The following is a 44,779-nucleotide window of genomic DNA, read 5'->3' as shown; positions in this document are numbered from 1 at the left end:
TGTCACCTCATTGGTTGACCCTGTTAAATATCCGGTGGATAAACTACTAAATATCTACTGGCAACGCTGGGAAATAGAGGAGGGATACGGCGAACTGAAGCAAACTCAATTGCAAAGTAAGGTGACGTTACGAAGCAAATTTGTTGAAGGTGTTAAGCAAGAACTATGGGGTGTGCTTATCGCTTATAATCTGGTTCGCTTAGAAATGGTAGCGATAGCAAAAGAAGCCAAAGTTGCACCCACCCGTATTAGCTTTACCGCAGCGATAAGCTTGATAGACACTCAATTAAGATGGCTTRCTTTATCACCTGATGGGAAGTTGCCAGCTAAGCTGAAGCAAATGCRGGCCGATATMAAACACTTTATCCTTCCAGATAAAAGAAAGCACCGAACATATCCACGTTCAGTGCTCTATATACCCAGCCGCTATCCACTTAAATATAAGCAGTAGTGCTTATCCGAATAGCATTACTCATCACGAGGGCTTTTTGTTTACTGATATTCACTTAATCTAATGTCCAGATGCTATCGCTCTTCTGGCAATTTTATCAATAAGACGTGGCGCAAATAGCTTAAGTAATCGCCCTAACCGCCCTCTTAAAGAGGTGATCAAGAGGCGGCCTCGACTCGATATAACTGGCACCATCATCTTGGCACACTCTTCTGCTGTGAGCAGCTTAGACTCTTGCATGGGTGTCGCTCCTAACGGCTGACCGTTAGCGCCTAAGGCACGTTTATGAATTTCAGAGAGAACGAAGTCGGGACAGATGGTTGTAACAGCAACATTGTCATCGGCAAGTTCAATTCTGAGGGAGTCAAAAAAGCCGATCACAGCATGCTTAGATGCAGCATAACCAGAACGCGTCGGTACGCCAGTGAGGCCTGCAACAGACGCAACGATAACCACTTGTCCTTGATTTTTTTTCAGCTCTGGCAGTGCAGCATGTGTAAGGTAAGTGGGGCCAAAGTAGTTAACCTGCATAATACGATCTAAGATATCTAGCTCATTGAGCTCATCAAACTTTGACCACATGGTCATGCCTGCATTATTAACAAGAATATCCAGTCTACCGAAGTGTTCAATTGCTGTTTCAACAAGCTCCTTGCATTGAGTTTGACTGGTAACATCGGCAGCGAACACCAGAGGATCGGCGCCTTGGTTGGCAATCTCATGAGCGAGAGAGAGTAATCTAGATTCATTTCTAGCACTAAGCACTAGCTTACAGCCTAGAGGTGCTAAAGCTAATGCTAACGCTCGGCCAATTCCCTCCGATGCGCCAGTAATTATGATGACTTTATCTGTCAGCCCTTCCATATTCATTCCCTGAATATTGATTCGAATACTAAATATATAGCATAGATAGTTGACTCTACCTAGATCAATGATTTTTATCTTATGACGATACCGATTAAGCGCTCAATCGCTGTAAAGTCGATTCTCTAGGTAGGTAACCCGATAACGGTTGGGGTCGCCCTATCGCATAACCTTGGGCGTAGTTGATACCTATGGTCTCCAATTTATCAATGATATCTTGGTTTTCGACGAACTCTGCAACTGTTTCAATCCCCATCGCCACACACACATCATGAATCGATTTTACAATGGCAAAATCTTTAGCATTGCTAGCCAGATTTTTTACAAAGCAACCATCAATTTTGACGTAATCGACTGGTAACTCCTTGAGGTAGCCATAGGAAGCAAAGCCACTACCGAAATCATCAAGTGCAAATGAAAAACCTAGCTTACGAAGGTACTCGAGCATATCCATAGCTCGGTTGCGGTTCTGAATCGCACTGGTTTCTGTAATCTCAAAGCAGATACATTCACTTGGGATCTCAAAACGTTCAAACTGCTCAGCAATATAATCCACCATACCTTCAGCACCTAAACTATTGCCTGATAAGTTAATCGATATACAGTGATCGCTCCACACTTCCTCATGGAGCGATAGCCATAAAAATGCCTTTCTTATCACTTCCTTATCAACATCATTCATTAATTTGAAGCGTTCAGCAGCCGCTATAAACTGAGCGGGAGAGAGAATACGTCCATTTGGCTCCTGGATACGCAGCAGTATTTCTAATCGCTGACGATGATTGCCCGCTTTCATACTTTTAATCGGCTGATAGTAGAGCAGTAACTCATTGTGTTCGATAGCCTGACCGATTCTGACTGCCCACATAGGGGCATTTCGCTGGCAAGTCAGCTCTTTATCTTTATCATCATAAAAATGTACTTGATTACAGCCCTTCTGTTTAGCTGCAATACAAGCGATATCAGCATCTTTCAATAACTCTTTTGGCGAAATATAGGGCGCTCTTGCAATGGCAATTCCTGCGCTAACACCGACCTTGTAATGACAGCTGTTATCATGCAAAACCTGCATAGAAACGCAGGCGACAACCCTTTTAACCAGCTGAGCAACCTCTAAAGCACTATGATCGCGAATTGCTAGACCGAACTCATCGCCACCTAGCCGAGCTAACATCTCATCTTTGGAAATACAGGAGTGCATCGCTTTAGCAACCATCACTAACATTCTATCGCCAGCACTGTGGCCACATGAGTCATTAATAAGCTTAAACTGCTCAAGGTCAAAATAGCAGATAGCGATCGACTGAGCCCCTTGGCTAAATACCGCTAGCCTCTCCTCAAATGCCTGCCTATTTAATAGCGAGGTTATGGGATCAAAGTTAGCCCTCAATCTAAGCTTTCGTTTAAGCAATTCCTCTTGAGTGATATCACGCAGAACAATGACAGTACCAATAACCTCTTGTTGATGATTTAGCAGGTTACTTATACTGCGCTCCATAATTCGAGTAATGTCAGTTTTTAGCTTTAATTTACTTAATACAGGCTCTAAAGCTTTGCTGTCCATTAAGCCAAAAAGTTCGTCATTGATATCTTTATCTGTCTTTAGCAGCGTATCGATTGTGATGCCAATGGCAGAGTCACAACTCACTCCTAATAATCTTTCTGCTTGCGGGTTAAGGTACACCACTTTAGCGCCGACATCGGTCAATATCACCGCTTCTGCTATTGATTCTAACGTAGTCTTAGCTCTTTCTTTTTGCTGAAAAATTTGTGCTAATAGCGTATTAGTTCTTTCAGCCATAACAACCAACTCAGAGCAGCCACTTCCCACTAATGGTGAGTAATTCTTTGCCGTTGGGTCTATCTCACTAAGCTGTTTCATCAATCGATGAAAAGGTTTAATAAGCCCTTGATTTAACCAGGCATAGCCCAGAATTAAAATGAGAAAGCCTATTCCTACTATACCGACAGACACAAGATCATATTTGACTTGCACATGACTAAAAATATGTTGAGAAAACTTAATATTAAGATGAACAGGTTGGGTAGAGATGAAACTGGGAACAGCAAGCTGGTAAGTGTAATTGCTGTTGTCGACACCGCTATTGGCTTTGACTGCGCCCTCACCTAGCTCAATTGAATTAACAACGCCCTGTAAACCATACTTAGACAGGTAACTTGAGGTCAGTCTTCTCACCATAAGTACTGACTTTTGAGCCTCTATGGGCATCATGCTCACGGCGTAACCTACGCCTTTATTCAGATAGATGCCTGACTTAGCGACTTGAGCATTAACTAGCTCATCAGAGATAGCTTCGAGCTCGAAGGACATGACATCATCATAAAGCGGGGAGAATGGCTTTAGCTTTCCTTGCTCTAAATAAAATAGGCTAAGGTACTGTGTTATCTGACTCGATCTCCAAGCCTCATCAAGCGACACTCTTTTAAGAGGGCTAAGCTCCGATAAAGGAACCGCATAGACCTTCGCGAGTAACTCAAGCTGCTTGATGTCTTTTTCTAATTGAGACTGTATGGTAACCAGCTCAATCTTTATCGCATCATGCCTTAAACTTTCAATTCGATGATCGAACCAAACATTTAGACAGTATGATACTGCAATCAATGCTGGTATACAGAAACCGACAACAAAAACGATCAGCTTTTTGCCTATATGCATGTTCTCTCGCAATGGAGTACCCAAAAATTAACAGCGATTAACGCTAAAATTGATAGCGCTTCCATAACTTTGGCATGCAAAATACCCCATTTGCATCACAGAGAAAACCAGTTTTGATTTGCCCGTTGCTAAAGTAGCCAATAGAGTGCATTTTTTCCAATCTAGATACCTTGATATAGCTCAGAAAGCCCACCATTAATGGCAAGGGAGCGATGAATTTAATGGTAAATAGTTCGCCGTGACACTTTTGTGATACTTTTTTATTCAACTTGTGATTTAGTGGAGATAGGACAGTGATATCCCTTTGTAAGAATCAAGCTATACCTACTCGATTCGAACACAAGGAGATACACCATGAATCTAAACCATATATCCCGACTCTTCCTTCTCGGTAGCATAGTAAGCGTGCCGGTCTCGGCCGCCGAGTTAGAGATAAGCATCACCAACTTAACCCATGGCAATCATTTTACTCCTATCTTGATCACTGCTCATGACGATGCAAGCCACCTCTTTCAGTCAGGAGAGATGGCAACCCCAGCTCTACAGAAAATGGCTGAGGGTGGTGACATAGGGGATTTGGCAGCGGCAGCAGCGGGTAATAGCGAAATTACCGTAGAAAACCCAGCTATGGGTCTCTTAGCAGCTGGTGCGAAAACTAGCGGCATCATGCTAGATACTCAAAGCATGACACACCTATCTATTGTTGCCATGGTACTACCCACAAATGATGCCTTCATAGGCCTGGATGCATGGAAGATCCCTACTGAACCAGGCTCTTACACCATAAACATCAATGCTTATGACGCTGGCACTGAAGCCAATGATGAGATAATTAATGGTGGTGGCATGCCAGGAACTCCCGGAATACCGGCAGCGCCTGGCGGTGATGGTGGCGCCAATGGCACAGGAGTGATGGATAATAGTGCTAACTCAAATGTTCATATTCACCCCGGCGTATTAGGTGATACAGATACCGCAGGCGGTATGAGCGATCTCGATAGCCGCATCCATAGATGGTTGAATCCGGTCGCTAGAGTCGTCGTTGAAGTTAAATAGGGGGCAGAACAATGAGTATCATCAAAGCCATAACCCATCAGAAGTTCGTTCTACCTATTGCACTCACATCACTGCTTACTTTGAGTGCTTGTTCAGATAATGACACCGACTCTATGCCCACGCCAGAGCCTACTCCCGCTCCTACTCCAACTCAGGATTACCGGGTAACAGTAACAAACTTGACGGCAGATCAGCCCATGTCTCCCATCGCCTTAATCAGGCATCAAACCAGCTTTAGCCCATGGCGCACAGGTGAAACATCAAGCTTGGCACTGGAAACCCTTGCCGAGTCTGGAGATAGTGCAGAGTTTGCAAACATTGAGGGGGTCGATGCCTTAGTGACTGGGGATACTGCGCTTGCACCGGGTATGAAACAGAGTTTCGACTTAATGCTAACTGAGGGTGAAATAGAATCAATATCCGTCTTGACCATGTTGGTCAATACCAATGATGCCTTTACAGGCGTAAATAGCTTTTCCCTTAATCAACTTGCCATCGATGAGATAAAAAAAATGAATGCTATCGCATACGATGCGGGGACAGAGGCCAACTCAGAAGAAAAAGGGTCTATACCTGGGCCCGTTGACGGTGGAGAGGGCTTTAATGCCATGCGAGATGATGTTGACAGAGTTCATGCTCATCCTGGAGTGATTAGCGTCGATGATGGCTTAAGTGACTCTGTATTGTCAGCCTCCCATAGATTCGACAACCCAGTGCTCGCTATTTCAATCGAACGACTGAAATAGATCTCGGTAAATTATTGGGTGAAATAAATACTCACTCAAGCAGGTCTATTGCTTTACGGATCTGCATTGAGTGACCCAAGATGAATGGAACACAAAAATTATTTGCTGATAATTACAGTCAACAAATTTTAATCGTGGAAGATGAACCTGATCTGGCAAATCTAGTGAAGCTGAATCTCAATACCCTAAACTACGGTGTTGCCCATAGAACTACACTACAGCAAGCTAGAGAAGCAATCGAACAACACACTTTCGATCTTATCCTTATCGATCGCATGCTACCAGATGGCGACGGCATCATGTTGTGCCAACAACTTAGAGAATCCGGGCAAACCGTCCCATGTATGATATTGACCGCCAAAGACTCCGAAGCCGATATCGTACTCGGACTAGAAGCTGGAGCTGACGATTATCTCGTGAAACCTTTTAGCGTATTAGAGCTTAGAGCACGCGTTAAAGCGCTACTTAGGCGTAGCCACCACATTGAAGAACAGCGAGAAAAACCACAAGAAGATCAACTCGATTTTAATGGCATTACCATTAACTGCACAACTCGGGAGGTCATCGCTTTCGACACCAGTTTAGAGCTTACCGCCAGAGAGTTTGATCTGCTCTTGTATATGGCTCAGCACCCTAAGCAAGTGTTCAGTCGTATGCAGCTTTTAGAAGCGGTATGGGGCTACTCATACACTGGGTATGAGCATACAGTGAATAGTCATATCAATCGACTTAGAGCTAAGTTATCACACTGTTCATCGGCTGCTGATCTCGTTAAAACCGTATGGGGAGTCGGCTATAAATTTACCCCTCCAGGTCAACAAGCAAGTCACTAATTAATTTCTATATTGGTCGATTAGACAGAGATATAACTCTGAAGGTAAAACGATGAAAAGTTTATTCAGCCGACTTTTACTTTCGGCAAGTGTCATAGTTTTTATCTTGATACTTATTAGCTGGCAATGGCTTCAATTTAGCCAAGAGTATAGCCGTAACGAAGTGCAGCAGTCTCTACATAGAGAATTAGCAGCGCATATGGCCCATATTAACCCCTTGCTGTCACAAGGCATAACTTCTGACGAAGCCCTGAAAGAAGCTTTTCATGATTTTATGCTTCTCGGACCTAGTTTTGAGATCTACACGTTAGACCTTCAAGGCAATATCATCGCATTCGATGCTGTAGAAAATAAAATTAAGCGCACTCAAGTTTCTTTAGCTCCCATAACTTCATTTATTACGGGCAGCACTCTTCCCATTAAAGGAGAAGATCCGCGCTCACTAGACAGCGATAAGATATTCTCGGCAGCAAAGCTCAATGACCAGTCAGGCAAAGAGACTGGTTACCTCTATGTCATCATAGGCGGTGAAGACTTTGATACCTGGCAATCACTCGTGAGCGAGCACCACACCCTTAAAATATGGGGTGGAATACTGCTCAGTTCAATCATCTTTGCCTTGATGTTATTTGCCCTGCTCGCTAAGTACTTCACCTCACCACTTTCACGCCTCGAGCATGATTTACGTTTAGTCGAAACCCAAAAACTCGATGATGGCCTATCTCTGTCTCACGAATATAAAGGCAGTATAGAGATCCGACAGCTAAGCCAGCATATTAAGCGCTTGCTCAATGAAATTAGTGAGCAGCACCAATCAATCAATCGTCAGCAGCAAGCAAGGCATGATTTTTTACTTCATCTTTCTCACGACCTCAAAACGCCACTGACCTCACTGCAAGGTTATATAGATACCTGGTTATTACTGCCTCCAAATGAACGTAGTAGCGATCTAATTAAGATCGCTGCAAACTCTGGTCAATATATTCAGCAACTTCTCAGCCAGATGCTAGAGCTCGCTGCACTTGAAAATGGACAGATCACACCTGAATTTAAGGACACAGATTTAAATAGCTTATTGCAAGAACTGAAACTCTACTTCGCCCCTAGAGCCAAGACTCAAAAAGTAGAACTCAAGTTTGAACTGATTGAGCAGATCACAGTAAACACAGATCCACAGCTGTTAATGCGCGTGTTATCTAACCTTGTGGATAATGCGATTCGATATACTCCTTCAGGAGGCGCTATCAGCATCTCTCTCCGTCATTCTGCTGAAGAGGTGCGGCAACAAAATCCGGAGCACATTTGGCTTAGCGTATCCGATAATGGCTCTGGTATGCATAAGCATGAACTACAAGCCCTGCAACAGATGCAGACAAAACCTAACTTTAAGCGTATTGATAGCCTGCCTCAACTTGGGGTCGGCTTAGCCATCGTTAGGCATTTGCTCGGTCTGCTTGAGTGTAAAATCGATATAGAAAGTACCCCTGGTGTAGGAAGTTGCTTTCAGATTGAATTAAAAGTGAGATAAAAAAAGACCCGCTATTTAGCGGGTCTTCTCGAGTATCTATAACTTACACAGATATAGCTTACTTATGGTATTTAGCCGATAGCTCATGTACTGAGTTGATAAATGCGCCTGCATGCTCAGGATCAACATGCTGGTGAATACCATGACCTAAGTTAAATACATGGCCGGTACCTTCACCATAAGAAGATAGGATCTGATCAACTTCTTGATGGATACGCTCAGGAGATGCGTACAGTACAGATGGGTCCATGTTGCCCTGTAGAGCAACTTTATGCCCAACGCGACGACGTGCATCACCGATATCAACAGTCCAGTCTAGACCAAGTGCATCACAGCCAGTTTCTGCCATAGACTCTAACCATAGACCGCCACCTTTTGTGAACAGTGTGACAGGTACTTGGCGACCGTCTGCATGACGTGTTAAACCATCAACGATTTTCTGCATATAACGCAGTGAGAATTCACGGTATGCATGGTGTGAAAGTGCGCCACCCCAAGAGTCAAAGATCATCAATGACTGTGCGCCGTTAGCTACTTGTGCATTTAGGTACAAGATAACTGAATCAGCTAGCTTATCTAACAGTAGGTGTAATGTCTTTGGCTCTTCGTAAGCCATCTTCTTGATCTTTTCGAATGTCTTGCTTGAACCGCCTTCAACCATGTAGGTAGCAAGTGTCCAAGGAGAACCAGAGAAACCGATCAGCGGAACTTCGCCCTTTAGCTCACGACGAATAGTGCTAACAGCACGCATCACGTAACCAAGTTCATCTTCAGGATCTGGGATACAAAGTTTCTTGATTGAATCGATAGTATCAGTAGGACGCTCAAAACGTGGGCCTTCGCCTGTTTCGAAGTATAAACCTAGACCCATAGCATCAGGAATCGTAAGAATATCAGAGAATAAGATCGCGGCATCTAGATCATAACGACGAAGTGGCTGTAGTGTCACTTCACAAGCTAAATCTTGGTTTTTACATAGAGACATAAAGTCACCGGCTTCGGCACGGGTAGCTTTATATTCTGGAAGGTAGCGACCAGCTTGACGCATCATCCATACAGGAGTTCTGTCGACTGGCTGTTTTAGTAACGCACGTAAATAACGATCATTCTTTAATTCTGCCATTTGGCTTGATTCCTAAACTTATAGTGATATCCGCTTGGGGTCGTAGTTTAGCATTTACGTTAATAAAGTAACCTGTATCTGAGCATTTATGTGACAAATACCTCTAGATATCAAATTTAGCCACATGAGTATGACGGCAAGTACGCGCTAGAGCAGTTATCACAGATCATTAGAGTAAATACCCCGACAATTTATAAGTGTTAATGTTCCCAATATCGTAGAAAAAAGTTGCACATCTTGTCAGCCTTTGGTATAAAAAGTCTGCGCTAGCAAGAACAATCAAGAAGCTCGTCGCATCGAGCCTGCAAAACCATTACTCGCCCAGCGATAGAATTCTATCGCTGGGCATTTTATTTTTAGTCTATTCAACTTCCTATCTAGTTCTACATCGAACCATTATTTTTGTATACAAAACACACTACTTATCTCTTTACGATTATCTGCTGAAATAATCGAATAATGGTTGATCATTACCCTGTTTGTCACCTACATTAGAAGTCAGGGAAGAACTCTTTAATGGGAAAGATCATGCTAAGACAACTAGAAAAAGCTGAACAAAAATGGGGTGGCTCCAATACTCTTATCGATCACTGGCTCAATAACCGTCGCAAACTTCTCATCAACTACTGTCAAATAGCTGGTATCCCTCCTTATGAGTCAACTGAAAAGTCGCTGCCTGCAGCAGGGTCGATTAAAGAGTTTTGCGCTCTGTTAGTTGATTATGTTTCTGAAGGACATTTTGAGGTCTATGACCAAGTCGTCACGGCCTGCGAGAAAAATGGGGTAACAAGTCAATCAGTTGCACAAAACCTCGTTCCACGGATCAGTGAAACGACTGACTCAGCGTTAGATTTCAATGATAAATATACCGAGTCTGTCGATGATAAACTCCTCTACCAACTCGATAAAGATTTGTCATCACTGGGACATGCAATGGAAACTCGATTTGAGCTGGAAGATAGGTTGCTCGAAGAACTCCACACTAAGCATTCATAATTTTTGGTGCTAGGTGCTAGCCGCTAAAAATTAGAAAAAAAGGCGAGATTCATGCAGATGAATCTCGCCTTTTTTGTACATTAACTAGTGGTAACTAGGCCCTCTATAAACATTGAAAGTTTAAGAGGGCTGAGTCAGTAGCTAATTTATACCGCAGACTGGAAAATAACCTCACCGGCTTTCTGGGTGTATGTTTCCATCTGGTCAAAGTTCAAGTAACGATAAGTATCTGCAGCTGTAGCATCAAGCTCTTTAGCATACTCTTGATACTCAGCACTGCTTGGTAGACGACCAAGAAGCGCGGCAACGGCCGCAAGTTCAGCTGATGCTAAGTAAACATTCGCACCTGTACCTAAACGGTTAGGGAAGTTACGCGTTGAGGTTGATACCACTGTCGCACCGTCTGCAACGCGTGCTTGGTTACCCATACATAGAGAACAACCTGGTGTTTCAACACGTGCACCAACACGACCAAAGATAGCGTAATAACCTTCAGCAGTTAGCTGATCGCGATCCATCTTAGTCGGTGGAGTGATCCATAGACGAGTCGGCAAAGCAGTAGCAAACTTATCCAGCATCTTACCCGTTGCACGGAAGTGGCCTATGTTCGTCATACAAGAACCAACAAACACTTCATCGATCTTAGTATCTTTAACATCAGAAAGCAGCACAGCATCATCAGGATCGTTTGGTGCACAAAGAATTGGCTCTTTGATGTCATTCAAATCGATCTCAATCACTGCTGCATACTCTGCATCTTCATCAGCAGACATCAGCTTAGGATCTTTAAGCCACTCTTCCATAGCGTTAATACGACGCTCTATCGTACGACGATCACCGTAACCTTCAGCAATCATCCACTTAAGCATGGTGATGTTCGAGTTTAGGTACTCAATCACAGGCTCTTCATCAAGCTTAATACTACAACCAGCAGCACTACGCTCAGCAGAAGCATCTGACAGTTCAAATGCCTGCTCAACCTTCAAGCTTTCAAGGCCTTCGATCTCAAGCACACGACCAGAGAAGAAGTTAATCTTACCTTTCTTCTCAACAGTCAGTAGACCCATCTCAATCGCTTTATGCGGAATGGCATGGACTAAATCACGTAAAGTGATACCTGGCTGCATCTCACCTTTAAAACGAACCAAGACTGACTCAGGCATATCCAGTGGCATAACACCCGTTGCTGCAGCAAAGGCAACAAGACCTGAACCAGCTGGGAAAGAGATACCGAGAGGGAAACGAGTATGCGAATCACCACCAGTACCAACGGTATCAGGTAGTAGCATACGGTTTAACCAAGAGTGAATAACACCATCACCTGGACGTAAAGAAACACCACCACGATTCATGATGAAGTCAGGAAGTGTGTGGTGAGTATTAACATCAACAGGTTTCGGGTAAGCCGAGGTGTGACAGAATGACTGCATCGTCAAGTCAGCACTAAAACCTAGACAAGCTAAATCTTTAAGCTCATCACGAGTCATAGGACCTGTAGTATCTTGAGAACCAACAGAGGTCATCTTAGGCTCACAATATTGACCAGGACGGATCCCTTCAACACCGCACGCTTTACCAACCATCTTCTGCGCAAGGGTGTAGCCCTTACCTGTGTCAGCCACATCTTGTGGAAGAACAAATACACTTGATGCCTCAAGCTTTAGTACTTCACGAGCACGGGCAGTCAAACCACGACCAATGATTAATGGAATACGGCCACCAGCACGCACTTCATCCATTAACACATCAGTTTTAAGGCTAAACTCAGAGATCACTTCATCGCTATCATGACGCTTAACAACACCTTGATATGGGTAGATATCGATCACATCGCCCATATCCATCTTGCTCACATCAAGTTCGATAGGTAGTGCACCCGCATCTTCCATGGTATTAAAGAAGATAGGCGCGATCTTACCACCTAAACAGAAACCACCACCGCGCTTGTTAGGGACATTAGGGATATCATCACCCATAAACCAAAGCACTGAGTTAGTCGCTGATTTACGTGAAGAACCTGTTCCGACAACGTCACCAACATAAACTAATGGGAAACCTTTAGTTTTTAGCTGCTCAATCTCTTTAATCGGACCAATAGAACCCGCTTCATCAGGAACTATCCCTTCACGGCTATTCTTTAGCATAGCAAGCGCGTGCAAAGGAATATCTGGGCGAGACCATGCATCTGGTGCAGGTGACAAATCATCAGTGTTAGTTTCACCAGTGACTTTAAATACGGTCAGCGAGATTTTCTCTTCAAGCTTTGGACGGTTCAGGAACCATTCGGCGTCAGCCCATGAGTGAACAACTTGCTTGGCAAATTCATTGCCTGCCTGCATTTTTTCGACAACATCGTGGAAAGAATCAAACATCAACAAAGTTTTTGATAGTGCTGTTACAGCTAAAGGAGCTTGTTCAGCAACATCTAGTTGAGCGATCAAAGGCTCGATGTTGTAACCACCTTGCATTGTGCCTAGCAACTCAACGGCACGTGCTGATGATAGTATTGAAGATGTAACTTCACCTTTAGCAACAGCATCTAAGAAACCCGCTTTTACATAGGCGGCTTCATCTACTCCAGGTGGAATTCTGTTTTCAAGCAGGTCGAGAATAAAAGCTTCCTCTCCTGCAGGTGGGTTCTTTACTAACTCTACTAGCTCAGCCACTTGTTGGGCATCTAATGGCTTAGGGACTACACCCTCTGAAGCACGTTCTGCGACGTGTTTACGATATGCTTCTAGCACGGCAACATTCCTCTTTGTTTGGCGTTCTTTCACCGATACTGCACTTCCTCAATGTGAAAGCTGACAGTCCTGCAGGCTCGACCCTTTTTTCTGGTGGGTATTATACTATAGCTTTACAAAAGTTTGAATCAGATCACACTCTTATCGAGCAGAAACATACCCATTAACCACACTACTAACAATGTTATAAAACACTCTAAGCTATAAATAGCACGAATAATATTAGACAATCGTCACCTATAAAACTTAAATCAATAATTAACAGTTAGTTACAGAGGTACATTTCATTATTCAATCAATAAACACTCATAATTAGAAGCCAATACGTCATAAAAAAACCAATAAAATGGCCATGAAACTGCAAAAAAATAGGAGTACTATTCATGCTAGTTATAACGAATATATGGAACTCCTATGACCTCACCACAGATAAAAGCCGTCATTTTCGATATGGATGGTGTCTTGATTGATTCAGAGCCAAGCTGGCAAAAGGCGGAGTTTCGAACCATGACGGATCTAGGGCTTCCAATCACTTTCGACGATACACTTCAAACAACAGGCTTAAGAATTGATCAAGTGGTTAGTTATTGGTATCAAAGAATGCCGTGGAAAAACTACGACAATTCAGCAACGGCAAAGACGATTGTCGAGCAAGTGGTAAGCTTTATTGAGGCTGAAGGTCAGCCTATGGAAGGGGTCGTTACTGCATTAACCTTTTGCCAAGAGCAAGGGTATAAAATTGGCTTAGCGACCTCTTCATCGAGCGATATTATCAACGCCGTTTTAAACAAGCTCAACATATCGCACTTTTTTGACGCTATACAATCGGCTGAGCACCTCACATATGGCAAACCCCATCCAGAAGTTTACCTCAACTGTGCCACTGAATTAGGCATATCTGCCGACAATTGTGTTGCCATTGAAGACTCATTTAATGGCCTTATTGCAGCAAGAGCCGCTAATATGCAGACTATTGCGATCCCAGAAAAAGAGCATCAAGCTGAAGCTAAATGGATCATCGCCCACCAGCAGCTTAAAGATCTAACGCAGCTGCCCGATTTACTAAGTTCTAGGCTTGGTTATTAGAAGGTTCTAGGTTCTAGGTTCTAGGTTCTAGGTTCTAGGTTCTAGGTTCTAGGTTCTAATAGGCTACATGAAACGGTTATAAAAAAGCCCACCAAAAGGTGGGCTTAGTCATATTTCAATCATCAAGGCATAGAGTTACCAGATTTTAACGCGCTGCTCTGGTGATAAGAACATCTTGTCGCCCTCTTTGACATCAAAGGCTTGGTAAAAAGCAGGGATATTACGTGGCGTCCCCATTGCACGGAAGTGGCTTGGAGAGTGAGAATCTGTCATCAAGCGACGGCCTAACTCCTCATCACGGTAGTTACGACGCCAAACCTGTGACCAACCAATAAATAATCGCTGCTCACCAGTTAAACCATCAATGATTGGTGACTCTTTACCATTCAAACTCAGGTTATATGACCGAGCCGCGACAGTTAATCCACCTAAATCGCCAATGTTCTCCCCTAAAGTCAGGTCGCCATTAACATGCTTGCCAGGCAAAGCTTCATACTGCCCATACTGAGCAGACAGCTGTGCCCCACGCTTTTGGAACTCTTCACGGTCGGCATCAGTCCACCAATCACGTAAGTTACCATCACCATCGTACTTAGCACCTTGGTCATCAAAACCGTGACTAATCTCATGGCCAATCACTGCACCGATACCACCAAAGTTAACGGCATCATCTGCATCCATATTGAAGAATGGTGGCTGCAAAATTGCGGCAGGGAATACTATCTCATTCATTACAGGGTTGTAGTAAGCATTGACTGTCTGAGGTGTCATATGCCACTCAGTGCGATCGATAGGCTTACCAAGCTTATCAAGCATGCTCTTATACTCGAACTTTGCATAGCGCTTGTAGTTACCAACGAGCTGTTCTGCCTTTATCTTAAGGTCAGTATAATCTTTCCACTTATCTGGGTAACCAATCTTGTAGGTAAACTTAGACAGCTTCTCTTGGGCTGCAACCTTAGTTTCAGGCGTCATCCATTCAAGCTCATTGATGCTCACCTCAAAACCTTTAATCAGATCTTGGATCAAACCTTCCATTCTCTCTTTAGCTTCAGGCTTAAAATACTGCTTTACATACTCTTTGCCAACGAGCTCGCCAATCACTTGATCCGATGCATCCACCGCTTTCTTCCAGCGAGGTTTTTGCTCCTCAATTCCCATCAGCGTCTTGCTATGGAATGCAAAATGAAGGTCCACGAAGTTTTTACTCAATAGCTCAGCATAGCTATCTACTAAATGAAAAGAGAGATAGTCTTGCCACTCTTTAACTGAAAACTTAGTGAACTCACTGCCAAACTTTTCAAAATAAGAGGGTTGGCGAACAATCACCTCATTGACTTTATCTATGTTTGCACTGGCTGAAAACTGGACAAAATCGAAGTTAGGAACCTTAGTATAGAGCTCAGCTCTATCCATTTTGTTATAGCTCTTGTTTGCATCACGAGACTCAACGCGACTCCACTGACTCGCAGCGATAAATTGCTCTATTTTTGCGACGCTAGCAGCAATTTCCTGTGTATCTTTGCTACCTGCTTGAGCCATGATTTCAGCAACATACTTGTTCATTGCGGCGCGGTTAGAAACAAACTTTTCATCGTCTTTAAGATAGTAATCACGGTCAGGTAAAGTTAACCCCGACTGGTACATATAGACGGCATACTCGGTTGAGTTTTTGGCATCATTATTAACGTAGAATCCAAACGGGATCTGTACACCGCTAATCAGCAAGCTTCCCATAAGACTGGCGATATCATTATGATCTTTGGCAAGAGCGATATCAGCCAGCTGCTCACTCAATGGTGAGATACCAAGCTGCTCAACAAGATCAGTATTCATATAACTGGCGTAAAAATCACCCACCTTTTGCGCACTTGAACCAGCCTCTTTATTGGGCGTCACAGCAGTTTCATCAATGATCTTCTTCAGTGCATTTTGGCTCTGCTCATAAAGCACAGAGAAAGCACCGTAATTCGATTTATCAGCAGGAATAGGCGTGTTAGCAAGCCAGTGCCCATTTACGCTGTAGTAAAAATCATCTTGGTGACGAACAGCTTTATCAAAATTTGCCTTCTCTACACCCGACACCTTAGCAACTTCTTGAGTTACTGATGCTGTTAGTTCATTACTACAGGCAACAAGACCTAAGCTAAAGGCGACACCAATAGCTAATTTGCTAACTTTATTCATTTTTATCCCCGATTATCCATTTGTCGGCAGGCTAATAAGCCTGCTCTATTTTATCCGTTTCACACTAACATCGTGAGATTTAACACTATAGCCTATATTTGTAACTTTCTATTAATGCAATTATCTTAATAAAAGACACTTACCAGTTCTTACCAATAAATAGGAAAATAGCTTTCTCGCCATCATCAGCCCAACCAAAGCCTAATGCTGCAGGGCCGATCCCTGTATCTGTTCCTAAAAAAAGGCTTCCAGAATAAATGAGATCATCTAAATTTGCTTCACTTCTGATTGCCCAAACATTACCAGCCTCTAAGCTACCACCTAAGTAAAGTGGATAATCAGTCATCCCCAATACATCTTGGCCTAAGTCATATTGATATACGAATGCGCCGAAAACCTTATGAGGCCCGACTAAGGCGTTTTTATGATAACCAGACAGGTTAAGAAACCCACCTAATTCGGACATATGAACACTAAAGCTGTCATCCATATCGACTGTCGCCAATGATGCAATCCCTACAAAGGCATGGTTTCCGAAACTCAGTGCACCACGCCAATCGGCCTCTACTTGAAAGGAGTTATCAGAACGGTCAATGCCGAATAAATCTAGAGTATTCTCTTGCCGATAAAAAAGATTAAATGTAAACCTATTACCTTCTGTCGGAAAGTTAATGCTATTTAAATCATCGTAACCAAACTTGAGGTAAGCACCAAAGGTGTCATATTCAATTGTATCTATGAATGCTTTATTTTCTAATTCACCAGACTCCCCGGTTAGCCCGAACTCAATCATCCCCTCTTTTATATAATTGAAACCGATTCCTATATCACCGCGATAAAGTGATTGAGATAATTGCAGCGCTTTAGCATTACTTTCATAGAAGTTCCAATCCTTTAGTTCATAACCTAATTCTGCTCTTGCATAAAAGCTCTGATCATAATCAAGTGGTAGGTATAACTCAGACGCTACTAACTTCTCATAACCTAGCCTCAATTCATTACGCCACTCACCGCCAATATCAGTTAAGTCTGTGAATGTGTAAGACAAATCAAATGAGACAGCAGAATCTAAGGTAAAATCATCTTCCCAGCTAAAGCCTAATTGGAAATAATTTGGCCCCCAAGATTTCGCATGAGTATTCAACGACAGCACTCGACCTTGGTCGGTATCGATAAACTCGGCATCAACTCGCTCAAACTTGTCCAAAGAATAAATAGCGGCAATCCCTTTAGCTAACTGCTCTTGAGAAACGACTTCTCCCTCTTCTATACCTAAAGTTTCCCGCAGCACCGAGTCGCTGACTTTAGAGTGATTATCAAAAACAATATTAACGACAGGATGATTAATATCTTCAAGCCAACGGCGTCTTAGCTGTTTTTTTTTCGCCAGATAGAGAGCAAAATCATGCTGTTCAACACTTAACCCTTTTAAGCTAGTTAAATGCTCTATGGCTGCTTTTTCTCCCAATGAAAAAGCTTTCGGCATGATAGTAAAATCAGTAGTACTCATCTCGCCAACATCTGGTCGAATAAGGATATCATCATCAGTTAATAATGATTTTTGCTTATCAGTACTGGCGTTGGTTAACATAGTAGATAGCTGATTTAGTACCGCGAGCGCACTGGTCAACTCCTCTTTTTTTACCAAAGAAGAACCTATATCCACTGCGATAATAATATCAGCCCCTAAAGCTTTCACCACATCAACGGGCATATTGTTACCTATGCCACCATCGATTAATAATTTCCCCTCAAACTCTAAAGGCTGTAGTGCGCCTGGTACCGTCGCTGAAGCCTGCATCGCCTTGACAATACTGCCATGACTAATAACAACAGCCTTACTGGTTTCTAGATCGGTAGCGACTGCACGGTATGGAATAGCTAGCTCATCAAAGTGACCAAACTGATTGACTAACCCAGTTGACCGTTGCAAGAGTTGCGACATGGTTTGCCCACGGAGCAATCCATTGGGTACCTTGATCTCTTCTTCGCTATACCCAATATTAACGGGGATATTGAATCTATCTCTTTGCTGTTTATTTCGGTAGCTTAAATCTTGTCGTGGAATAGTATCTGAATACCCGTCAGACCATGATTCATTAAGCATTATCTTCTCTATCTCAGCTGCACTGTAACCCAGCGCATACATGCCTGCGACGTAAGCACCGATACTGGTTCCAGCTATATAATCGACTGGAATACGGTTTTCTTCAAGTACCTTCAACACACCGATATGTGCAGCACCTTTTGCACCGCCACCACTCAATACTAAGCCAATTTTTGGCCTAGCTTCTGTGGCAAATAGAGAAAAACTGAGGGATAGCATTAGAAAGAAAGTGAGTGAACGTATCATAAAATATTTTATCAATTAATGGCGTTGCTATTTTTCGCCGCTATTTTAGCAAAAACTATAATAAAATATATATACAACCACTGAAGTAAATTTTTGATTAATGATTTGGATTATTAACTTTTAGCAGTATGAAACATCCATTGATATTTGCACATCGACCATGCAGGCAGCCCCCTACGACACGAATAAAAATAGGCCTTAACAGCCCCTTAACCTCTAGGGCTCCACTATTTAGCTTTCATTTTATAATAAGCATTATTAACAAATACTTTAATAAAACGATTAACATCATATTTTTATCGCTTGTAATAATTCAATCTAGTTACTATTTTCCCTTGGGTATACAACCAAGTTTGAACTTGAGTCCTCAGATAAATTATAACGCGCAATAGTGTTACCAGTTCTTACCAATAAATAGGAAAATAGCTTTCTCGCCATCATCAGCCCACCCAAAGCCTAATGCAGCTGGCCCCATACTTGTATCGGTACCAAAATATAAACTGCCAGAATAGATAAGATCATCAAGATCAACACTTTCTCTAAATGTCCAAACATTACCCGCCTCAATACTGGTACCAAGATAGAGCGGATAATCGGTCATTCCGAGCACATCACGGCCAAGATCATATTGATACACGAATGCACCAAACACTTTATGTGGACCCACTAAGGAATTTTTATGGTAACCAGAGAGGTTCAAGAAACCACCAAGTTCAGAGACATGCACACTAAAGCCAGCTTCTTTATCCACCGTAGCCAATGAAGCTATCCCTACAAACGCATGATTACCTAAACTTAACGCCCCCCGCCAATCAAATTCAACCTGAACAGACTCATCTGAAGGCTCAATGTGACTTATCGTAGGACTTTCCTCCGTACGATAATAAACATCCAGCGTGACTCTGTTTCCAGAGGTAGGAAAGTTAATACTGTCTAAGTTATCGAAACCTACTTTGAAGTAACCACCATAAGAGTTGTATTCGAAATCCTCTAAAAGTAGTGCATTTTCTAACTTGCCTTTCTCGCCAGTAAAACCGAGCTCAATCATGCCCTCTTTGACATAGTTATAACCAATACCGACATCACCTCGGTACTGCTTTTGACTCAGCTGAAGCACTCTTGAATTGTCATCAAAGAACTCCCAATCATTTATTTCATAGCTGGCTTTTACTCTGCCATAGAAGCCTTGGTCATAATCCAGTGGTTGATAAAACTCTGTCGATACTAGTTTTTCAAAACCTAGCTTAAGCTCATTACGCCACTCGCCACCAGTATCTGTTAGATCTGTCATGGTATAGGCCAGATCAAGTGAAACCGCTGAATCCAAAGAGAAATCATCCTCCCAACTAAAACCTAACTGGAAGTAATTCGGTCCCCAAGATTTTGCTTGCGTATTTAACGTCAGTACTCTGCCCTCATCGGTATCGATAAACTCGGCGTTAACCCGCTCAAACTTATCAAGTGAATAGATTTCGGCAATCCCTTTAGCAAGCTCCTCTTCAGTAACCACATCCCCCTCTTTAAGCCCTAAGGTCTCTCTTAGTAAGGATTCACTCACTTTCGATTCATTGTTAAATACAATATTAACTATTGGATGATCAATATCATCTAGCCAGTTACGACTAAGACGCTTTTTTCGCTCCAGGTGTTTCTGGTACGCTTCACTCTCAATACTTAGCCCCTGTAAACTCACTAAATGTTCAAGGGCCGCCTGCTCACCTAAAGCAAATGCATCAGGCATTATGGTGAAATCAGTGGTACTCATCTCCCCAACATCTGGGCGAATGAGAATATCTTCACTCATCAGAAGTTGCTTCTGCCTCTCGGTACTGGCATTCGTCAACATAGTCGATAATTGATTAAGCACAGCGACCGTACTCGTTAACTCCTCCTTACTCACTAGCGCAGAGCCTATATCGACAGCAATAATAATATCCGCCCCAAGTGCCTTTACTACATCGACAGGCATATTGTTGGCAATTCCACCATCAATAAGTAACTTACCTTCAAAATTCGCGGGCTGTAGTGCACCAGGAACAGTCGCAGAAGCTTGCATCGCCTTGACGATACTGCCATTACTGATAACCACAGCCTGGCTTGTCTCTAGATCCGTTGCCACTGCACGGTAGGGAATAGCCAGTTCGTCAAAATGGCCAAATTGGTTCACCAACCCTGTAGAGCGCTGCAGCAGTTGCGACATAGTTTGCCCGCGCAATAAACCATTGGGCACTTTGACCTCATCGTCGCGATACCCCATATTTAGAGGAATATTAAATCTATCTCTCTGCTGCTTATTGCGATAGCTTAGCGCTTGCCTAGGAATCGTATCTGAATAACCATCCGACCACGATTCATTCAACATGATTTTTTCTATTTCAGTAGCTGTGTAGCCTAAGGCATACATACCAGCGACATATGCACCGATACTCGTCCCCGCAATATAATCAACGGGGATTCGGTTCTCTTCCAATACTTTAAGCACCCCAATATGGGCCGCACCTTTTGCTCCACCACCACTCAGTACCAGACCTATTTTAGGCCTGACATCATCAGCGAGCACAGATATGCTAAAAGTAAGCAGGCAAAGCAGTGTGAGTATACGTGTCATATTTGTTATATCTTTAGTGGTTATGGATACTTAGCGCACTCATTCTATCAAAAAACGCTACAAATGATTAAAAATGAAAGCATGCTATGCTTCGATTGAGCGACTGCGATTTCATCCCGTAGGAAACACAGAAGGGCTTTGCATATATTTTTCCATTTCAACTTTAGCCAGTGGTTTGGAGAAATAATATCCCTGGATAACATAACAACCTCGGCTAAAGACTTGCTCTAACTGCTCCTTAGTCTCAACACCTTCGGCAACAACATTTAGCTTTAAATTCCTGGCAAGCTCAATAATACTACTCGCTATCGCCTGATCAGCTTCATTGGTGGCGATATCGATAAGGAAGGAGCGATCAATCTTTAAGGTATCAACATCAAAATGCCGTAAATACGCCAATGATGAGTAGCCAGTGCCAAAATCATCTATCGCAACATCTACCCCTAAGGCTCTAAGCCCTAATAGATGCTCCTTTGCGATATCCAGCTCCTTCATTAACACACCTTCAGTGATCTCAAAGCCTAATGCGGATGCTGGCATTTTTGTCTCTGCGAGGATCTGCTTTACCCCATCGATAAAGTCAGGCTGGCGAAAATGCACAGCTGAAATATTCACTGAGAGTTTAAAATTGTCTTGGTAAGTATTGGACCAAATAGCACCTTGAACACATGCCTCCCTTAGCACCCAGCGATCAATATCAACAATCAACCCGCATGACTCTGCGACCTTGATAAATACATCGGTGCGGATCAAGCCATCCTTATGATGCCGCCAACGTAAAAGAGCCTCCATACCAATTAATTTATCCCCCTTAAGAATATCTACCTGGGGCTGATAGTGAAGTTCAAACTCTTGCCGCTCAATGGCTTTACGTAGCTCTGCCTCAAGCCGTAAATGATAAAGTGCTTCAGAGTTTCTCTCGGATGAGAAGTATTGAAAATTCCCCCTTCCCTCCTCTTTAGCATGGTACATAGCCTGATCGGCATTTTTAATTAACACTTCAGGCTGCCTGGCATCATCAGGCCATAGGCTCACTCCAATACTAGTAGAGATAAAAAACTCCCGACCATAGAGCTCAAATGGTTTCTCAATCTGTTCGAGTAATTGAGCACAAATATGATTTATCCTATCAAGGTTGTCTGCCTCTCTTAGTAAGATCACAAATTCATCCCCACCAAATCGACACAGGGTGTGCTCTTCGGAGATACATGATTGCAAACGATTTGCAGCCTCTACGAGCAGGGCATCCCCCATACTGTGGCCATATGAATCATTGACATGTTTGAATCGGTCTAAATCTAGAAATATCAACGCTAACTTCTCACCACTATGTTCAGCTCGGTGAATTGACTGCGCTAATCGAGTAGAGAAAAGCGATCTATTTGGTAAGCCTGTTAATACATCGTAATTAGCCAAACGCCTAAGATCGGCTTCGGTTCGTTTCCGCTCAGTGATATCGGAAAAAACAGCAACATAATGGGTAATATTCCCCTTACTGCCTAACATAGCTGATACGTTTAACCACACAGGACAGATACCGCCACCCGCACAGATAAATTCGCGTTCACCAGTCCAAGTTACGCCTTGCTGAAGCAAGTGAACCACTTCATCAGATTGCCCTTCCTTAGTCTGAACTAGCTCTGAAAACCGCTTACCATTTAGCGTTTTTGCATCAATGCCTATTATGGTTTGGGCAGCTTTGTTAGAAACCTTGATGCGCTCATTGGCGTCTAAAATCAATACACCTTCAGAAGTGTTACCAAATGCTTGTGCTAGCAGCTTTACATCGTCTTCAAGCTGACGTTGAATGGTTATATCTGAATAGATACCAGCAACTCTTAATACAGTTCCTGAGTCATCAACCTCCACCGGACGCCCTTGAACTCTTGTCCAGCCCCAAGTTCTATCATCTCGTCGATATCGGTATTCAACTTCAAAGCGATCTGTCTCTCTAAGTAACATCTTATTCCAAGCAATGACGACTTTATCTTTTTCATCACGGTGAACAGGAAACTCACTTAGATTAAATATAATATTGTTACGCTCAGATTCATTCTCAGCCCTTTGATTCTCGAGGCTAAACATCTGGGTATCGTGCCGCCACTCCCACAACTCAGAGTCGCTGCCCTTGAGGGACTGCCTTAAACGGTCCTCACTCTCAACCAAAGCTGAGTTAATCAGTTTAAAAGCTTTAACTTGCCTTTGACGATATAAAATAATACCGACACAGATAATTAATAAAGTGAGTAAAAATAGTCCTCTAAACCAAGGAGTTTGCCACCAAAACTGTTTAACCTTAAATTCAAACTCAAACGGGGTCTTAGACCAGACCCCATTTTCCTGGCTTAATAAGTCAAGCGTGTAGTGGCCTGAGACTAGACCTGAAATATTGAGCTGAGACTGGCCACCAAGTAATACATACTCCCCCTCTGATAGCTCCCCTCTTCGCCTCAATCGATACTGTAAAGTCATTGGAGTATCATCGAGGTAGTCAAGGCTTGTGATCTGAAAACTCACCATACGGGCACCAGGTTGAATATCCATCCCACTTAAAGGCAGTAACTTTACTTCAGGCCCACTCTCATAAAATACAGAAACAGCTTCGAGTAATACCTTGTCCCTCTGTATTCTATTCGTCAGCTTATCGATATCGAGTAACATAGCCCCATCAGGCGTACCGAGAAAAAGCCCAACATTTTTCTGATAGAAGAAAGCGCCATCATTAAGCTCTCCTCCAAGAAGTCCGTCATCACGCTCGAGTACCATGACCTCATCAGACTCGATATCGTATCTGATAAGTGACTTAGGGCAGCCAACGACCCTGTAGTTATCAATTTGCTGGATAAAGTAGATTGAATCGCAATCAACCTCCCACAAACGACTTAACTCTTTACTCTTCAAAGAAGCTAAATCATATTCAATTATCCCTTCTGGCGAAGTGCCAATCCAAAATGAATCCGAGCCGACAGGTACGATATAGTTAACGTCTATTTCGCTGTTTTCATCATTAAAACTATCAAGCTCTGAATGATATTTTCCCTCAAGGTCTAAGTAACCAAATAACTCCTTGCCACCCAGCCATAGCCTTCCAGCATCATCACGCAGTACGGTTCTTATATCGATTAATCTCGGATTAATACCACCTTCAAATACAGGCATATGTTGTGGATTAAATAAGCCGGGCTCCCAATAAAAAAGCCCCGTGGTCGTCATAAACCACCACCGCCCCTCAATCATAGGGTCAAGATAACTCGCATAAACAACCTTATGTTCTAATGAATTATCACCATGGGTCCATTGAGCAAAAGTTTGAGCGCTAAAGTTTATTTTATTTACAACAAACAGGCCGTTGGTTGTCGAAAGCAAGAGATGCTCAGCATCAAGCTCATCAATACTATAAATGCTGTCGTTAAGCTCTAAACCTAAAGGGGAGATTGTTCTCGACTTTTGGGTAATTTTATCAATAAAAACAAGCCCATCGTCTGTACCTAGCCAAAGCTTATCCGTCTCAGCATGAACAGCCCAGATCATCTCGTTGCTAATTGAGTAAGCATTTGTAGAGGTAAAAGTTTCAATTAAAAAACTAGGTTCAGTTGCAACAATAGCAAGCCCCTCTCCTGCGCCGCCAACCCAAACCAAACCTGAACTATCTATGGCTATATCATAGATATAATCCATATCAGCTTTTTTCTTTAAATCTTCCTTATACAACTGATAATGGCTTTCACCTGGTAGCCACTTTACTAAACCTATTCTTCCTGATATCCAAAAACTTCCCTCATTATCTTCTGCGATATTGGTGGCATAAAAGGACAGTGCAGGAACCGCTTCAATTTGTACTGCGTCAGCATAAACTCGATACACCCCCTCACTTGAGCTTAACCACACTCGCCCCTTAGAGTCCTTAAACAGTTGCTTCATCAGGCCATGTTCCTCTACCCAAGGGAACACGGCTAACCTCTCCCCATTGCTGTCCCGGAGTTGAAGTTCATATTCGGTGCCGACAATTATTCTTCCATCATCTAAAGCGACCAAAGATCTCCAGGGTACGTCGGCATTGGTGGGGAGAAAATTAATGCGTTCTAATTGCTGTTTTTCATAGGAGTATTGAAGAAGTTCGCCTTCCAGTGTTAACAAAATATAGTGACCATTTTGTCTAACTTGAGCAATGATTCCCCCACCTTTATATTCAGGGAAAAGCGATGAACTGCCAAAACGAATGAATTCATCTCGGTTCATATCATAAAGGTAGGTATCCGAATAATTACTGACTAATAAGTGTCGATCACTTAAAGGCTCCACTAAGTTAATAAACTCACCAGAAAGCCGTAAATCGAAAGTGACCTTATCAATTCGACGGGTCTTAGAGTTACTTAAGCGAAATAAACCCCGCTCTGTTGCAACCCAAACAAAGCCGTGACTATCAAAACTGATATCGTTAATCGTTCCACTTTCTAAGCCATCAGCCTCACCAAATACTCGCAACACGAATTCACTTGCCGTAACAGGAGTTATGCAAGTTGCAATGACAATAGATATAAGGACTGCTTTTAGAATTTTAGTTATTAGCATCATTCAATTAATAGTGAACTCGCTCAAAGCTTAACCTTGAATGTATCAGTTCATACGGGCTTATTCACCTGCTTATTATCAATTTATTAACACTTAAGAAGTAGCAAAAACAAAAAAGGCGCTCAATGAGCGCCTTTTTCCAATTTACATAAGCTTACTTTTTCTTTTTTGCCTTAGGGTTTGGCAAGTCAGTAATAGAGCCTTCGTACATTTCAGCAGCTAGTCCCACTGATTCATGTAGCGTTGGGTGAGCATGAATGGTTAATGCTAAATCTTCAGCATCACAACCCATCTCAATTGCTAGGCCGATTTCACCTAGTAATTCACCACCATTTACGCCAACAATCGCACCACCAATCACTCGATGAGTCTCTTTGTCGAAGATAAGCTTAGTCATACCATCACTCGCATCAGATGCGATTGCACGGCCACTTGCTGCCCAAGGGAAGGTAGCAGTCTCATATGAAACGCCTTGCTCTTTTGCTTCTTTTTCAGTTAGACCAACCCATGCGACTTCAGGGTCTGTATAAGCAATAGATGGGATAACTTTAGGGTCGAAGAAGTGCTTAAGACCAGAGATAACTTCAGCAGCAACATGACCTTCATGCACGCCTTTGTGTGCTAGCATTGGCTGACCAACGATATCACCAATAGCGAAAATGTTAGGGACATTGGTACGCATCTGCTTGTCGACATTGATAAAGCCACGCTCATCAACATTTACGCCAGCTTTCTCTGCATCTAGACCTTTACCATTTGGTGTACGACCAATAGCAACAAGTACAGCGTCATAACGTACTGGCTCAGCGGGTGCTTTCTTGCCTTCCATTGTAACGTAGATACCATCTTCTTTAGCTTCAACTGCAGTCACTTTAGTTTGCAAGATTAAGTTAAACTTCTTCTTAATCTGCTTAGTGAATGTACGAACCACGTCTTTATCAGCAGCTGGAATCACTTGGTCAAACATCTCAACGACGTCGATTTCGCTACCTAGTGATGAGTAAACCGTACCCATTTCAAGGCCGATAATACCGCCGCCCATAACAAGCAGCTTGCCTGGTACTTCTTTAAGTTCAAGCGCATCAGTAGAATCCCAGATGCGTGGATCTTCATGAGGTATAAAAGGCAGCTGAATAGGACGAGAACCCGCAGCAATAATGGCATGTTCAAAGTGAACCACTTTAACACCATCTTCACCTTGTACTTCAATCGTATTAGGGCCAGTGAACTTACCTAGACCATTAACAACGTCAACTTTACGCATTTTAGACATTCCGCCTAATCCGCCAGTAAGTTGACCAATAACTTTTTCTTTAAAGCCGCGAAGCTTATCAAGATCAATCTTTGGCTCACCAAAAACAACACCGTGATCAGCGACTGCTTTGGCTTCTTCAATGACTTTAGAAACATGAAGCAATGCTTTAGATGGGATACAACCAACGTTTAAACAAACGCCACCTAAAGTGCTAAAGCGTTCAACGATGACAGTATCTAAGCCTAGATCCGCTGCGCGGAATGCAGCTGAATAGCCCGCAGGGCCTGCGCCTAGTACAACTACCTGAGTTTTGATTTCGTTACTCATGATTTCCTCTATTCTTTTTATTTCGTTGCCGGCTGCACCGACTCAACGATAAAGTGTGGCCAAATCTTGTAAGGTGGCCGCATTTTAACCTTTGTTTGATACTGATCACAATCCTAGTTGTAACAGAAAAAAGGCTGCTCAACATGAGCAGCCTTCAACTTTACAAAATAAGTGTGCGAATATCACTGAGAATGCTTGAAAGCGTGACGCTGAATCGCGCAGCCATAGCACCATCAATAACACGGTGATCGTAAGATAATGACAGTGGCAGCATTAACTTAGGCTCAAAATCTTTACCATTCCACTTAGGCTTAATTTCAGATTTTGATACACCTAAAATCGCCACATCTGGGTAGTTAACGATTGGCGTAAATGCCGTACCGCCAATACCGCCTAGGCTTGAGATCGTGAAGCAGCTGCCTTGCATATCTGCAGACTTTAGCTTGCCATCACGGGCACGAACAGAGATATCCATAAGTTCACGTGAAAGTTCAACAATACCTTTCTTATCGACATCACGAACCACTGGCACCATAAGCCCATTTGGCGTATCAACTGCAACACCGATATGGAAGTACTTCTTCTGAATCAAAGATTCGCCATCCGCACTCAAGCTTGAGTTAAATACAGGGAACTCAGCCAGTGCTTTAGCTACAGCCTTCATCATAAAGACAAGCGGCGTGATCTTATAATCCGCTTTCTTCTTAGCTGCAACAGCGTTTTGATCTTTGCGGAATGCTTCCAGCTCAGTGATATCAGCTTCGTCAAACTGAGTCACATGTGGGATGGTTACCCAGTTGCGATGTAAGTTTGGACCTGAAATCTTCTGAATTCGGCTCAGTGGCACCTCTTCAACTTCACCAAACTTGGCAAAATCAACCTTAGGTGCAGCAATCACATTCAAGCCACCAGCCCCACCAGCAACAGCAGTTGCAGCAGAAGCTTTTGGTCGGCTTAACTCATATTTGATAAATGCCTGAACATCTTCTTTAAGAATACGTCCTTTACGACCTGTACCTTTAACCAGTGTCAGATCAGCACCAAATTCACGCGCTAAACGGCGAACAGCTGGTGACGCATGTACCGCGCCAGTTTTTGGCTGGCTCCCCGCACTCGGGTGATGTGGTACAGGCGGCTTGCTAGCTGCTGGCGCGGATGGAGCAGCAACAGCGGGTGCTGGTGCACTTGCTACAGAAGCCGGCGCCGCTACTGGCGCAGCAGAAACCGTTTCAATGGTCGCAATAACGCTACCTTGTGATACCTTATCGCCCACTTTAACTGTTAAGCCAACTAGCTTTCCAGCAACAGGAGCAGGTACTTCCATGGTCGCTTTATCAGTCTCAAGTGTAATTAAGCCCTGATCAAGTGTCAGCTCATCACCAACAGCAACAAGTACTTCAATCACATCGACATCTGCAGCATCACCAATATCAGGAACCGCAATTTCTTGTACTGCACTAACACTTGCAGCAGGAGTTGCTGCAACAGCCGCTTCTTCTACTGCTACTGGTGCAGGTGAAGTGGCATCACCCACTTCAAGCATTAACACTAATGAGCCCATAGAGACTTTATCGCCAACAGCCACTTTAAGCGCTTTGACAACACCCGCTGAAGGTGCTGGCACCTCCATGGTTGCTTTATCTGTCTCTAAAGTAATTAGACCTGTGTCTGCCTCAATCTTATCGCCAACTGCAACGAGGACTTCGATAATATCAACATCGCTAGCATCACCAATATCAGGTACTGCCACTTCAATCACTTGGGTACCACTAGCCACTGGTGTCGCTTCAGGTGCAGGAGCAGCCACAGGTTCTGCAGGCGCAGATACTTCAGCAGCAGGAGTGCTTGCTTCACCAGACATCATAGCGATTAAAGAACCTTCTGATACTGTGTCACCCACAGCAACCTTAAGTTCACTTAATACACCAGCAAAAGGAGCTGGGATATCCATGGTCGCTTTATCACTTTCAACCGTGATAATTGACTCTTCTGCGGCAATAGCATCACCAACTGCCACACAGATCTCGATAACTTGAACTTCGTCACCGCCGATATCTGGGACTAAAATTTCTTTTAACTCAGCCATTTTATTTCCCTCTTACGCGTACTGTGGGTTGATCTTGTCAACATCGATACCATACTCGCTGATAGCCTTAGTAAGCACTTCAACAGGTAGTTCATTACGATCGACAAGTGACTTAAGTGATGCAATCACAATAAATTTAGCGTCAACCTCAAAGTGATGACGTAAGTTCTCACGACTATCACTACGACCAAAACCATCCGTACCTAATACTTTATAGTCAGTCGGTATATAGGCTCGAAGCTGTTCACCGTAAATCTTCATGTAATCAGTCGCGACAATAGCTGGCGCATCTTTCGACAGTACTTCACTGATGTAAGGTACTTTTGGTGTTTCAGTTGGGTGCAGCATGTTGTAACGCTCTGCAGCCTGACCATCACGCGTTAGCTCATTAAAGCTCGTGACGCTGAACACATCTGTAGTAATACCAAAATCTTTAGATAAAGCTGTAGCCGCTTTGCGAACCTGCTCTAAGATTGTGCCACAACCCATTAATTGAACTGAACCTTTACCACTACCTTGTAGGGTTTCAAGCTTGTAGATACCTTTAACGATACCCTCTTCAGCCCCTTCTGGCATTGCTGGCTGCTCGTAGTTTTCGTTCATTGTGGTGAGGTAATAGAAAACATCTTCTTGTTCACCGTACATACGGCGTATACCGTCTTGTACTACAACCGCGATTTCATAACCGTAAGTAGGGTCGTAAGAGATACAGTTAGGAATGGTATTAGCCAATACATGACTGTGACCATCTTGATGCTGTAGGCCTTCACCATTTAGGGTTGTACGACCAGAAGTACCACCAACCATGAAACCACGAGCACGCATATCACCTGCAGCCCATGCCATGTCGCCAATACGTTGGAAACCAAACATAGAGTAGTAGATATAGAATGGGATCATTGGAGTATCGTTAACAGAGTAACTGGTTGCCGCAGCGACCCAAGATGACATAGCACCTAACTCATTAATACCTTCCTGCAATACCTGCCCGGTCTTATCTTCGCGGTAGTATGCCACTTGATCTGAATCTTGTGGCTCGTATTTTTGCCCTTCATGAGCATAAATACCGACTTGGCGGAACAAACCTTCCATACCAAAAGTACGCGCTTCATCAGGGATTATAGGTACGATTTGCTTGCCAATCTTTTTATCTTTGAGCAGTGCAGTCAAAATACGTACAAAAGCCATCGTACTTGAGATCTGACGACCGTTTGAGCCTTTAAGCACTGAATCAAAAATCTTCAAAGATGGTATTTCAAGATCTTGGGAGAATTTCTCACGACGTGCAGGCATTGCACCGTGTAGCTCTGCGCGACGCGCTTTTAGATACTGAACTTCTTCAGAGTCTGCACCTGGATGATAGAAAGGAATATCTTCTAACTGATCATCTGAAATTGGGATGTTGAAACGATCGCGGAAGTACTTAAGTGACTCAACACCCATCTTCTTGACGTTGTGCGCGATGTTTTTACCTTCACCCGCATCACCCATACCGTAGCCTTTTACCGTTTTGGCTAAGATAACTGTTGGACGACCTTTAGTGTTTTTAGCATGCTGTAATGCAGCAAAAATCTTAACTGGATCATGACCACCACGGTTTAGACGCCAGATGTCATCATCTGACATGTTGGCAACCATTTCTGCAGTTTCTGGGTACTTACCAAAGAAGTGCTCACGAGTGTATGCACCACCTTTAGCTTTACAGTTTTGGTATTCACCATCTACCGTTTCTTCCATCAACTGTAGTAACTTGCCGCTAGTATCGCGTGCAAGTAGTGGATCCCAGTAACGACCCCAAATAACTTTAACCGCTTCCCAGCCTGCACCGCGGAACTCGCCTTCAAGCTCTTGGATAATCTTACCGTTACCACGTACAGGGCCATCAAGACGCTGCAGGTTACAGTTAACAATAAAGACTAAGTTATCTAACTCTTCACGAGCAGCTAGGCCGATAGCACCTAATGTTTCTGGCTCATCACACTCACCGTCACCTAAGAAACAGTAAACCGTTTGCTCAGAGCAATCTTTTAGACCACGGTCTGTTAGATACTTAAGGAAGCGCGCTTGATAAATGGCTTGGATTGGACCAAGACCCATAGATACCGTAGGGAACTGCCAGTAATCAGGCATCAACTTAGGATGTGGGTATGAAGACAAGCCTTTGCCATCAACTTCTTGACGGAAACCATTCATCTGGTCTTCGCTAATTCGACCCTCAAGGAAAGAACGCGAGTAGATACCCGGTGCGATATGGCCTTGGAAATAGACTAAATCGCCACCGTCTTTTTCATTAGGGCCACGGAAAAAGTGGTTAAAACAGACATCATATATAGTCGCACTAGAAGCAAAGCTTGAGATATGTCCACCAAGCTCTAGATCTTTCTTCGAACCACGAAGTACCATTGCTAGTGCATTCCAACGAACGATGGCACGAATACGTCGCTCCATCTCTTGGTTGCCTGGCATATGTGGCTCATGCCCTGACGGAATGGTATTCAGGTATGCTGTTGTTGCCTTGTATGGCAAGTGAGTACCATTGCGACGAGCTTTATCAATAAGCTTTTCAAGTAGATAATGTGCACGCTCTGGACCCTCTTGCTCAAGCACAGCCTGTAGAGAGTCAACCCACTCTTGGGTTTCTAGTGGATCTAAGTCTTGTAGCATATGTTCAGACATTTCGCAGTCCTTCCCTATACGTAATTAGGTTAAAACAATAAAATTGTTAAATTTTAAGATTCTTTGGTGGAGGCGTGTGCCTAGTCACCGCTTTTTAAACGGCGCAAGCTACGCTGCAACCGACTATCTTCTTCCCTTACCGCCAGCATGACCTCTTCAATGTAACTTAAGTGTTCATTGGAGGCTTCACGAGCAGCGTCAGGATCACGTCGAACGATGGCAGCAAGTAATGCTAGCCTATGCTCGTTCGCCCTGGATGAGGCATCTTCTCTACGATTCAGAAGCTCTAAGTTCTGTGCGACGTTTTTATGCAGCACAGGCGACAAACTTAATACTAGGTGGAGCATGGCCACATTATGCGAAGCTTCGGCTATAGCACGGTAGAAACAGACAATCGCTTTAGCCTGTTCTTCAACCTCTTTAGCTGCCTCGACATCCATAATGGTGCGTTTGATATTTTGCATATCGGCATCGGTTCCACGAAGCGCAGCAAAATAGGCCATCATGCCTTCTGTAGCATGTCTAAATTCAAGTAGATCATATTGACTCTCAGAGTCACTATGCATCAGTTCAACAATAGGATCGGCTAAGCTCTGCCACAATTGCTCTTTGACATAGGTTCCACCACCTTGACGGCGGAGAAGAAGCCCTTTTGCTTCAAGCTTTTGGATTGCTTCACGAAGAGATGGACGAGAGACTTCAAACTGAAGTGCTAGTTCACGTTCAGGAGGGAGCTTTTGACCTGGCTGGAGACTTCCCTCCAAGATCATCTGCTCTAACTGACCCATAATAACGTCAGAAATTTTTGGCTGGTTAATTTTGCTATAAGCCATATGGCCCTCAGCTCCTATTGTAAATTGGTCTTACCAATTTAATTGACTGAGCGCACTTTATCAAATCACATTTTGAAAGTCCAGTTTGTGATCGGCTTCATGTAAACTCAAGATGTGTGAGCATAGCTTAAATGCTGAAGTTAAAGGTCTGACCATTGTCACCAGTGAAAACGAACTGCACATTAAATAGAGTGATTGATACGTATGAAGCATCTCTCTAAATGAGCTAGGCTAACCTGATTAGTATTAGGTCACGACACCAAATATAGTTAATAGAGATAAGGTTGTTAAAAGCAGAATAAAGTTTCGCTTGCTCAACTGAAGAAAGGCCAACGTTGACTGTACACATATAGGTTTCGCACTTGTTTCCGGCGTTGCTTCTGCAGCCATCGCAACCTGAGATATAATATCTCTTGCACTCGTATTAAGGCTAAACCCTAGCTTTCGCCAACAGTTAAATGCTTGTGTGAACTGTCCACTTAACACGTAACCAAAAGAAAATATTCTACTGGGCAGCCAATCCAATAGCATCAAGACATTGTCAACTATCGGCAGTTCTTGGGAGTTTTGATGGCTTTCGTCGGCATAATACCTAACAGTGCAGTAAAGAATCGCGCCTGCAGGCCCAAAGAATATAAGGTACAGGGCAACGGCGCCATAGAATCGATAGTTTATCCAGGCAACACTTTGGCCAACTTTGGCCCCTAAATCACCTTCACTTACGGCATCAACAGAGCGGTTACGATCTAGCTCTTCAGCAAAGTGGTAACAGGCTTGAGCGTCGCCACGACACGCCGCTTGCATATAACGTTTAAATGCAATTCGTTGACGTTGATGGCTAAAGCACAATATGGAAACACCAACCCAAAGCAGTAGACTCAGCCCTCCCCAAAACATACCTTGAACAGCCCAGGTTGTAATTTGAATCGCAAGCATGGGTAACAAGAGTGCTATGGCCATCATTAATTCCGACTTAAGCTGCTTACTACCGAAAAAAAGTTTGGTATACAAAGCCAACAGAGACTCTAGCTGCCATGTCTTAGGAAGTAGCTTAAGACGTTCAACCATGATTGCGATCAAAAGAGAAAAAAGCGCCATCTTGTAGTCCTTCTAAACAATGAGCTTAAAGCCTAACTTTAAGCAACTAGCCTAACTATCGGTTCCGTATGCTAGAACGGTATTTTTTCCAGTCAAAGCTTTCACCTGGATCGGTTTTTCGACCTGGGGCGATATCACAATGCCCTACTACGCTATCTGCATTTAGCATAGGATAGGATTCAAACAAGGCAAGAGTAAGCTGTTGCAGCCGTTTGTATTGAGCTGACGTATACGCTTGAGTGTCTGTCCCCTCGAGTTCAACACCCAAGGAGAAATCATTACACCCATTACGCCCTAAATAACTCGATACCCCTGCATGCCAAGCTCGATCATCGCAGCTAACATACTGCACCAACTCCCCATCTCGTCGAATTAGAAAATGTGCAGAGACTTCTAACCCCACTAGGTCGCTAAAACTCGCATCTTTCTCACTCTCAAGACAACCTTGAAAAAGTTGATCAATATAGGGGAGGCCAAAGCAACCCGCTGGCAAACTAATATTATGAATAACGAGTAAACTAATCTCAGCAATAGGTCTTTGATTAAAGTGCGGAGATATGCAATGCCGCGCTGACTTAACCCAGCCATTATCAACAATCAGTCGCTCATCATAATGTCCTGCCATCTATACCTTATATAGCTTTAACAATTAACAGATATGAACCAAGCCTCGCACCTCTTCCCAGACAATGGTTAATATAGCCAATTTATCTTAACAAAACAGAGGAGTAAACTCATTTATCAGTACGTCTATAAATGAAAGTATTAAACAAAATAGTCATTAGGAATATGGGACCTATCCCCTTTGCATCCACGCTTCACTAATCCCGCTAAATCGAGCATAGAATGATAAAACTAGCTCAATTCTATATCGAAGTTAAACCTCAACTTTGATAATATCGGTTTAATTGAAAATCCCCTCTGTGGTGATTATAAGACCATCAAGGACTATACAATGCTGGAAAATGATATTAGAACCTCAGTAAAAGCAGCGCTCGAGGAAGATCTTGGATATCAAGCAATACCCTCTCACACTGATAGTAATGATGAGGCGATAAAAAGAACAGAATCAGATATCACAGCACAGCTGATACCAGCCGATAGACACGCTCAAGCAAGCCTTATCACACGAGAAGAGGGCGTATTTTGTGGTAAAGCTTGGGCTGAGCAGGTTTTTAATCAACTTGGTGGCGAAGTAGCCCTTCATTGGCACGTCGATGATGGCGACCTTGTGGTTCCAAATCAACTATTATGTGAACTGTCAGGTCCAGCACGCGATATTCTGACTGGTGAGAGAACGGCAATGAATTTTATTCAGACGCTATCAGGCACCGCTACACTCACTAAAAAATATGTCGATAAAATTGCGAGCACGCATACAAAACTACTCGATACTCGTAAAACGATTCCAGGCATGCGAACAGCGCAAAAATATGCAGTAACTTGTGGTGGTGGGAAAAACCATCGAATCGGTCTATTTGACGCCTTCTTAATTAAGGAGAACCACATTATGGCCTGTGGTGGAATAGGAAAGGCGATAGAAAAGGCTCGGGAGCTTCACTCAGACAAACTTGTCGAAGTTGAAGTGGAGAGTATATTGGAGTTGCAACAAGCGCTAGAAGCAGGCTCAGATATTATCATGCTAGATAATTTTGATATTACTATGATGCTTGAAGCAGTAGAGCTAAATAATCGCTTAGCCGACAGTGAGCAGGCCAAACTCGAGGTATCAGGTAACGTGACTATCGATACCATCGCTGATTTTGCTAAAACTGGCGTGGACTATATCTCTGTTGGCGCTTTGACCAAACACCTACAAGCTTTAGATCTATCACTTCGTTTAAAAAGCTAACCCAGCCAAATATACTTTTAAGGTGGCCCTATAATAGATAGGGCCACTGACCATCCCATCACTCTCTGATAATCAGCTATTGATTAACTTCCGTTAACATTTTGCCCCTCAAAGCGGCTTTATCACTTTAAACTGCTTTTTGACCGCTATTTACTCATGCGAACTAAAAAACTAATCAGGATTGTAAAGCTAGTGATTCCATCTAGAATTACGTCCAAATTTTGACACTAACACTATAAGTGACATCTTTTCATACACCGACAAAAAAACGCTAGAACCAAATTAACAAAAAAGTAACCCTTTTAGACTAAATTGTCGCCAAATTAGTACTTTGTTGTAATTTACAGTTCCATTCTTATTAACTTTGTACTAACTTTGGACGTAGGCGAGATGGCCAGTTCGGCCTACCTCACCTTAGGTTCACTTAAGTTCCTCAAAAATGCCATAAGAGACCTCTTTAGAAGCCTTCTTGAGAAACTTAGTTGAAAGAACCGCTCAACCTTTCGAAGCCAGGTTTTACTTGGTATTGAAATGGAGGAGAACAAAGGTGCGGTTTGCCGAAATGCTACAAGACACATAAATAAAGAAATCAGTAAAACATTAATTGAATTTTATTACATTTAGCAAAATGACATGAAGAGCAAGACCCTACTTTTAACGTGTTAAAGGTAATTGCTGACAAACAATATTGTAGAAGATAGTAAGAATAATAGAACTTGTTTAAGGAAATTTAGCTAGCGCAGGAGCATTACAGCTAACAGGTCTATAATTAAGTTACTTCACTTCACATTTTAAATTCGTAAATGTTAGTAAAGCGTCGAACTTATACGGTCAACGGAGAGAGAAAATGAAAGGCATTAACTTAAAAAACAAGCTAAACAAGAACGCTAAGGGTTTCACCCTTATTGAATTAATGATCGTTGTAGCAATTATCGGTATTCTCGCCGCGATTGCACTGCCAGCGTATAAAGATTACGTCACCTCTTCTGAAGGTGGTGCTTCAATGAAAGGATTAACTGCATTCGCACAAAAAATTCAAGCTTGTAACCAAACAGGTATCGGCTGTGCTGGTATAAAAGATGAAGTAGCAAAAAATAAAAAAATGACAGCCCTTACAGCAGATCCTGCACAAGATACCGCTGTAAGCCTTGTATGGACCGAATCAAAATGTACACTTACTGCAGCATTTGATGGAAATGGTGGTGTAACATATTCTATGGCATCAACTAATGATTTAGCATTATGCCAAAAAGGCGCAGGTATACAGTAGATTTACAATTCCTAATCAAAGAGGTTGAAAACCAGCCTCTTTGATTTTATTTTTGAAGGAAATCCATGCCCACTACAGGCTTACACCTAGGTTTATCTACCCTCTTCATTCGTAAAAATTTGCTCACCGAAGAGCAGATCGCATCTGCTATAGCCAAGTCTCGTCAAAATAAACACTCTCTTGTCTCTACCATAGTCTCAGAAAAGCTCATCTCTGCACGGGAAATAGCTGAACTCTGTTATGAAGAATATGGTACACCCTTGCTCGATCTTGATGAATTTGATATAGGGAGTATTCCTGAAGAGTTTCTCAATAAAAAATTAATTGAAAAACATAAATGTTTACCTCTTTTTAAGCGTGGTAATCGCTTATATATCGGCACATCAGATCCGACCAATATCGCAGCACTTGAGGATTTTCAATTCAGTGCGGGCCTGCATGCAGAAGCAATACTGGTTGAGGATGACAAACTAACTAAAGCAATTGAGACCACTCTCGAAGAGGATATTTCAGCCCTAGACCTTGATGGAATTGATGAATCAGCATTGGCCGATATCGAGGTCGATGATCCCAGTAAACGCGAGGAGGAGCAGGGTGAAGGTGGTGATGATGCCCCTATCGTTATCTATATCAATAAAATTTTGACCGATGCCATCCGCAAAGGCGCATCAGACCTTCATTTTGAGCCATATGAGAAACGTTACCGCATTCGTTTTCGTATTGATGGTATTTTGCATGAAGTTTCAGAACCTCCAGTAAACTTAACTAATCGAATATCTGCACGCCTTAAAGTAATGTCAAAACTTGATATTGCAGAGCGAAGAGTACCGCAAGATGGTCGCATCAAGATGAAGCTTTCACGTACAAAATCTATCGATTTTCGTGTCAGCACGCTCCCCACAATTTGGGGCGAGAAAATTGTAATGCGTATCCTTGACTCATCATCCGCGCAACTTGGTATCGAAAAGCTAGGTTATGAAGATGATCAACGAGAGCTCTATGAGCAGATGCTTGAAAAGCCGCAAGGGATGATTCTAGTAACTGGGCCAACAGGTTCCGGTAAGACCGTTTCTTTGTATACTGGTCTCAATATTTTAAACACCGAAGCTAGGAATATCTCTACCGCCGAGGATCCTGTAGAGATTAATCTTGAGGGCGTAAACCAAGTTCATATTAACCTTAAAGCTGGACTGACTTTCGCTTCAGCGTTACGTTCTTTCCTACGTCAAGATCCCGATGTTGTCATGGTCGGTGAGATACGAGATCTAGAAACTGCAGAGATTGCGATAAAAGCCGCCCAAACTGGTCACCTAGTACTATCGACTCTACATACAAACTCCGCAGCCGAAACCTTAACGCGCCTGATTAATATGGGGGTTCCAGGATATAACATAGCAAGCTCTGTAAACCTGATTATTGCCCAGCGCCTTTCACGTAGACTTTGCCCTGAGTGTAAACAAGCTGAAGATATTCCGGATCACGAACTATTAAAGCTTGGCTTTAAACAGGAACATATCGATGAAGGTATAACTCCCTTTAAGCCAGTCGGCTGCGACTTTTGCTCAGGCGGATATAAGGGCCGTGTTGGTATATATGAAGTCATGAAGATGTCGGATGAGATAGCCCGTACGATTATGGAGGGAGGAAACTCCTTGCAGATATGTACTCAAGCAAAAGAACAAGGTATGCGAGATCTACGGGATTCAGGACTGCTGAAAGTGATTCAAGGCGTAACCAGTATTGCAGAAATAAATCGAGTCACTAGCTTCTAGACTCGTAACTCGTAACTCGTAACTCGTAACTCGTAACTCGTAACTCGTAACTTGACCAGTGTAAGGACTAGCCATGGCAACAACAACCGCAGCAAAAAAAAGACAGGCTAGAACTCAAAAAAACAATGCCAAAAGCCAACCAAAAGTTTACACCTTCGAATGGAAGGGAGTAAATAAAGCTGGCCAAAAAACATCAGGGGAGCTAAAAGGCAGCACTGCCGCCGAAGTTCGTAGCCAACTAAAAACCCAAGGGGTGAATCCGAAATCAGTTCGCAAACAATCTGACTCGCTTTTCAAGCTTGGCGATCCTAAGATCAAACCTATGGATATCGCCATGATCACTCGCCAAATAGCGACCATGCTATCTGCCGGAGTACCACTGGTGACCACCATAGAGATGTTAGGCCGAGGTCATGAAAAAGCCAAAATGCGTGAACTTTTAGGCACAATTTTAAACGACATTCAATCTGGTATCCCACTCTCTGACGCATTAAGGCCACATAGGCAATACTTCGATGACCTTTTTGTCGACTTGGTAGCCGCTGGTGAACACTCTGGATCACTAGATGCGGTTTTTGATCGAATAGCCATGTACCGTGAAAAAGCTGAAGCGCTAAAATCAAAAATTAAAAAGGCCATGTTCTACCCAGCTGCAGTAGTGGTTGTTGCAATAGGTGTAACCACTCTGCTCCTACTCTTTGTAGTACCACAGTTTCAGGAGATATTTGCCGGTTTTGGTGCCGAACTTCCCGCATTTACTCAACTGGTCATAGATATTTCTGAAGCTTTACAATCTTCCTGGTATATCTTTGCCGTAGCCATTATTGTCGGTACGTTTTTATTCGTAAGAACACATCGAAATTCACAGCTGTTCAGAGATCAAGTTGATGCCTACTTGCTTAAAATTCCGGCTATCGGTCCTATTCTGCATAAAGCAGCAATGGCGCGCTTTGCACGAACGTTAGCTACTACATTTGCAGCAGGTGTCCCTCTTATTGATGGACTAGAGTCCGCAGCAGGCGCTTCTGGTAACGCGGTTTATCGCAAGGCCTTAGTAAAAGTTCGTACTGAGGTAATGGCAGGTATGCAGATGAATGTCGCCATGCGCACAACAGGACTCTTCCCTGATATGCTAATTCAGATGGTGATGATTGGTGAAGAATCTGGCGGTCTTGATGAAATGCTCAACAAAGTCGCTAATATCTATGAGATGCAGGTCGATGATGCTGTAGATGGCCTATCAAGTCTCATTGAGCCGATTATGATGGTAGTGATCGGTTCATTAGTCGGTAGTTTGATTGTTGCCATGTATCTTCCTATCTTCGAAATGGGTAAAGTTGTAAGCTAGGTTTGCCCAATGGATTTATATACCTTCTAATTACTCAAAGAACTAATACAAGAACTAATACAAGAACTAATACAAGAACTATTACAAGAAGATAAAATGTCAGAATTTATAACTATTTTAAGCCACAACTTGTGGCTCTTCAGCGCTATAGCTTTCGTTTTTGCAGCCGTTATTGGCAGCTTTATCAATGTAGTGATCCACCGCCTACCTGTCATGATGAAAAGGGAGTGGCAGCAAGAGTGCAATCAGTACCTTACCGAATACCATCACGAGTTAATTAAGCCTATCGCGAAAAAACTCGATAGCCCGATTGACAGTTACCCAGAGAGATATAACCTCGTTGTTCCAGGATCTGCTTGCCCTAAATGTAAAGCAGATATCAAGCCATGGCATAACCTGCCGATCATAGGCTGGCTAATGCTAAAGGGAAAGTGTGCATCATGTAGCACCTCAATCTCAGCTCGCTACCCTATTATTGAGTTAATGACAGCTTTAATGGTTTCATTTGTTGCCATGCATTTCGGGCCTAGCTGGGAGTTTGTATTTGCAACTACGCTAACTTTTGCTTTAGTGGCTCTAACAGGTATAGATCTTGATGAGATGCTACTCCCAGATCAAATTACCCTACCTCTTCTATGGCTAGGTTTACTGATAAATTTAAACAGTACCTTCACGACACCATCTGATGCTTTAATCGGAGCAGCTGCAGGATATATGAGCCTGTGGAGTGTCTTTTGGGCATTTAAACTGCTTACCGGGAAAGAAGGCATGGGTTATGGAGATTTTAAGCTGTTAGCTGTTTTTGGTGCTTGGTTTGGTTGGCAGTTTCTTCCTTTGATTATTTTGCTATCTTCACTCCTTGGCGCAATTGTGGGCATAGCATTGATCATCTCTAAGAAGCTAGATGGTGGCAACCCAATTCCATTTGGTCCTTATATAGCATTGGCTGGTTGGATAGCGATGATCTGGGGTAGCGATATAAATGCTTGGTACCTATCAAGCCTTTAATTTAAAAATATTGTACATAGAGACTATTTAATGTCTAAATTTATAGTTGGCCTTACAGGCGGCATAGGTAGCGGCAAAACAACCGTAGCAAATCAATTTTTATCCCTAGGTATTGAGCTAGTAGATGCAGATGTTGTTGCAAGAGAAGTGGTGGAGGTGGGGACGCCAGGTCTAGAACAAATATCTGAACACTTCGGTGAAGGCGTCCTAAACATAGACTCAAGCTTAAATAGAGCAGCTTTGAGGGAGCTAATTTTTAATAATGAAAACGAACGCAAATGGCTCAATGCTCTCCTTCATCCAATCATACGCTTTGAAATGCTCAAGCAGCTTGAAAATACACGATCTCCATACGCTATTTTGGTCGCTCCCTTGCTATTTGAGAATGATTTAGATAGGTTAGTTAATCGAACACTTTTGGTTGATATTCCACCAGAACTTCAACGTACTCGAACTGCAGAGAGAGATGCTGTATCCATTGAACAGGTCAATAGGATAATAGCAAGCCAACATCCGAGAGATGAAAAGCTAAGGAAAGCTGATGATGTTATAGATAATCAGGGAAAGATTTCGGCACTAAAAAGCAAAATAGCTACATTACATAATAATTATATTAAATTGGCCAAAATGCTTAAATAATCCCATGACTGAACTAGTTTATGAACAACCTCTAAATGAAAAAACAAGAAGCTATTTGCGCTTAGAATACTTAGAGCAGCAACTTCAACTTAATCTAGAGCAAGATCATCAGCACCGTTGTTTCTATCCACTTTTCTCTCTGTGTGAGTTAGCTGAGCGGTGCGACTACAGGGGGGAAGTCCTTAAAGATTTAGATAAGCAGATAAAACTCCTCGAAAACTGGCAAAACCTCCCCCACATCAACCGTCAGCAAGTGAACAAGTATCTTGACAAACTAATCCTAGCGAGAGAATTACTCTGCGCTTCGGACCGCCCTGGTAGTCAGTTAAAGCAAGACCGTTTTTTATCTGCCCTACGTCAAAGATTTAATATGCCAGGTGCCTGCTGTAATTTCGACCTGCCTCAGTTGCATTATTGGTTAGCGAAACCTTGGGATATCCGTAAACAGGAATACTCTCAGTGGATTAATACCTTTCAGGCTCTACTTTCGCCTATTAGTTTATTACTTGAGCTTACAAGGTTAACCACTGAATATACAGATGCTGTAGCAAAGGCAGGATTCTATCAAGCCAATAGCAATCAAGCACTCTCATTAATTAGAGTGCAATTAGAATCTCAACAAGGCTGCTACCCAACAATTAGTGGCCATAGAAATCGATACGCAATACACTTTGTGCAATTTGATCAGCAAAAGCATTCAGATAAAGCTATAGAGTTTAAGTTAGCAACCTGCATTTAAAATAGGTATCATTGTCCTTTCTAGTATCCTATTTTCACTCTTCTAATCAGATTGAATTAAGCAAAAACATTAAGAGACCTCCATGCCTTTAACCGTTAAATGTCCAACATGTCAGAATGAAGTTCAGTGGAGTGCACAATCTAAATTTAAGCCTTTCTGCAGCGACCGCTGCAAGCTGATTGACCTCGGTGACTGGGCATCAGAAAAGAATGCAATTCCGGTCAAATCTGAGTTCGATCCTGAAGAGCTAGATAGTTTAGGTTACGACGAAGAAACCTTCTTTAAACAGGATTAACTTGATGCCTAAGATGACCAGCCAAAAAGTCGTACACGTCGCAGTCGGTGTCATAGTCGACCAAGATAATCTGATATTACTAGCAAAGCGTCCTAACAATCTTCACCAAGGTGGTAAATGGGAATTTCCTGGTGGTAAGGTCGAAAGCAATGAAACAACGACTGAGGCTCTAATTAGAGAGCTTAAAGAAGAAGTAGATCTTAACATTACCTCTACAATTCCTTTAATGCAGATACGTCATGATTATGATGATAAAAGTGTCTTATTGGATATCCATAAAGTCGAAAATTTTAGCGGTAAGGCTATTGGTTTAGAAGGTCAAGAAATCAGGTGGGTTAATAAAAATGATCTACCACACTACGACTTTCCTGAAGCCAATAGAGCTATAGTAGATAAGCTATTATTCGGGTAACCTTGCCTTTTAAATTATACCAATCATATCGTTCTGTGGCTCTATAAGTATAAGAGCCATATTTCCCCTATAGATGAACTCTTTTCTATCCAGAAGTCATCATTGCTACTTATCAAGCTCGGCGATGAAGCGACAGCTACCGCTGCATATGAAATTGTTAATTGCACCTTCGAATAATCAGCTTCAATCGAGCTCTATGTCGATCATACCAAGCACCGAAAGTGTCGATTATGCACGACTGAATAGATTCAGGAGCTAGGGTAACGCAGGAGCAGTTACCTAGGAGCATATAATCGCCCTCGGTTCGCGAAGCGAACACATGGGGGCGGAGAGATTGCGGTTTATGTACGAAGTACATTGCTAGCTCGTAGCGAGAGTAACTTCTTGCGAAGGCGGAGGCTAGGCACATGGAAGTGTCGATATTGAACGACTATATGGATATAGAAGGTAGAGCGAAGCAGGATGCTAGAGCCGAGGAGCATTTATGGACCGACATCGGGAGTAGGTATTGCACGCACGTGCTTAAGTAGGTAAGTCACCTGTTACCACCACTGGTAAGTTCGAGCTAACAACTGACTATTTTCAAAAGGCCCAAACGCAAAAAAGCCACCTGCTCTTAACTTATATGAGTGGTGGCTTCTCTACCTAAATTAAGAGTGCGCCTGTCATGGTCAGCTACGGGGCAGTTTAATGCATCCTGCATAAACTGCACTGCCTAAATCCATGTAGGTCGCCACCCTCCGCGCTCAATGGGCGCAAAGCTACGCTTCGCCAACAGCACCCATCTCACCCTACTTCACATGGGTATTGGGCCTCACTACGTTCGGACTCTTCATTTCCCCATGTTTGAGTGGTCATCCTTCCAGGCTAAAAACGAAAAAATCCCCAACACAAAGTGCTGGGGATTTATCGTTTATTAGGCGCCTGGAAATGACCTACTCTCACATGGGGAGACCCCACACTACCATCGGCGCTATTGCGTTTCACTTCTGAGTTCGAGATGGGATCAGGTGGGGCCACAATGCTATGGTTTCCAGACTAATTTGGAAATTTGAAAAGCTAATTGGGTTTTATAATCATTCTAACTTAAATCAAGTTTGTATTCTTTTGTGCTTGTAAAGTAATCATCATTAATCACCACAAACCCATCTGGGTTGTATGGTTAAGCCTCACGAGTCATTAGTACAAGTTAGCTCAACGCCTCACAACGCTTACACACCTTGCCTATCAACGTCCTAGTCTAGAACGGCTCTTTAGAGAGATTAAATCTCTAGGGATGACTCATCTTAGGACTCGCTTCCCGCTTAGATGCTTTCAGCGGTTATCGATTCCGAACGTAGCTACC

The 44,779-nt window shown here is 42.9% G+C and carries 30 protein-coding genes and 2 rRNA genes; 16 read left to right on the top strand and 16 right to left on the bottom strand.

From position 1 onward, the window contains the following. On the top strand, positions 1–451 hold a 451-nt coding region (locus tag BM736_RS23705; protein WP_143562476.1), incomplete at its 5' end, for a transposase. A gap of 60 nt (positions 452–511) precedes the next feature. Here the strand turns inward: BM736_RS23705 and BM736_RS23700 are convergent. Both BM736_RS23700 and BM736_RS23695 read right to left on the bottom strand, forming a co-directional pair. Further along, entirely contained in the window at positions 512–1,315 is an 804-nt protein-coding gene (locus BM736_RS23700; protein WP_076416753.1) for an SDR family oxidoreductase, read from the bottom strand. Between the two features lie 94 nt (positions 1,316–1,409). Continuing rightward, positions 1,410–3,992: a bifunctional diguanylate cyclase/phosphodiesterase gene (locus tag BM736_RS23695; protein ID WP_076416752.1), complete on the bottom strand. Its 2,583-nt coding sequence runs from the start codon at positions 3,990–3,992 to the stop codon at positions 1,410–1,412. Between the two features lie 354 nt (positions 3,993–4,346). Here BM736_RS23695 and BM736_RS23690 point away from each other — a divergent pair, with 354 nt between their 5' ends. The 4 genes from BM736_RS23690 to BM736_RS23675 all read left to right on the top strand — a co-directional run bounded on the left by BM736_RS23690 (position 4,347) and on the right by BM736_RS23675 (position 8,155). After that, on the top strand, positions 4,347–5,048 hold the full coding sequence (locus BM736_RS23690; RefSeq protein ID WP_076416751.1) for a spondin domain-containing protein: 702 nt from the start codon (positions 4,347–4,349) through the stop codon (positions 5,046–5,048). Between the two features lie 11 nt (positions 5,049–5,059). After that, complete coding sequence (locus tag BM736_RS23685) at positions 5,060–5,794, top strand: spondin domain-containing protein (RefSeq protein WP_076416750.1); 735 nt, start codon at positions 5,060–5,062, stop codon at positions 5,792–5,794. Between the two features lie 80 nt (positions 5,795–5,874). After that, positions 5,875–6,627 carry a response regulator transcription factor gene (locus tag BM736_RS23680; protein ID WP_076416749.1) on the top strand — a complete coding sequence of 251 codons (753 nt, stop codon included), beginning with the start codon at positions 5,875–5,877 and terminating at the stop codon, positions 6,625–6,627. 52 nt (positions 6,628–6,679) lie between these two features. Continuing rightward, complete coding sequence (locus BM736_RS23675; protein WP_076416748.1) at positions 6,680–8,155, top strand: HAMP domain-containing sensor histidine kinase; 1,476 nt, start codon at positions 6,680–6,682, stop codon at positions 8,153–8,155. A 58-nt stretch (positions 8,156–8,213) separates the two neighbouring features. Here BM736_RS23675 and hemE read toward each other — a convergent pair whose 3' ends face one another. Next, complete coding sequence (gene hemE / locus BM736_RS23670; RefSeq protein WP_076416747.1) at positions 8,214–9,278, bottom strand: uroporphyrinogen decarboxylase; 1,065 nt, start codon at positions 9,276–9,278, stop codon at positions 8,214–8,216. A gap of 528 nt (positions 9,279–9,806) precedes the next feature. On the opposite strand from hemE, the gene rsd reads away from it, so the two are divergent. Then, entirely contained in the window at positions 9,807–10,274 is a 468-nt protein-coding gene (gene rsd / locus BM736_RS23660) for a sigma D regulator (protein ID WP_179079103.1), read from the top strand. A 146-nt stretch (positions 10,275–10,420) separates the two neighbouring features. On the opposite strand, the gene acnB is transcribed toward rsd, so the two are convergent. Beyond that, entirely contained in the window at positions 10,421–13,018 is a 2,598-nt protein-coding gene (gene acnB / locus BM736_RS23655; RefSeq protein WP_076416745.1) for a bifunctional aconitate hydratase 2/2-methylisocitrate dehydratase, read from the bottom strand. Between the two features lie 414 nt (positions 13,019–13,432). Here acnB and hxpB point away from each other — a divergent pair, with 414 nt between their 5' ends. Further along, the gene (hxpB, locus tag BM736_RS23650) at positions 13,433–14,104 is read left to right on the top strand and encodes a hexitol phosphatase HxpB (RefSeq protein ID WP_076416744.1); all 672 of its coding nucleotides are present in this window, start codon (positions 13,433–13,435) and stop codon (positions 14,102–14,104) included. A gap of 135 nt (positions 14,105–14,239) precedes the next feature. Here hxpB and BM736_RS23645 read toward each other — a convergent pair whose 3' ends face one another. The 10 genes from BM736_RS23645 to ampD all read right to left on the bottom strand — a co-directional run bounded on the left by BM736_RS23645 (position 14,240) and on the right by ampD (position 34,724). Further along, positions 14,240–16,291 (bottom strand): M13 family metallopeptidase, encoded by a 2,052-nt coding sequence (locus tag BM736_RS23645; RefSeq protein WP_076416743.1) that lies wholly within the window; start codon positions 16,289–16,291, stop codon positions 14,240–14,242. A gap of 139 nt (positions 16,292–16,430) precedes the next feature. Next, the gene (locus BM736_RS23640; RefSeq protein ID WP_076416742.1) at positions 16,431–18,644 is read right to left on the bottom strand and encodes a patatin-like phospholipase family protein; all 2,214 of its coding nucleotides are present in this window, start codon (positions 18,642–18,644) and stop codon (positions 16,431–16,433) included. 394 nt (positions 18,645–19,038) lie between these two features. Then, positions 19,039–21,252, bottom strand: a complete 2,214-nt coding sequence (locus tag BM736_RS23635; RefSeq protein ID WP_076416741.1) for a patatin-like phospholipase family protein — start codon at positions 21,250–21,252, stop codon at positions 19,039–19,041. 111 nt (positions 21,253–21,363) lie between these two features. Further along, a complete protein-coding gene (locus tag BM736_RS23630; RefSeq protein ID WP_076416755.1) occupies positions 21,364–25,824 on the bottom strand; it encodes an EAL domain-containing protein in 4,461 nt (1,486 codons plus the stop codon). A gap of 154 nt (positions 25,825–25,978) precedes the next feature. Then, entirely contained in the window at positions 25,979–27,406 is a 1,428-nt protein-coding gene (lpdA, locus tag BM736_RS23625; RefSeq protein WP_076416740.1) for a dihydrolipoyl dehydrogenase, read from the bottom strand. A 160-nt stretch (positions 27,407–27,566) separates the two neighbouring features. Then, positions 27,567–29,492 (bottom strand): pyruvate dehydrogenase complex dihydrolipoyllysine-residue acetyltransferase, encoded by a 1,926-nt coding sequence (aceF, locus tag BM736_RS23620; protein ID WP_076416739.1) that lies wholly within the window; start codon positions 29,490–29,492, stop codon positions 27,567–27,569. A gap of 12 nt (positions 29,493–29,504) precedes the next feature. Further along, a complete protein-coding gene (aceE, locus tag BM736_RS23615; protein WP_076416738.1) occupies positions 29,505–32,168 on the bottom strand; it encodes a pyruvate dehydrogenase (acetyl-transferring), homodimeric type in 2,664 nt (887 codons plus the stop codon). An 80-nt stretch (positions 32,169–32,248) separates the two neighbouring features. Next, a complete protein-coding gene (pdhR, locus tag BM736_RS23610; protein WP_076416737.1) occupies positions 32,249–33,001 on the bottom strand; it encodes a pyruvate dehydrogenase complex transcriptional repressor PdhR in 753 nt (250 codons plus the stop codon). A 246-nt stretch (positions 33,002–33,247) separates the two neighbouring features. Then, on the bottom strand, positions 33,248–34,099 hold the full coding sequence (gene ampE, locus BM736_RS23605; RefSeq protein WP_076416736.1) for a beta-lactamase regulator AmpE: 852 nt from the start codon (positions 34,097–34,099) through the stop codon (positions 33,248–33,250). Positions 34,100–34,154: 55 nt separating this feature from the next. Continuing rightward, positions 34,155–34,724 (bottom strand): 1,6-anhydro-N-acetylmuramyl-L-alanine amidase AmpD, encoded by a 570-nt coding sequence (ampD, locus tag BM736_RS23600; protein ID WP_076416735.1) that lies wholly within the window; start codon positions 34,722–34,724, stop codon positions 34,155–34,157. Between the two features lie 330 nt (positions 34,725–35,054). Here ampD and nadC point away from each other — a divergent pair, with 330 nt between their 5' ends. The 9 genes from nadC (at position 35,055) to mutT (ending at position 43,434) form a co-directional block, all read left to right on the top strand. Continuing rightward, a complete protein-coding gene (nadC, locus tag BM736_RS23595) occupies positions 35,055–35,951 on the top strand; it encodes a carboxylating nicotinate-nucleotide diphosphorylase (protein ID WP_076416734.1) in 897 nt (298 codons plus the stop codon). Between the two features lie 847 nt (positions 35,952–36,798). Beyond that, positions 36,799–37,221: a prepilin-type N-terminal cleavage/methylation domain-containing protein gene (locus BM736_RS23590; RefSeq protein ID WP_076416733.1), complete on the top strand. Its 423-nt coding sequence runs from the start codon at positions 36,799–36,801 to the stop codon at positions 37,219–37,221. 65 nt (positions 37,222–37,286) lie between these two features. Beyond that, positions 37,287–38,993, top strand: a complete 1,707-nt coding sequence (gene pilB / locus BM736_RS23585) for a type IV-A pilus assembly ATPase PilB (RefSeq protein WP_076416732.1) — start codon at positions 37,287–37,289, stop codon at positions 38,991–38,993. Between the two features lie 73 nt (positions 38,994–39,066). Next, positions 39,067–40,341, top strand: coding sequence for a type II secretion system F family protein (locus BM736_RS23580; protein ID WP_076416731.1), 1,275 nt, complete (start codon positions 39,067–39,069; stop codon positions 40,339–40,341). A 96-nt stretch (positions 40,342–40,437) separates the two neighbouring features. Further along, positions 40,438–41,349 carry an A24 family peptidase gene (locus tag BM736_RS23575; protein WP_076416730.1) on the top strand — a complete coding sequence of 304 codons (912 nt, stop codon included), beginning with the start codon at positions 40,438–40,440 and terminating at the stop codon, positions 41,347–41,349. Positions 41,350–41,379: 30 nt separating this feature from the next. Beyond that, entirely contained in the window at positions 41,380–41,988 is a 609-nt protein-coding gene (gene coaE, locus BM736_RS23570) for a dephospho-CoA kinase (protein ID WP_076416729.1), read from the top strand. A gap of 4 nt (positions 41,989–41,992) precedes the next feature. Further along, positions 41,993–42,727, top strand: a complete 735-nt coding sequence (zapD, locus tag BM736_RS23565; RefSeq protein ID WP_076416728.1) for a cell division protein ZapD — start codon at positions 41,993–41,995, stop codon at positions 42,725–42,727. An 82-nt stretch (positions 42,728–42,809) separates the two neighbouring features. Continuing rightward, the gene (yacG, locus tag BM736_RS23560) at positions 42,810–43,022 is read left to right on the top strand and encodes a DNA gyrase inhibitor YacG (RefSeq protein ID WP_076416727.1); all 213 of its coding nucleotides are present in this window, start codon (positions 42,810–42,812) and stop codon (positions 43,020–43,022) included. Between the two features lie 4 nt (positions 43,023–43,026). Then, positions 43,027–43,434 carry an 8-oxo-dGTP diphosphatase MutT gene (gene mutT / locus BM736_RS23555; RefSeq protein WP_372828714.1) on the top strand — a complete coding sequence of 136 codons (408 nt, stop codon included), beginning with the start codon at positions 43,027–43,029 and terminating at the stop codon, positions 43,432–43,434. 922 nt (positions 43,435–44,356) lie between these two features. Here mutT and rrf read toward each other — a convergent pair. Continuing rightward, positions 44,357–44,472: ribosomal RNA gene (rrf, locus tag BM736_RS23550) — 5S ribosomal RNA — on the bottom strand. A gap of 120 nt (positions 44,473–44,592) precedes the next feature. Further along, a 23S ribosomal RNA gene (locus tag BM736_RS23545) occupies positions 44,593–44,779 on the bottom strand; the annotation flags it as partial.

Source organism: Shewanella sp. UCD-KL12 (assembly GCF_001957125.1).
Classification (GTDB): domain Bacteria; phylum Pseudomonadota; class Gammaproteobacteria; order Enterobacterales; family Shewanellaceae; genus Shewanella.
The sequence above is the reverse complement of the archived record's forward strand: the minus strand, read 5'-3'. Positions and strand labels throughout refer to the sequence as shown.

What these genes read in the sequence shown, in the direction of transcription:
- BM736_RS23685 (WP_076416750.1), top strand. Translation starts at nt 5,060, where the DNA reads ATGAGTATCATCAAAGCCATAACCCATCAGAAGTTCGTTCTACCTATT.
- yacG (WP_076416727.1), top strand. Translation starts at nt 42,810, where the DNA reads ATGCCTTTAACCGTTAAATGTCCAACATGTCAGAATGAAGTTCAGTGG.
- BM736_RS23700 (WP_076416753.1), bottom strand. Translation starts at nt 1,315, where the DNA reads ATGGAAGGGCTGACAGATAAAGTCATCATAATTACTGGCGCATCGGAG.
- lpdA (WP_076416740.1), bottom strand. Translation starts at nt 27,406, where the DNA reads ATGAGTAACGAAATCAAAACTCAGGTAGTTGTACTAGGCGCAGGCCCT.
- BM736_RS23575 (WP_076416730.1), top strand. Translation starts at nt 40,438, where the DNA reads ATGTCAGAATTTATAACTATTTTAAGCCACAACTTGTGGCTCTTCAGC.
- mutT (WP_372828714.1), top strand. Translation starts at nt 43,027, where the DNA reads ATGCCTAAGATGACCAGCCAAAAAGTCGTACACGTCGCAGTCGGTGTC.
- ampD (WP_076416735.1), bottom strand. Translation starts at nt 34,724, where the DNA reads ATGGCAGGACATTATGATGAGCGACTGATTGTTGATAATGGCTGGGTT.
- BM736_RS23695 (WP_076416752.1), bottom strand. Translation starts at nt 3,992, where the DNA reads ATGCATATAGGCAAAAAGCTGATCGTTTTTGTTGTCGGTTTCTGTATA.
- aceE (WP_076416738.1), bottom strand. Translation starts at nt 32,168, where the DNA reads ATGTCTGAACATATGCTACAAGACTTAGATCCACTAGAAACCCAAGAG.
- BM736_RS23645 (WP_076416743.1), bottom strand. Translation starts at nt 16,291, where the DNA reads ATGAATAAAGTTAGCAAATTAGCTATTGGTGTCGCCTTTAGCTTAGGT.
- pdhR (WP_076416737.1), bottom strand. Translation starts at nt 33,001, where the DNA reads ATGGCTTATAGCAAAATTAACCAGCCAAAAATTTCTGACGTTATTATG.
- pilB (WP_076416732.1), top strand. Translation starts at nt 37,287, where the DNA reads ATGCCCACTACAGGCTTACACCTAGGTTTATCTACCCTCTTCATTCGT.
- rsd (WP_179079103.1), top strand. Translation starts at nt 9,807, where the DNA reads ATGCTAAGACAACTAGAAAAAGCTGAACAAAAATGGGGTGGCTCCAAT.
- hxpB (WP_076416744.1), top strand. Translation starts at nt 13,433, where the DNA reads ATGACCTCACCACAGATAAAAGCCGTCATTTTCGATATGGATGGTGTC.
- BM736_RS23580 (WP_076416731.1), top strand. Translation starts at nt 39,067, where the DNA reads ATGGCAACAACAACCGCAGCAAAAAAAAGACAGGCTAGAACTCAAAAA.
- aceF (WP_076416739.1), bottom strand. Translation starts at nt 29,492, where the DNA reads ATGGCTGAGTTAAAAGAAATTTTAGTCCCAGATATCGGCGGTGACGAA.
- zapD (WP_076416728.1), top strand. Translation starts at nt 41,993, where the DNA reads ATGACTGAACTAGTTTATGAACAACCTCTAAATGAAAAAACAAGAAGC.
- BM736_RS23630 (WP_076416755.1), bottom strand. Translation starts at nt 25,824, where the DNA reads ATGCTAATAACTAAAATTCTAAAAGCAGTCCTTATATCTATTGTCATT.
- hemE (WP_076416747.1), bottom strand. Translation starts at nt 9,278, where the DNA reads ATGGCAGAATTAAAGAATGATCGTTATTTACGTGCGTTACTAAAACAG.
- BM736_RS23680 (WP_076416749.1), top strand. Translation starts at nt 5,875, where the DNA reads ATGAATGGAACACAAAAATTATTTGCTGATAATTACAGTCAACAAATT.
- BM736_RS23690 (WP_076416751.1), top strand. Translation starts at nt 4,347, where the DNA reads ATGAATCTAAACCATATATCCCGACTCTTCCTTCTCGGTAGCATAGTA.
- BM736_RS23635 (WP_076416741.1), bottom strand. Translation starts at nt 21,252, where the DNA reads ATGACACGTATACTCACACTGCTTTGCCTGCTTACTTTTAGCATATCT.
- BM736_RS23590 (WP_076416733.1), top strand. Translation starts at nt 36,799, where the DNA reads ATGAAAGGCATTAACTTAAAAAACAAGCTAAACAAGAACGCTAAGGGT.
- coaE (WP_076416729.1), top strand. Translation starts at nt 41,380, where the DNA reads ATGTCTAAATTTATAGTTGGCCTTACAGGCGGCATAGGTAGCGGCAAA.
- BM736_RS23640 (WP_076416742.1), bottom strand. Translation starts at nt 18,644, where the DNA reads ATGATACGTTCACTCACTTTCTTTCTAATGCTATCCCTCAGTTTTTCT.
- ampE (WP_076416736.1), bottom strand. Translation starts at nt 34,099, where the DNA reads ATGGCGCTTTTTTCTCTTTTGATCGCAATCATGGTTGAACGTCTTAAG.
- BM736_RS23675 (WP_076416748.1), top strand. Translation starts at nt 6,680, where the DNA reads ATGAAAAGTTTATTCAGCCGACTTTTACTTTCGGCAAGTGTCATAGTT.
- nadC (WP_076416734.1), top strand. Translation starts at nt 35,055, where the DNA reads ATGCTGGAAAATGATATTAGAACCTCAGTAAAAGCAGCGCTCGAGGAA.